Raw genomic sequence first — 55,980 nt, forward strand, 5'->3', positions numbered from 1 at the left:
CACCTCACGATGACGCCCTTGCGCTTCGCTAATCCTTCGCCGCCATCAGGCTGGATAGAGGACTTCCACCTCCAAGCTGTCGTTCATACTCGGCACACAACAAAAATGGCGGGCCTCAGCCCGCCGTTTTCGTTTGGATGGATGCCCGGATCGAGTCCAGGCACGCCTGAACTAATTATCCAAAAAGCTCCGCAGCTTCCTTGACCTGCTCGGATGCTTCAGCTTGCGCAGCGCCTTCGCTTCGATCTGGCGAATACGCTCTCTCGTCACCGAGAACTGCTGGCCGACTTCTTCCAGCGTGTGGTCGGTGTTCATGCCGATGCCGAAGCGCATGCGCAGCACGCGTTCTTCGCGCGGGGTGAGCGAGGCGAGCACGCGCGTGGTGGTCTCGCGCAGGTTCGACTGGATCGCGGCGTCGATCGGCAGGATCGCGTTCTTGTCCTCGATGAAATCGCCGAGGTGCGAATCCTCTTCGTCACCGACGGGCGTCTCCAGCGACAGCGGCTCCTTGGCGATCTTGAGGACCTTGCGGACCTTCTCCAAGGGCATGCCGAGCTTCTCGGCCAGCTCTTCCGGGGTCGGCTCGCGGCCGATCTCGTTGAGCATCTGGCGCGAGGTGCGCACGATCTTGTTGATCGTCTCGATCATGTGCACGGGAATGCGGATGGTGCGCGCCTGGTCGGCGATCGAGCGGGTGATCGCCTGCCGGATCCACCACGTCGCGTAGGTCGAGAACTTGTAGCCGCGGCGGTACTCGAACTTGTCGACGGCCTTCATCAGGCCGATGTTGCCTTCCTGGATCAGGTCGAGGAACTGCAGGCCGCGGTTGGTGTACTTCTTGGCGATCGAGATCACGAGACGGAGGTTGGCTTCCACCATCTCCTTCTTGGCCTGGCGCGCTTCGCGCTCGCCCTTCTGCACCGAGTGCACGATCTTGCGGAACTCGATGATCTCGAGGCCGGTCAGCGCCGCGAGCTGATGCACCTCGTGGCGGAGGTCCTTGATCCGGTCCTTCTCGTGATGGACGAAATTCTTCCAGCCCTTGGCCGACAGCTTCGAGACACGATTGAGCCAGCGCGGATCGAGTTCCGAGCCGGTGTAGTTGCGCAGGAAGTCTTCGCGCCCGACGCCGTGGCTGTCGGCAAGGCGCATCAGGCGACCCTCATGCGAGACGAGGCGCTTGTTGATGTCGTAGAGCTGCTCGACCAGACTGTCGATACGCGCCTGGTTCAGGCGCAGCGACTTCACCTCGACGATGATCTCGTCTTTGAGCTTGCGGTATTTGCGCTCCTGGTGCGGTGACAGCGAGGGCCCGTGCGAGGTGCTCTCGAGCTGGTTCTGGATGTCCTGTTCCTGAAGCTTGCGCAGCTTCTTGTAGCTATCGGCGATCTTGTCGAAGATCTCGACGACCTTCGGCTTGAGCTCGGCCTCGATCGCCGCAAGCGACATCTGGTTCTCGAACTCGTCGTCCTCGTCCATGTCGGCTTCGGCGGCGGACTCCGCGGGATCCTTCGCGGCTTCGCCGGCATTGCCGGGCGCAGGCGCGGCGCGGAACGGGGTCGGCGACGGCGGTGCGGCGGGCGGGGCGACATGCGCGGGCGCGGCGCCAGTGACCTGGCCGCCTTCGGCCGAAGCTTCACCGGTCTCACCGCTGGGACCGGCGATCATCGCAGTGTTCATGCCGGCCTTGGCTTCGGGCCCGGCATAGGTCGCTTCGAGATCGATGATGTCACGAAGGAAAATCTTTCCTTCGTTGAGCTCGTCGCGCCAGATGATGATGGCCTGGAAGGTCAGCGGGCTTTCGCAGAGGCCTGCGATCATCGCCTCGCGGCCAGCCTCGATGCGCTTCGCAATCGCGATTTCGCCTTCGCGCGAGAGCAGTTCGACGGTGCCCATCTCGCGCAGATACATGCGCACGGGATCGTCGGTGCGCTCGCCCGGCTCGCTCTTCTTGACCTCGGTGACGGCCTTCTGGGTGACTTCGACGAGCTCGTTGTCGGTCTCGTCCTCGCCGCCCTCGTCCTTGTCCTCCTCGCCTTCGCTATCGTCGGCTTCGGTGACATTGATGCCCATGTCCGAGAGCATCGACATGATGTCCTCGATCTGCTCGGGCGAGGTCTGGTCGGACGGCAAAACTTCGTTGAGCTGATCGAAAGTCACGAAGCCGCGCTTCTTGGCCTGCTTGATCATCTTCTTCACGGCCGCGTCGGACAAATCGAGCAACGGCGAGGGCGCGTCCTGGGAGTCCTTCTCCGGCGCGTCCGCTGCCTTGTCGTCTTTTTCCTTGTCCTTCGCCTGCAGCGTCTTTGCCTTGGTGGCCATCCATTGCTCCTAAACGCGTTTCACACAGACGTTCGCCGCGCCCGCGTGAAATCACTTGAACCTGTTGCTCGCTGCTCTCGCTTCGTCAGATCTCGACACGGAAAGGGCGGCGCGAACCTCTTGTCGCCACCCCCGACCTTATCTCTCGCCGGATTTGCCTAACGCTTCGTAGAGCCTCTTTGTCGCAGCGGATGCAGGTGTAGTGCCAACAGCAATTGCGCGGATTCATTCCTGACGCGTCTGTTCTGCCTGCGGCCGCCTGGTGGCCAAAGTGCTACAAGACCGTTAAGCCTCGATTAACCCTGTTTTTGCCGCCAAACCTCGGATTTGGCGAGTCTTTTAGCGGTCCCGGCCGCGGCCGTCCGCATGATTCTTTCATCACACGCTCTTCTGGAACCGGCCCGACAGCTCGCCAAAACCCTCGATCAGGGCTTCGGTGCCGTCGACTTCGCCTATCCGAGCCTTGACGTCACGCAGCCACGCCATACTGGCCTCGCTGGAATCCTCCCCCAAGGCCAGCTCGGCGTCTTTCAGCTCTCTAAGTAGTGAATGCCACTGCCGATGCAAGGCAACCAGCTGATGCCAGGTGGAGAGAACGTCGTCCCGTGCGGCACCCTCGCGGGCGCCCCACACCGCCGCGGTCGTGATGCTGTCATCAACCTTTTGAATAACCTGCGAAAATCCGCCCTTCTCGAGGTCGCCGCGCATCTTTTCGGCCTGCTCGCCGGGGTCCGGCGAGTGGTGATGGTCATTGGCAAAGGCGGCGATGATGCCGGCCCTGAGCTTATGGGCCTCGGGATGGGCGAATTCCAGGGCCGCGACCTCTTCGAGATGGTCATGCAGCAGCCAGGGGTGGTTGATCAGGCTCTGCAGGATCAGGGCTTCCCGGCGCGAGATGGCGCTGCGCTGGCTGCGCATGATCGGGCTTGCCGCCAGCTGGGCGCTCGCCGCCTGGTAGGGCCCGGAGGGCAGCTGGATGGGACCGGGCGGGCCTCGGCGGCCTCCACCAAATCCTTGGCCGCCAAATCCTTGGCCACCAAATCCCTGGCCACCGAATCGATTCGCGCCTCCGCCCCCACGGGGCTGGAGCTGGCGACCGCCGGGGCCGGGGCGGAAATTGCCTCGGCCGCCAAAGCCACCGCGTCCGCCGTCGGGGGCAAAGGCGCGCTGGAGCCGCTCGGCAAGATCCTGCCGATAATAGCGCCGCACCACCTCGTCGCGGATGCCGTTGGAGAGATCCTTGATGCGCGCCTCCAGCGCGGCGCGGCGCTCGGGCGTTGCGAAATTGCCGCCTTCGAGCTCGCGCGACCAGATCATCTCGGCGAGCGGACGCGCCGCCGCGATCACCTCCTCGATGGCGCCGCGGCCGCCTGAGCGCACGAGATCGTCGGGGTCCTGCCCTTCCGGCAGCAGCGCGAACCGCAGGCTCTTGCCCGGTGCGAGGAATGGCAAGGCAAGATCCGCCGCACGATAAGCCGCCTTCTGGCCGGCGCGGTCGCCGTCGAAGCAGAGGATCGGCTCGTCCGCCATCTTCCAGAGCAGCGCGAGCTGGTTTTCCGTGAGCGCGGTGCCGAGCGGCGCCACGCTGCCGGCAAAGCCCGCAGTGACCATGGCGATGACGTCGACATAGCCTTCGACCACGACCAGGGCGCTGCCGTCATGGGTGGCTTTGCGCGCCGCCTGGTGGTTGTAGAGATTGTCGCCCTTGTGGAAGAGCGGCGTCTCCGGCGAGTTCAGGTATTTGGCCGGAACGTCCTTCTCCAGCGCGCGCCCGCCGAAGGCGATGACGCGGCCGCGCAGATCCGTGATCGGAAACATCACGCGATCGCGGAAGCGGTCATAGGGCACCGGGATGTCGTCGCCGGCCACCAGCATGCCGGCCTCGATCATGTCGTCGACGGAGACGCCGAGCTTGCCGAGATGCTCCTTCAGCGCAAAGCGATCGGGTGACGCATAGCCCAGCCGAAACTGCAATTGCGTCGCGGGCGAGATCGCACGGTCGGCGAGATAGCCGCGCCCCTTGGCGCCGACACGTGAGGCCAGCGTCTCGGCATAGAACTTTGCCGCGAGATCCATCACGTCATGCAGCGACTTCCGCCGCTGCTCGTGCCTGGCAGCATCGGGCGTCACCGCCGGCAGCGGCAGGCCGGCCATGTTGGCGAGCCGCTCCACGGCCTCGGCAAACGGCAGGCCGTCGGTCTCCATCACGAAGCTGATGATGTCGCCGTGCTTGCCGGAGGAGAAGTCGTGGTAAAAACCCTTCTGGTCGTTGACGAAAAACGACGGCGACTTCTCCTGCTGGAACGGCGACAGCCCCTTCCACTCCCGCCCCGCCTTCTTCAGCTTGACGCGCTTGCCCACGACTTCGGAGACCGAAAGCCGGGCACGCAGCTCGTCGAGGAATTGGGGCGTGAAGCGCATGGGCTTTGGGTCTAGCGCGAATCAGCATGAGTCAGGGTGAAGGATCAGGGATATAGGTGCGACAGGGCTAGAAGTCAGGTTTCTCCGGGTTATGCAGGTTATTCGACCTATGCACAGGGCAGAAAATCTCTCACGCAAAGGAATGCCCACCCGGAACCCCTAGACTGCTCTCGACGAGCAAACAGCTTTTGACTTTTCCAGTGGAATCCGAAATCGTTGACATCCGACGATTACGTTTGTATATACAGAAAACGATGAAGTCGCGGCTACGGCTTCAGACGTCATAGCAAACCTCATGCGCGGCAAGATGCGGTGTCATTTGGATGATTTGCCATGACGGAAGACTTGCAGCTGCTGTTCGCAGGCGTTCGCGACTTTGGATGGGATCCGAAGAAGCGCGCGTCCAACCTGCGGATTCACGGAATCGACTTCGAGGACGCGCGCGGAATTCTCGACGGCTACACCTTCATCCGCCGGTCGGATCGCAATGACGAAGTCAGGTACCAAATCTTCGGTTACATCGCCGGGCGGGAAGTCGCGGCAGTCTGCGCGATCCGCGGGGCGGTCTGCCGGTTCATCTCGGTCCGGCGCGCGCGCGAAGACGAACGAAAGAAATATTATAACCGTTTCAAGGGACTACCCAAGGAAGGGCAAGACTGACTGGGCCCGCGTCGACGCACTGACCGACGAGGACATCGCCAAGGCCGTCGCCAATGATCCCGACGCGGCGCCGATTGACATCGATTGGTCGGATGCCGTGCTGGTGATACCGCCGAAAAAAAAGGCCATCTCCATCCGCGTCGACGAGGATGTGCTCGACTTCTTCAAGCGCGATGGCGAGGGCTATCAGCGGCGCATGAATGCGGTGCTGCGCTCCTACATGGAACAGAAGTCGAAGCCGAAGAAGCGGGCCTGATCCGGGCAAATCCCGTAGAGATAATGACGAGCCACTTGAACCAGACCCGGTTCCACGCTTCCATGGGCCATGTTCAGGACCTTCCGAGGCGGCCAGAGCGGGGGTTGGCGCATCACCTCGATTTCGCCCGTGACGGGCGAGCCCCTCGCCTTCATGCCGGCGCTGTCGGTCACCGACAGCGAGGCCATCTCGTTGCCGCTGGTGCCCTCGCGCAATGCCTGGCGGCTGGTCGGCGTCGCGAGCACGCTGCGCTACACCGAGCGCGCCGAACAGCAGCAGCTCACGTCCGTGCAGGCCGGCCTCGGCCGGCTGGAAGCAACCAGCGCGGCGCTGATCCCGATCCGCAAGTCGCAGGCCTGGTGGGAGTTGACCCAGGAAGAGCGCCGCAGGATCTTCGAAGACAAATCGCACCACATCGCGAGCAGCCTGCGCTTCCTGCCTGCGATTGCGCGGCAGCTCTATCATAGCCGCGACCTCGGCGAGCCCTTCGATTTCCTGACCTGGTTCGAATTCGCGCCCGCGCACGCCTCGCTGTTCGAGGAGCTGGTGGCGATGCTCAGGCGAACCGAGGAGTGGACCTATGTCGAGCGCGAGGTGGACGTGCGCGCGGTGAAGGAAGTGCTGTCGGCTTAGTGTTGAAGAAAACGACCGGTCTCGATGCGCGGCAGATCGGTGACCGGCCAGTTGTAGATGTAGGTCCAGGCCGGTGCAGTCGCGCCGTCCGCGCCTGTCACCTCGACCAGCTTGCGCAGATATTCGGTCGGCTCAGGAAAGCCCTCGCCGCAGGCCTCGTACATGTCGAGCTCGCTCAACAGCTCGTCGGGCACGTGAAGGCGAAAGAGCTCGCCGTGCACGATGTCCGAGGCCGCATCCGACAGCAACAGCCCAGGATAATGCTTCACCAGGATGAGCCGGCCGCGGCAGGTCGCTTCACTCAGGAAATCCGCGTGGCCCGCAAGCAGCCGCGCCATCGGATGGTCGAAGCCGCGCATCAGCGTGCCGTAAACGAAAAGACGATCGGAGGCCATGGCCTTCTATAACCGTCAATCAGCGGCATGCAAATCGCAGCAGATCTACGAAACTTCCGCCTTCAGCTCCCGGCCGCTGCGCTGCTCGTCCGACACCACCCTGATGTTCACTTCCATGGCGTCGAAGACGTCCTGCGAGCCAATATAGGTGCCGTGCAGCGGGATCGCCTGGCGCGGGTCGCGGGCGACCGCAACGCGGATGAGGTCGCGGGTGCCGACGATGCCGTTGGTCGGATCGAACTCGATCCAGCCCGCGGTCGGCAGATAGACCTGCACCCAAGCATGGGTCGAGCCGCCGCCGACATGACGTTGTGCGATGTTTTCAGGCACGAAGATGTAGCCGGAAACGAAGCGCGCGGCGATGCCGAGCCGGCGCAGCGCCTCGATCATGAACAGCGCATAATCGCGACAGGTGCCGGTGCCGGACTGCAAGGTGTCGAGCGGATGCTGGGTGCCGGGCTCGTGGCGCTTGCGGTACTTGAACTGCTTGCGGATGGCGTGCGTCATGCCGCTCAGGATCTTGAAGGTCGGCGTCGGCGCGTCCTCGTCGAGAAAGCCGCGCGCCCATTCCGAGAGCTCGCCATCGGGATCGGCATAGTGCGGCGTCGTGTACTGGACCAGGTCGGGATATTCCTCGTCGTCATAGACGAACGGGTAGAAGTAGGCCGCATCGTCCGCCGTCAGCGCGAACTCCTCCACCGGATTGTGTTCGACGGTGACGGACCAATCGAAGGTCAGGCAATCCGTGCGCTCGTCGAAATCGGCGATCGCGACCGAATTGCCGAACACGTCGTGGATCCAGCGCAGCGACATCGGCTCCGGCGAAATCTCGAGCTGAGAATCGAGCACGCGCAGATCGTGCCCGTCGCGCGGACGCAGCATGATCCTGTGCTCGCCGAACGCCACCGAGCGCTTGTAGCGATATTCGGTCTTGTGATGAATCGTCAGCAGCGGCATCGTCAGGCAATCATGGTGATGTCAGGCGGACCAATCTATAGCGATTCCCGTCCGATTTTTCGGGGTGACTGCTTTTTCCATAGGCAATCTGGATGGCTTTAGACACAATCAACGCGACCGATCAACTCCTCGGCGGGGGTGACATTCCGCCAGTGCATGAGGTGAATGCGCAAGCGACATCGCCCTTTTTGCTCACTTCGGATCACTACGGACGGATTTTGCCGCGCGCGCTCGGCGACCTTGGCGTCACTGAGGCCGAGCTGACGCGGCACATCGCCTGGGACATCGGCATCGCCGGCGTCGCCGATCGGCTGGCAAAAATGCTCGACGCACATCTGATCGCGCAGCGCTATTCGCGGCTGGTGATCGATTGCAACCGCCCGCCAGCCGCCGTCAGCTCGATCCCCGTCATTTCCGAAGCGACCGCGATTCCGCGCAACGAAGGCATCTCCGAGGGCGAGCGCGCCGCGAGGCACCGCGAGATTTTTGAGCCCTATCATCACCGTATCGATGCCGCGATCGACCGCCGCCTGCACGACAAGCGGCCGACGGTGCTGGTGTCGCTGCACAGCTTCACGCCGGTCTATGCCGGCGTCGCCCGTCCCTGGCACATCGGCGCGCTGTATAATCGCGACACCATGCTGCCGCATCTGCTGCTCAGGCACCTGCGCAGCCAGGGCGATCTCGTCGTCGGCGACAACGAGCCCTATGCAGTGAGCGACCTCACCGACTACACCATCCCTGTTCACGGCGAGGCCCGCGGCCTCGTCAACACCGGCATCGAGATCCGCCAGGACCTCATTGCCGACCAATCCGGCCAGCAACAATGGGCCGAGCGGCTGGCAAGGATTTTTGCGGAGATCGAGGTGGAGCTGAGGGCGGAGCGGCTGGTCGATTAGCCCCGCGTCGCAACGATATCCTCGCCGATCGAGATGCGCATCGCCGCCGCAAAGGGTTCAAGGCCAACCGGCCCGATGGAGCTATTTCGCCCTGGTCAGCGCCAGCCAGATGCCGCCGCCGATCATGAGGCCGCCGGAGACGCGCGACATCAGCCGCGTGCGGCGGGCCGAGAAAAATTTCCGGGCGCGCCCGGCCGCGATGGCGTAGAGCGCATCCGTCATCGCAGCGGTGACCATGAAAGTCGCCCCCAACAGCGCGACCTGCGGGAAGTGGTCGCGGTTCATGTCCATGAACTGAGGAATGAAGGCGCCGAAGAAGATAAGCACCTTTGGGTTCGACAACAGCACCAGGAAACCTTGCAGGAAGAACCCGCCGCGCGGCGGCGCCGGCGGCTGGTCGACATTGACGCCCTCGACCGGCGCCCAGATCAGCTTGACGCCGAGCCAGATCAGATAGGCGGCACCGGCAAAGCGAACCCAGTCGAACCAGTAGCCCATGGTCGCCATCAGCGAGGTCAGGCCGACCGCGACGATGCCGATGACGATGGCGAGGCCTACTTGCGCGCCGGCAACATTGGTCAGCGCCGCACGCGTGCCGTGGCGCAGGCCATTGGCGATGACGAGGGTGACGATGGGACCCGGCAGCAGCGCCAGCGCAATGCAGGCGGCGACGAAGGCGAAATAGGCTTGCATGGACATCATGGGGAGGACTCGCTGAGGGCAGTTTGCGGCATTAATGCATGGCACTCACTTTCCGTCCAGCGCCGCCATCACCCACGCCTTGATCTCCTGGGTTTCGAGGAACGCGAGTGCCGCGCGCTGCATCACGCCTGCTTCCCCACGCCCCTGCGTCGCTGCAACGAAAAGATCGCAGCGCCGCGAGACGGCGATGCCGATTGCGGCATGACGAGCGCCGTCAGGCATATCCAGATCATAGCGCCTGGCACGGCCGTGCATCGCTCCGACGCCCACTTCCTCACCCGGCGCGACGGCCGCAAAGCGCGGACTGATCAGATCGATATCGGCGACACGATCCACCTCGTCGTCGTCAGCGACACCGCGGTCGCAATTGCAGAAGCCGCGTTTCGCGCGCAGGTACAGCTCAGCGCCGGCGCAGGCGCCATCGCAACGAAACGCGCGGCCGGCGGACCAGCCGTCGCGCGGGAACGGCCAGGCGATCTCGCGCCAGCGCGCTGTCTGTTCCGCCGGTGCCGGCGCGAGCTGATAGGCCCCGACACCGGACGCGCCCAGCGCAAACACCACAGCTGCGATCGCCGCCCCGCGCCGCATCGTCAGGTCTTCGGCAGACCGGCGGCCGCGCGCGCCGGTCCGGTCAGTTCGAGAATGTGCAGGCCGGTATTGGCACGATCGACGATGTAGACGTAGCCACGATCATCGGTCTCGACATTGTTGGTCTGGATCGCGACCTTGCAGCGTTCGCCGCCCTCGATCGGAATGCAGCGTTTGTCGGTCGCGCTCGTGATCGACGGAATGAAGTAACCGACTTCCTTTGGATGATAGGGATCGCGGATGTCGAGCGCGCGCACCCCGGCATTGAAGAAGGCGATGAAGGCCATCTTCTTGTAATAGACCGGCGCCATGCTCTCGTTCGCCGAATGCGAGCCGAAGCGCCCGCCGCGCCGGCAGAACTGTCCGCTCGCCTCCGGCACGGTGTAGCTCGAGATCATCATCGGCCGCGTCTCGGTGGTGACGTCGGCGAACCACACCATCTGCCGCGCCTCGCCGCATTCGTTCAAAATCGCCTCGTCCACGATCATGACGATGTCGCGGGTCTTGCCGTCCTTGTCCTCGGCAAATTCCGCGACCGGCATGTCGAGCATCGGAAACGTGGTATGCGCGCCGTTGAAGGCCGACATCGGCATGCGCGAAATCTCGGGATAGCGCAGATTGTCCGGCGTCGGCTCCTTCGGGCCGTTCAAAAGCTTGTCGCGATCGACGATCTGCAGGATGCCGCCCTTGTTGGTGCCGTAGCCGAAATAGACGCGATTGCCCTGCGGCCCCGTCGAAATCGGCCCGTGCAATTCGGTGGGCACCGCGCCGGTCGAACCGGGCTCCTGACCGGGCAAGCCAAAATCCCTGATCTTCTGCGGATGCGCGGGATCGCTGAGATCATAGACCTGCGTCATGCGCCGCGTGCGCCAGTCCGGCGCGCCCGAGACGAGGAAGGCAATGCCGGTGTCGCACTCCCACCAGCTCTTGTGCGTGTCCTTCAGGCCGTCGATGCGCGTGACGAGCACCGGGCTTGCGGGATCGGCGACGTTCCAGATCTCATGCGCCTGGCTGCCGAAGGTGCGCAGCATGTAGACGGCGTTGGGATCGCCCTTCGGCAACGACTTGCCGTCGCAGATGCGCACCATTTGCGCGCCGCCGGATTCATACTTGCCCTCCTGTCCCGGCAGGTGCCGCAAATATTTCGGGCGCGCGGGATCGGTGACGTCGACGATCGAGGTGCCGTTCGGTTCGGCCTGCCCGGTCATCGGATTGACGGGAGCGGGCACATCGTCGGTGCCGCCGTGATGGCCGATATAGGCGATCCAGCGGTCGCCCTGGTGATGGATGGTCGGCTGATAGGCGCTACGCGCCTGGAGGTCGCTCGCACCGACCAGCTTCATGTTGGAAGCTTCGGGCGGCGCGCCGATGGTCTGCTTCTGTGCATGTACCGCGGTGCTGCAGGCGAAAAGGACGAGGCCTGCGGCAGTCAAGACGCAACGGAACATCGAAGTCCTCCCGGAACCAATCTACGTTGGCTGAGATTTATTTCTAGCACAGCCATTTGCGCGCCCCAAAGACACCATCTTGACATGCAACTATTTGGTTGCCTATTATTCCTGCCATGGATGACGTCTTCAAAGCGCTCGCCGATGCGTCACGACGGTCGCTGCTCGACAGGCTTCACGCCAGGAACGGCCAGACGCTGAACGAGCTCTGCGAAGACCTCGCGATGACGCGCCAGGCCGTGACCAAGCACCTTGTGATTCTGGAAGAGGCCAATCTGGTCACGACCATCAGGCATGGCCGCGAGAAGCTGCACTATCTCAATCCGGTGCCGATCCATCAGATCGGCGAACGCTGGATCAAAAAATTCGAGCGCGGCAAGCTCGCCGCGCTGAGCGAGTTGAAACGCCAGTTGGAGAAGCGCGATGAGTAAGCCGCAATTCGTCTATGTCACCTACATCGAGACCACTCCGGAGACACTGTGGGAGGCGCTGACGTCGAGCGAATTCACGAGGCAATACTGGTTCGGCGCCGAGGTCCAGTCGGACTGGAAGGTCGGTTCCCCCTTCGCGCTCCTGCTGGAGGGCGAGACCACCGATTCCGGCGAGATCCTCGAGGCTGATCCGCCGCGGCGACTGTCCTACAGCTTCAAGCACCAGAAGTACGAGGAACTGCGCAATGAGCCGATATCCCGCGTCGTGTTCACGCTCGAGCCGTTCGGCTCGCTCGTCCGTTTGACCGTGCTGCATGACGGATTCATCGAAGGCGGGAAGTATCTCGGGGCCGTCTCCAATGGCTGGCCGGCGATCCTGTCCGGGCTCAAGAGCCTGCTGGAAAGAGGCAAAGTGCTCGCCATTCCGCGCGCAGCCCTCAACAAGGGATTCGATGCAAAATGAACCTTGACCAATTCAAGCCGCTCACCGTCTACACCATCTACATTGCCTCGACGCCGGAAAAGGTGTGGGAAGCACTGACTTCGGCCGAGTTCAGCAAGCAGTACTTCTTCGGCAATGCCGTGGAGGTCGAGTCGCGACTTGGCGGCGCGTTCATCGTTCGCACGCCCGATGGCGCCCTGCACATCAGCGGCGAGGTGCTCGCATACGATCCGCCGCGAAAGCTCTCGGTCACCTTCAACGTCAATTGGCCCGAGCTGATCGAAAAGCTCGGACCGACCCTGGTCACCTACGAGATCGAACCGGTCGGCGAAGCCGTTCGCCTCACGATGAGCGAAGGCCACGACCGTCCGCTCAGCGACGACATCCTCTCCGGCGGCCGCACCGGCTGGCCCGCAATCCTGTCGGGGCTGAAGAGCCTGCTGGAAACGGGCAAGGCGCCGCAGATCAAGACGGCGCCGCCGGTGCAGATGCTGGAAGCGTTGAAGGCGATGGGGATCAAGACACCGTAGCGGGCGGGCTCTGGGCCCTCATCGCTTCTTCTTCACCGCCGGCGGATTGATCTCGTCGATCTTGCGATTGCAATCCGCTTCCGAGTCGTGCGGTCCCGAGACAAAGGTCCCGCTGACCTTGATCGCGTACCAGCCCGACTCTACGCCGAGCCGAAGCGCTTCTTCTGTCTTGACGTGCCGTGGGGAGAACGTTTGCATCAGGGGTGCTTTCGGTTGGCGTTCGATCTCATGATCGAATCGCGGTGGAACCTTCGGGCGTCCGCGGCATGAGCCTGCCGCATCCAGCTCACCCGCTGGAATGGGCAGTATGCGCAACGACCGCTGTTATGACGTCGGCGACGAGTTGACTTTACCGGTGCGAGGGAGTGAGGCGCTTCACGTCGCGCGCGAATAGTCGTGGCGCTGCGTATGCGCAGAGAAGACAAGCCTTTCCGACATTCCCGCACCGTGCGCGCAATCGCTGCAATTAGCTATCGCTTTCTCGCCCGCGCCGCGCTTTTGAAGCGCCAAATGCCGCTTTCGATCTAATAAGCCGTCGAAAGCCTTGTGTGCGACCGCTCCGTAGCCATGTTGGGAGCTTAGCCAAGGGAAAAACGTATGAAGCTCCGCGTCGGGTTTGAGATGCTGTACGAATTCCCGCAGCCCACGCCTATGCTCATGGTGTTGGGCACGCACTTCACGCGCGCCTCCGATGTCATCGTGCCCGACCTGCTGACCACCAGACCCTCGGTGGCGATCAGTCCCTATCGTGACCTCTTCGGCAATTGGTGCAGCCGCATCGTGGCGCCGGCCGGCGCCTTTCGCCTTGCCGGCGACGGCGTCGTGAGCGACAGCGGCCTGCCCGACCCGGTGTTTCCGAACGCGTCTCAGCACGCCGTCGAAGCGCTGCCGGCCGACACGCTGGTCTATCTGCTCGGCAGCCGCTACTGCGAGACCGATCGCCTGTCGGATATCGCATGGAAATTGTTCGAGCACACGCCGCCTGGCTGGGCGCGGGTCCAGGCGATCTGCGATTTCGTTCACCGTCACATCGCTTTCGGCTATGAACACGCGCGCCCAACCAAGTCGGCGCGGGAAGCCTACGACGAAGGCAAGGGTGTGTGCCGCGACTATGCGCATCTTGCCATCACGTTCTGCCGCTGCATGAACATCCCGGCGCGCTACTGCACCGGCTATCTCAGCGACATCGGCACGCCGAAGCCCTGGGCCGTGGGAGATTTCGCCGGCTGGTTCGAGGCTTATCTCGGTGGAAGCTGGCACGTGTTCGATCCGCGCAACAATACGCCGCGGATCGGCCGCGTGCTGATCGCACAGGGACGCGACGCCGCGGACGTCCCGATCACCCAGACATTCGGTCCGAATACCCTGCTCAATTTCAAGGTATGGACCGACGAGGTTGCCTGATGACCGGCAGCAGCGCCGCCCTCAGCGCCGATGAATTTGCATCATTGGCCGAGATTAACTCGAACCGACCTCATCCGGCGCTCGCCGCCTAGCAACGGGCGAATAGCTCGCTGCCGTTGCGTCCGGCGCCTGTTCCGCCACCGGCACCACGATCCTCCGATAAAGATGCCAGTTCGCGTGCCCGAGCACGGGCAGCGTCACCACCGCGGCCCAAGAAATACGGCAGCGCCGAGACGATCAGCAGCATCACGATGACGGCGGCCCAAAATCCGGTCAAGGCGCCCGACGGGGTCGGCAACCGCCCTCATCCTGACCAAGCCGTTCCGGCGACGAGACCTCGCAGCGATGCTGCGGTCAGCGCTGTCGCGATGAGATGACGACGTGCTCTACCCGAGCGCCCGCAGTTCGCGCCGCAGCACCTTTCCGGTCGCCGTCATCGGCAGTGTCTCCGCGAACTCCACGAAGCGCGGGTATTCGTGGGCGGCGAGCTGCACCTTGACGAACTCCTGGATCTCGCGCGCGAGCGCATCGCCGGCGGCAAAGCCCGGGCGCAGCACGATCCAGGCCTTGATCGATTCGGTGCGGATCGGATCGGGAATGCCGACCACCGCTGCCATCGCCACCGCCCGGTGCTTCATCAGCGTGTGCTCGATCTCGGACGGGCCGACACGATAGCCGGCGGTCGTGATGACGTCGTCCTCGCGGCTGACGTACCAGAAGTAACCGTCCTCGTCCTGGATGCCGAGATCGCCGGTGAGCAGGAACTCGCCGGCATATTTCTTCGCCGTCGCGTCCGGATTGCGCCAGTACTCGATCATCGTGCACGGGCACGGCTGGCGCACGCCGATGATGCCGCGCTGTCCCCTCGGCTGCTCCTCGCCTGTGTCGTTGACGATGCGAACATCGAAACCCGGCGTCGCCTTGCCCATCGAACCGGGGCGGATCGGAAACAGATTCGCGTTGCTGCCGATCACGAGATTGCATTCTGTCTGGCCAAACACCTCATGCGCGTCGATGCCAAAAGTCTCGCGCACCCAGCCGAGCAGCTCGCCGCCGAGGGATTCACCGCCGGTGAAGATGCTGCGCAGCTTGACACCGGAATGCGTCACGCCGGCCTGCCGCATCAGTTTTAGCGCAGTCGGCGGCAGGAAGACGTTGCGGACACCGAGATCGGCCATCATCTGCATTGCCGCCTGCGGCTCGAATTTTCGCGCGCGGTGACCGACCAGGGGAATGCCGTGATACCAGAACGCGAACAGGCCGTTGACGAGTCCACCGATCCAGGCCCAGTCCGCCGGCGTCCACATGAGATCGCCGGCGCGCGGCAGGAAGTTGTGGCACATCTCGACATTGGGGAGATGGCCGAGCACCACGCGATGCGCATGCAGCGCGCCCTTCGGATTGCCTGTCGTGCCCGAGGTATAGATGATCAGCGCGGGATCATCCGCAGACGTGTCCACCAGTGCGAAGTCAGGCGATGCGGCCTTGATCGAATCCCAGAACGATTTCGTGCCCGCGGCTGCGCGCTCGCCGACGACATAGACGTTCTTCAGGTCCGGCAGGCGGTCGCGAATCTTCGAAAGCTTCTCCCAGCCGCCCTCGTCCGTGACGATCGCCTTGGCCTGTGAATTCGAAAGCCGGAACTCCAGCGCGTCCTCGCCGAACAGTGTGAACAGCGGGATCGAGATCATCGCCGAACGGAATGCCGCCATGTGCGCGATCGGCAGCTCCAGCGATTGCGACAGGAACACCGCGACGCGGTCGCCGCGAGCAAGACCATCCGCCTTCAGCACATTGGCGAAGCGACGCGACATCTCCGCGACCTCGTCGAAGGAGGTGCGCGTGATGGCGCCGTTCTCGTCGGCATAGACCAGCGCGAGGCGGCCAGTGCCGTCGGCATGGCGATCGCAGCAGGCCTCCGCCATGTTGAAGCGCGCCGGGACGTCCCAGCGGAAGTTGCGATAGAGCTCGTCGTAGGTTGCGGCTTCAGTGAGCATGAACTTGATCCTACCTCACGGTCGCGAAGAACTTGCGGACCTCGCCGACGTACAGCTCCGGCTGCTCGAAGGCGGCGAAATGGCCGCCCTTCTCCATCTCGCTCCAATGCGTGATGTTGTGGAAGTTCGGCTCCATCCAGCGCCGCACCGGCGTGATGATCTCCCTGGGGAAGACAGCGACACCGGTCGGCACCTTGACGACCGGCGTGGTGCGGCGCTTGCCAAAACTTTCCCAATAGAGCCGCGCCGATGAGGTCGCCGTCTCCGTCGCCCAATAGAGCATGACGTTGTCGAGCAGCTCGTCCCGGGTGAAGATGTTTTCGGGATGGCCGTTGCAATCGGTCCAGGCCCAGAATTTTTCCAGAATCCAGCCCGCCTGCCCGCTCGGCGAATCCGTCAAGCCGTAGCCGAGGGTCTGCGGCCGCGTCGATTGCTGCTTCGAATAGCCGGAGTCGAGATCGACGTAATGCTTGAGGCCGGCGAGCGCCCGCTTCTCCTCCGGTGTCGGCTCGCCATCGACCTTCGGCGCTGCGTTGAAGGCGAGCGTGATGTGAATGCCGGCGCAATGGTCGCCGTCCTGCATGCCAAGCGAGGTCGTCACCGCCGAGCCCCAGTCGCCGCCTTGCGCGCCATAGCGCGCGTAACCGAGCCGGTCCATCAGCTTGGCCCAGGTCGCTGCGATGCGATCAACGCCCCAGCCGGTGGCCTTCGGCTTCGCGGAGAAGCCAAAACCCGGGAGCGACGGACAGATAACATGGAAGGCATCGGCGGGATTGCCGCCATGCGCGGCGGGATCGACCAGCGGCGCGATCACCTTCTGGAATTCGACGATCGAGCCGGGCCAGCCATGGGTGATGATCAGCGGCAGCGCCGCCGGCTCCTTCGAGCGCACATGCAGGAAATGGATGTCGAGCCCGTCGATCTCGGTGGTGAACTGCTCGAAGCGATTGAGTTTCGCTTCGCGCGCCCGCCAGTCGTAGTCGTTGGCCCAATAGGTGCAGATCTCCCGGATCCATTTCAGCGGCGCGCCCTGGCTCCAGTCGTCGACCAGCTCCGCCTCCGGCCAGCGCGTGCGCGCGAGGCGCGACTTGAGGTCGGTGAGGATGTCGTCGCCGATGGCGATGCGAAAGGGTTTTATGGCGCCGGTCATCGGTTGCCTCCCGAGTTTCTTTCGTCATTCCGGGCGCGCGAAGCGCGATCCCGGAATGACGGCTCAGCCCGTCAGCGCCGCCTTCACCATGCCGCTGGCCTTGCCGAAATCCATCTGGCCGGCGTACTTCGTCTTCAACACGGCGATCACCTTGCCCATGTCCTTCATGCCGGCCGCGCCGGTCTCGGCGATCGCGTCCGAGATCGCTTTCTTCACGTCGTCGTCCGACATCTGCTTCGGCAGATAGGCCGAGATCACCGCGATCTCCTCGCGCTCCTGCGCGGCGAGCTCGGCACGGCCGCCCTTCTCGTAGAGCTCGACCGATTCCTGGCGCTGCTTGATCATCTTCTGAAAAACCCCGAGCAGGTCGGCATCCGACAGCGGCGGCTTGCCGTTGCCGCGCGCCTCGATGTCGGCGTTCTTGATGGTCGAGTTGACCATGCGCAGCGTGGACAGCTTGCGCTCTTCCTTGGCCTTCATGGCCTCCTTGACCGCATTGTTGATGTCGTCGCGCAGCATGATCGTGCTCCCCTAGAATATCCGACGCCTGATCTAGGCCGTTCGCAGCCCTGAGACAACCGGGGTTCCCAGCCATTCGACCAGCGCTCGCACCGTTGCCCCAGGCTGCTCCGGCTGCGGCAGATGTCCGCAATTCTCCAAAACGACGAGCTTCGCGCCGGCAATGCCCTCCGCCATCTCTTTCGAGAACGCGTTGGGGATGGTGTTGTCCTGATCGCCCGTTAGCACCAGCGTTGGGCATTTGATCGTGGCAAGCGTCGGCCGTGAATCCACCCGCGCGATGATCGCGGTCTGCTGCCGCAGATAACCTTCGACGCCGACGTCCTCGCCCTGCTCATGCACGAGCTGGCGAATGGCGGCATCGTCGCGGCGCGAGGGATGCACCAGTTCGGGAAACATCTCCTCGCGAGCCGCACACAGCTCGCCGCGCTTGGCACGCTGCATAAGGCCGCGGCGGCGCGTGGTCGCCTCCTCCGTGTCGGGCCGGGCCTGCGTGTTGATCAGCGCGAGCCTGGCCACCCGCTCGGGCGCCTGGCGCATGATCTCGAGCGCGACGTAGCCGCCCATCGAATGGCCGGCGAGCGCGAAGCGCGGCGGCGCCTCGCTCAGCACCCGACGGGCGATCGCGGCCATGCTGTCGTCACGGATATGGTTGGCGACCATCACCGGGCCGAACCGCCAGAGCGAGGGGATCACCGGGGCATAGATCCGGGCCGAGGACGCCAATCCCGGAACCAGCACAATCGGGGTCGTCTGGTCCATTATTGCCTCTCAAGCCCCGGAATTTGCCGGAAATTATGCCACCGAGCTTAAGGGCCCGAGGAGAGCTGTCAAATATGCAAAAACGCATGTGAATCCGCGCTTCTCCGCTTTGACGGCAGCGCCCGCGGGGACTATGAACCGGGCTTATGACACAATCCGAAAACGATACCGCCTGGCCGGACCACAAACCGACCGCGCTGTTGGTGCTTGCCGACGGCACGGTGCTCGAAGGCTTTGGTCTCGGCGCCGAAGGCCAAGCCGTCGGCGAGGTCTGCTTCAACACCGCGATGACCGGCTACGAGGAGATCCTCACCGATCCCTCCTATGCCGGCCAGCTCATCACCTTCACCTTCCCGCATATCGGCAACGTCGGCACCAACGACGACGACATCGAGACGGTGAACATGGCCGCGACGCCCGGCGCGCGCGGCGTGATCTTGCGCACCGCGATCACCGATCCCTCGAACTACCGCGCCACCAAGCATCTCGACCAGTGGCTGAAGGCGCGCGGCATCATCGGCCTCTCCGGCATCGACACCCGTGCACTGACCGCGCTGATCCGCAGCAAGGGCATGCCCAACGCCGTGATCGCGCACGCCAGGGACGGCGAGTTCGATCTGCATGGCCTGAAGGAAGAAGCGCGCGAATGGCCGGGCCTCGAGGGCATGGACCTCGTGCCGATGGTCACCTCCGGCCAGCGCTTCACTTGGGACGAGACGCCGTGGCTGTGGGAGAAGGGCTTTGGCCGGCAGGACAAGCCTGAGTTCAACGTCGTCGCCATCGACTACGGCATCAAGCGCAACATTTTGCGCCTGCTCGCCGGCGTCGGCTGCAAGGTGACGGTGGTGCCGGCAACGACCTCGTCCGAAGATATTCTTGCGATGAAGCCGGACGGCGTGTTCCTGTCGAACGGTCCGGGCGATCCGGCCGCGACGGGCAAATATGCCGTGCCTGTGATCCAGGACGTGATCAAGTCGGGCACGCCGACGTTCGGAATTTGTCTCGGTCACCAGATGCTCGGCCTCGCGGTCGGCGCCAAGACGAGGAAGATGCATCAAGGCCATCACGGCGCCAATCACCCCGTGAAGGACGAGACCACCGGCAAGGTCGAGATCACCTCGATGAACCACGGCTTTGCCGTGGACGAGAGCACCCTGCCGACGGGCGCGACCCAGACTCACATCTCGCTGTTCGACGGCTCCAATTGCGGTATCCAGCTCGACGGCAAACCGGTGTTCTCGGTGCAATACCACCCCGAGGCCTCACCGGGTCCGCGCGATTCGCACTATCTGTTCCAGCGTTTCGCGGACCTGATGCGGCAGAACAAGAGCGCGTAAGGCGCGCTCTTGCGACCACTTTGATGACATCGAGCCCGGGCCTTCTCCCGGGCTTTGTCATTGAGGAACGCCACCTGATGTCCCTCGTTGATCCCTGCTACGGTCACGCAGGAGCCCCGCCATGCCCGCCGTCCGCGATAATGCCGAGCCGCTCGCCATCGTGTTCGAGGACGACGGGCTCGTGCCGAACAACATCCTCCCGTTCCTGGTGTACCAGGGCGCGGTGAAGTTCGATTCCAGACAGCCGGAAGAGACGATCGAAAGTTTGTTCGAAGCGAACGGCTGGGGCGGGACGTGGCGCAATGGGGTCTTCGACTATCTGCACTATCACGCGACGGTGCATGAGGTGCTCGGCGTTGCGCGCGGGAGCGCGCGGGTCCGCTTCGGTGGCGACCACGGTCAGGAGCTGGAGATCAAGGCCGGGGACGTCGCGATTCTCCCTGCCGGCACCGGGCATCAGTGCATCAAGGCGAGCGAGGATTTCTGCGTGATCGGCGCCTATCCGCCGGGTGCGACGATGGAGATCACCCGGGCGACGCCGGAGAATCACGCGAAAGCGCTGAAGACGATTCCAAACGTCGCGCTGCCGCCGGCCGATCCGGTGACGGGCAAGAATGGCGCGTTGATGCGGTTGTGGCGGTAGTCGCAACGACGGTGCCGCAGGGTGGGCAAAGCCAAGCGTGCCCACCAAACGACTTGAACTGCAGATAGATGGTGGGGCACGGCGCGCGAAGAGCGCGCCTTTGCCCACCCTGCCACAGCGTGCCCTACGCCTCGTTGGCGCCTTCCTGACGTGTGGCTTCGAACAGGAACCAGGTGCGGCGCTCGGTCTCGTCGATGAAGTTCTCGAGGATGCTGGCGCTGGCGACGTCGCCGGCCTCGTCGCACACCTCGTGCGCTTTTCGCATCGCGCTCGCGACGTGCTTATTGTCCTGCATCAATTCACGCAACATCTCGCGCGGCGGGACGTAGTCCTCGTTGTTGTCCTTGATGGTCTGGAGTTTCGCGACCTGGCCGATCGACTTCAGCGTGGTGCCGCCGATCTTGCGGACCCGTTCAGCGAGTTGGTCCGTGGTGGCGAAGATCTGGTCGGAATGTTCGTCGAGCAGCAAATGATAGTCGCGGAAATGCCGGCCGCTGATGTGCCAGTGGAAGTTCTTGGTCTTCAGATACAGCGCGAACGCATCGGCCAGAAGCACGTTGAGCGCCTCCGAAACCTTCTTGACCGCCTGAGGCGACAGATCGGTGGGGGTATCGAGGTCGGGCGAGACCTTGGTAGGGGCTTTGCTCACGGGAAACCTTCCTGTTAGGACGCGGACATTGACGGCGCGCCGTCGCACCCCTAACGCAGGCGGGCAGCGCCGGTTCCTTTGGCGGAACCGTTTGGCCGGGGCCCTCAGATACCATGGACGATTGGATCGATTATTACGACTCGACGCATACGATCTATGTCAGCAAGTTGCATCGCGACCTGCACTTCCAGATCATCGCACGGGACATCATCGGCTATATCTCCTCGCCCGAGGCGACCGTGCTCGACTATGCCTGCGGCGAGGCGCTGTCCGCGAGCCAAGTGGCGGCGGCCTGCGGCAAGTTGATCCTCGCCGAGCCCGCGCCCGGCGTTCGCGGCCGGTTGATCGCGCGGTTTGCCCCGAACACGAAGATCCGCGTCCGCTCGCTCGACGAGGTCCGCAACATGCAGGAGCAGTCGATCGATCTCGCCGTGATGAACTCGGTCGCGCAATACATGACGCCGGACGAGCTCGATGCCGCGCTCCTCAACTTCCGACGTATTTTGAAGCCCTCCGGGAAGCTGGTGCTCGGCGACATCCTCCAGCCCGACGTCGGCATGTTCAGGGACGTCACAGCGCTGCTCAGCTTCGGCCTGCGTCACGGCTTTCTGAAAGATGCGCTGATCGGGCTGATCAGCACCGCGCTGTCAGATTACCGTCATCTGCGTACGCGCATCGGGCTGCAGCGCTATAGCGAGGACGAGATCACCGCCAGGCTCAAGACCGCCGGCTTCGCGGTCCAGCGCGCTGACAGCAATATCGGCCACAATCGCTGGCGGATGACCTTCATCGCGCGGCCGCCTTTGGTGCGTTAAGCATAACGATTGCCTGGGGTGGCTTGTCGCACCCCGATCGGCAATGATCGCCACGGCCCGGTGGCGGAAGCGTCTACGCGAGAGCAGTGCATCGCTCTTCATCCTGGTTCAAATCCAGGCCGGGTCTCCAGCCTTCGCCAGCTTCGGCCAGGCGAGCCTTTTCGTAGCGAAGGCTGCCTCGACGAAGCCCGAAGGGCGAAATCGGCGTTGGCGCGCAATCGTCTCAGCTTCAACCCGCAGCAGGCACTTCGCACTCCGACAGCAGCTGAAGCCGGTCGGCATCCTTCGCTGCCGATTTCACCACCGCATCGAGCAGACCGGGGAAACGGGCATCCAGATCCTCGTGGCGCAGCCGCATGAAGCGGTTGGTGCCCGCCACGCGCGTCTGCATCAGACCGGATTCCCGCAGCTTCGCGAAATGATAGGCGAGATTCGACTTGCCGCTGAGCGCGTTGAAGTCGCCACAGCACAATTCGCTACTGACACCTTGCTGCTGGGCGAGCTGGTAGACGATCGCCAACCGGATCGGATCGCTCAGGCAATCCAGAACCATCGGCAGCTCGATCTGCTCGCGGGTGGGGTGGGGAGGCGTGCGGCTCATGGTCTGACGATCATAGCGAAATGGCCTCGATGTTCAATAGTTCTTGAACCAATTGACTCATGCACCGGTCCAATTGATAGTTCAATAAACATTGAACATGGGGATTTTCCGATGAGCGTATTCTGGTTGGCCTTGGCGGCCTTTGCGATCGGCACGGAAGGCTTTGTCATTGCAGGACTTTTGCCGGCGATCGCAACCGACCTGTCAATTTCCGTCTCCGCCGCCGGCCAATTGGTCACCGCCTACGCCCTCACCTATGCCGTGGGCTCGCCAATCCTGGCGGTGACGATGAACAATATCGACCGCCGCACCGTGCTGGCCCTGGCGCTATCGACCTTCATCGCCGGAAACCTCGCGGCGATGGTGGCGTCCAATTACGGCCTGCTGCTGGCCTCGCGCATGCTGATGGCGCTGGGCTCCGGGCTGTGCATGCCGACCGCGCTGGCCGTATCCGTGGCCGTCGCCTCGCCGGAGCGGCGCGGCCGCGCGGTGGCGCTGGTCACGTCGGGACTCACGGTTGCGACCGTCATCGGCGTTCCCCTCGGCAATCTCGTCGGCAGCCTCTTCGGATGGCGTGCGACCTTTGCCATGGTCGCCCTGATCGGCGCCGTCGCGCTCGCCGGCCTCCTGCTCGGCCTACCCCGCGGCCTGCCGCGCAACACGGCCTCGCTCAGCGAGCGGCTGGCGGTGGCGCGTCACAGCAATGTCCTGATCGCACTCGTGATCACGATTTTATGGGCGCTCGGCGGCTTCACAATGTTCACCTATTTCGCGGTCCCGCTGCGCGCGCTGGGCTTCGACGCCTCGCGCATCAGCCTCGCGCTCCTGGTGTTCGGCGCGGCCGCCGCGATCGGGAACATGCTCGGCGGCCTGTTGGCCGACCGGCTGGGCACCATCGTCACCGCGGCGCTCGGCCTGACCGGCATGGCCAGCGCGCTTTTCCTGCATTCGCTGGTGCTGAAATTCCTCCCCGGCCAGGCGCATTACGCGATCCTGGGCCCGATCTTCCTCCAGGGGCTTTCGGGCTGGGCGTTCTATCCGGCCCAGGTCGCCAGCATCATCCGGATCGACCCCAAGGCCTCGATGATTGCGCTCTCCCTCAACGCCTCGGCCATGTATCTCGGCTTCGCGATCGGCGGAGCCTTCGGAGGCGCCGTGCTTGCTTCATGGAGCCCGGCTGATCTCGGCTGGGTCGGCGGATTGAGCGTTTCGGCTGCCCTTCTGGTGCACCTTGCCCGTGGCTGGCAGGCCCGACCAAAACCGGTCAAAATTGCCGGTTGATGGGCGTTTTTCGGGGTTTCGCCGCCCCGAAAACTGGTCTAAGACCCACCCGCGCGCAGGGAGACCACCGCGCTCTCGGCCAAAGGGACGCGCAGCAAGCGCGCCCTTTTTTTGTGCCCAAATTCCACTTCGGCGAGAGTTGATGCCCAAACGTACAGACATCACCACCATCCTGATCATCGGCGCCGGTCCCATCGTGATCGGACAGGCCTGCGAGTTCGACTATTCGGGCACGCAGGCGGTGAAGACGCTGAAGGAAGAGGGCTACCGCATCGTCCTCGTCAATTCCAACCCGGCCACCATCATGACCGATCCGGAATTGGCCGATGCGACCTATATCGAGCCGATCACGCCGGAGATCGTCGCAAAGATCATCGAGAAGGAACGTCACGCCATCCCCGGCGGCTTCGCGCTGCTGCCGACCATGGGCGGACAGACTGCGCTGAACTGCGCGCTGTCGCTGCGCCGGCAGGGCACGCTCGAAAAGTTCGACGTCGAGATGATCGGCGCCACTGCGGACGCGATCGACAAGGCCGAGGACCGCCAGCTGTTCCGGGAGGCCATGACCAAGATCGGGCTTGAGACGCCGAAGTCGCGGCTCGCCAACGCCTCCGCCCTGAAGAAGTCCTTCCGCGACAAGTACCAAGCCGAACGCGCAAAGGCCTCGGGCGCGGCACTCGCAGAACTCGAGCAGCAGTGGACCCTCGGCGAAAGCGACCGCCGCAAGCGCTATCAGGAACATGCGCTCGGCCAGGCGCTGATGGCGCTGTCCGAGATCGGCCTGCCCGCGATCATCCGCCCCTCCTTCACCATGGGCGGCACCGGCGGCGGCATCGCCTACAACAAGGAAGAGTTCCTCGACATCATCGAGCGCGGCCTGGATGCGTCTCCCACCAACGAAGTACTGATCGAAGAATCCGTGCTCGGCTGGAAAGAGTACGAGATGGAGGTGGTGCGCGACAAGAAGGACAATTGCATCATCGTCTGCTCGATCGAGAACCTCGATCCGATGGGCGTGCACACCGGCGATTCCATCACGGTGGCGCCGGCGCTGACGCTGACCGACAAGGAATACCAGATCATGCGCGACGCCTCGCTGGCGGTGCTGCGCGAGATCGGCGTCGAGACCGGTGGCTCCAACGTGCAGTTCGGCGTCAATCCCGAAGACGGCCGCATGGTCGTCATCGAGATGAACCCGCGCGTGTCGCGTTCCTCCGCTCTGGCTTCGAAAGCCACCGGCTTTCCGATCGCAAAGGTCGCCGCCAAGCTTGCGGTCGGCTACACGCTCGACGAAATCGCCAACGACATCACCGGCGGCGCCACGCCGGCCTCGTTCGAGCCGACGATCGACTATGTCGTCACCAAGGTGCCGCGTTTCGCCTTCGAGAAATTCCCCGGCGCCTCCACCACGCTGACGACGTCGATGAAGTCGGTCGGCGAAGTCATGGCGATCGGCCGCACCTTCCAGGAAAGCCTTCAGAAGGCCTTGCGCGGGCTCGAGACCGGTCTCACCGGCCTTGACGAGATCGAGATCGAAGGTCTCGGCCGCGACGACGACAAAAACGCTATCCGCGCCGCGCTCGGCACGCCGACACCGAACCGGCTGCTCCAGGTCGCCCAGGCGATGCGGCTCGGCTGGTCGGACGAGGAGATCTTCAATTCCTGCAAGATCGATCCGTGGTTCCTCAGCGAGATGCGCGGCATCGTCGACATGGAAGCGAAGGTCCGCAAGAGCGGCCTGCCGGGCAACGCGTTCGGCATGCGCACGCTCAAGGCCATGGGCTTCTCCGATGCCCGGCTTGCGATGATCGCGGAGACGACGGAGGCGGAGGTGACGGCGAAGCGCCACGCGCTCGGCGTCCGCCCGGTCTATAAGCGCATCGACACCTGCGCGGCCGAGTTCGCTTCGCCCACCGCCTACATGTACTCGACCTATGAGGCGCCGTTCGCGGGTGCGCCTGCGGACGAGAGCGCGCCGTCCGACAAGAAGAAGGTCATCATCCTCGGCGGCGGGCCGAACCGCATCGGCCAGGGCATCGAGTTCGACTATTGCTGCTGCCATGCCTGCTTCGCGCTGCATGACGCCGGCTACGAATCCATCATGGTCAATTGCAACCCGGAGACGGTGTCGACCGACTACGACACCGCCGACCGGCTCTATTTCGAGCCGCTCACCGCCGAGGACGTGCTGGAGATCATCGCGAAGGAGCGCACCAACGGCACGCTGCATGGCGTGATCGTGCAGTTCGGCGGCCAGACCCCGCTCAAGCTGGCGCGCGCGCTGGAAGCCGCCGAAGTGCCGATCCTCGGCACCTCGCCCGACGCTATCGACCTGGCTGAGGACCGCGACCGCTTCAAGCGGGTGCTCGACAAGCTGCGGCTGAAGCAGCCGAAGAACGGCATCGCCTATTCGGTCGAGCAGGCGAGGCTCGTCTGCACCGATCTCGGACTGCCGCTGGTGGTGCGCCCGTCCTACGTGCTCGGTGGCCGCGCGATGCAGATCATCCGCGAGGAGAACCAGCTCAACGATTACCTGCTCGGCACGCTGCCGGAGCTGGTGCCGTCTGACGTCAAGGCGCGCTACCCGAACGACAAGACCGGGCAGATCAACACTGTGCTCGGCAAGAACCCGCTGCTGTTTGACCGCTATCTCTCCGACGCAACCGAGATCGATGTCGATTGCCTCTGCGACGGCAAGGACACCTTCATCGTCGGCATCATGGAGCACATCGAGGAAGCCGGCATCCATTCCGGCGACAGCGCCTGCTCGCTGCCGCCGCATTCGCTCGATGCCAAGATGATCGAGGAACTGGAGCGGCAGACCCGCGAGCTCGCGCTGGGTCTCGACGTCGTCGGCCTGATGAACGTGCAATACGCCATCAAGGACGGCGATATCTACGTGCTCGAAGTCAACCCGCGCGCCTCGCGCACGGTGCCTTTCGTCGCCAAGGTGGTCGGCACGCCGGTTGCGAAGATCGCGGCGCGCGTCATGGCCGGTGAAAAGCTCGCTGACTTCAAGTTGAAGAAGGCGAACTTCAAGCATGTCGGCGTCAAGGAATCGGTATTTCCGTTCGCCCGCTTCCCCGGAGTCGACACCGTGTTGGGTCCGGAGATGCGCTCGACCGGCGAGGTCATGGGTATCGACCGCTCCTTCGCGGTGGCGTTCGCCAAGAGTCAGCTCGGCGGCGGCACGCGGGTGCCGCGCAAGGGCACGGTGTTCGTCTCGGTTCGCGAGAGCGACAAGACGCGCATCGCCGAGGCCGTTCGCGAGCTGCATTCGCTCGGCTTCAAGGTGCTGGCGACATCGGGCACGGCGCGCTTCCTGACCGACCAGGGCATCCCGACCGAGAGGGTGAACAAAGTGCTGGAGGGCCGGCCGCACATCGTCGACGCCATCACCAATGGCGACGTCCAGCTCGTCTTCAACACCACCGAAGGCCCGCAGGCGCTCGCCGACAGCCGTTCTCTGCGGCGCGCGGCCCTCTTGCATAAAGTGCCGTATTACACCACTCTTTCCGGGGCCGTGGCGGCCGCGCAGGGCATCCACGCCTATCTGGGCGGGGACCTTGAGGTTCGGACCCTGCAGAGCTACTTTTCGGAAACCTGATCGCGAGCGGAAGGCCCACTTTCCGCTAAGTGACTGGCGATGAAGCCACAATGACCGGAGGAACTGTCCGGCCATTTGGTTGTTCAGTTCCGGCGCCAAGCCCATATCAACGTCCGGCGTCGAGCCCGGATAGACTGACGAATCAAGTTGCGTGCGCGCTGACATTTCGGGGCGCGCGCGACCGAAGGACGAGAGAAGAGATGGAAAAGGTACCGATGACAGCGAGCGGCTTTGCCGCGCTCGGGGAAGAATTGAAGAAGCGCCAGTCGGAGGACCGTCCGCGCATCATCGAGCATATCGCGGAGGCGCGCTCGCACGGCGACCTTTCCGAGAACGCGGAATATCACGCCGCGAAGGAAGAGCAGTCCCACAATGAAGGCCGCATCGCCGAGCTCGAGGACAAGCTCGCGCGCGCCGACATCATCGACATCTCCAAGCTGTCCGGCGACACCATCAAGTTCGGCGCCACCGTGACGCTGGTCGACGAGGACACCGAGAAAAAGAACGTGTGGCAGCTCGTCGGCGAAGTCGAGGCCGACGCCAAGAAGGGCCGCATCTCGATCACCTCGCCGCTCGCACGCGCGCTGATCGGCAAGAAGAAGGGCGCCACCGTCGAGGTCAACGCGCCCGGCGGCTCCAAGGCGTATGAGATCACCAAGGTGGAGTGGCGGTAGCGATTTGCCGTTGCGCGTGATTTGAAAAAGGCCGCGCACTGCGCGGCTTTTTTGTTTCTGCATGTTGCTGGGAATGTGATGGGCTCGCGCCCTCACTCTCGTGTCCCGGACGCGCTGCAGCGTTCTTGCGCTGCTGCGCTGCGTCCGGGGCACGAGATCGTGCGAGCTACCTTCTTCCCCTCACGTCGAGCGGCACGGCCGCCTCGTATTTCGAGTTATGCAGCACGAGCGAGGTCCGCACGTTGCGGACGTGCGGGGCGGCGGTCAAATGGGTGACGAAATCCTGGAAGGTGGCCATGTCGGGTGCGACGCATTTCAGGATGAAATCGACTTCGCCCGACAGCATCCAGCACTCGCGCACCAGCGGCTCGGCACGGACGAACTCCTCGAAGGCGCGCAAATCAGCCTCGGCCTGGCTGGAGAGGTGCACCGCGGCAAACACCGTGACGTCGAAGCCGAGCTTTCGCGCGTCCAGGAGCCCGCGATAGCCGTGGATATACCCCTCCTCCTCCAAGGCCCGGACGCGGCGCAGGCAGGGCGGTGGCGAGATGCCGACGCGCCTGGCCAGCTCGACATTCGTGATTCGACCGTCGGCCTGAATCTCGGTGAGAATTTTCAGGTCGATCTCGTCTAGGTTCCGCGACACGTGATTGGAACTCCTGGCGTTTGCGGCGCTATTGGTGCGTTTATCGCAATCCTCATAGCGCAGACGGCCCGACCAGCGCAATTTTATTGCGCGTGCAGCGCAATCGACTTTTGTTCCTTGTTGGAAAAATCCGCCGACAGGGAATGCAATTCTTGCATAGCTCACCAGAAGGCTTAGATTAGCTCTGATATTTCAGCGCCTCCGCGAGGCCTCCCGGCACGTTCCGCGCCCGCGCTGCAATCCCCCGTGAAAGGCATCTGTCGAAATGTCCGCCGCTGTCCATGCAAAGGTCGTCATCATTGGCTCCGGCCCCGCCGGTTACACGGCGGCGATCTACGCCGCGCGCGCAATGCTCGAGCCGATCCTGATCCAGGGCATCCAGCCGGGCGGTCAGCTCACCATCACGACCGATGTCGAGAACTATCCGGGCTTCGCCGACGTGATCCAGGGCCCCTGGCTGATGGAGCAGATGGAGAAGCAGGCGCTGCATGTGGGCACCCAGATCAAGACCGATCTGGTGATCAAGCTCGACACCACGCAGCGGCCGTTCCGCCTCACCTGCGATAGCGGTGACGTCTATCTGGCCGAGACAGTGATCCTCGCCACCGGCGCCCAGGCGCGCTGGCTCGGCATCTCCTCCGAAGAAAACTTCAAGGGCTTTGGCGTTTCGGCCTGCGCCACCTGCGACGGCTTCTTCTACCGCGGCAAGGAAGTGGTCGTGGTCGGCGGCGGCAACACCGCGGTCGAGGAAGCGCTGTTCCTGACCAATTTCGCCTCGCAGGTGACTGTGGTTCACCGCCGCGACCATTTCCGCGCCGAGCGCATCCTGCAGGACCGCCTGTTCAAGCATCCCAAGATCAAGGTGGTCTGGGACAACGCCATCGACGAGATCTGCGGCGAAGGCAATCCGGGCAAGGTCACTCATGTCCGTCTCAAGAACGTCAAGTCCGGCGCGCTCACCGAGCACAAGGCCGACGGTGTCTTCATCGCTATCGGGCATGCGCCGGCGACCGAGCTGGTGAAAGACCAGGTCAAGCTCAAGCCATCGGGCTATGTCGAGGTCGCCCCGAACTCGACCGCCACCTCGGTGCCCGGCCTGTTCGCCGCCGGCGACGTCGCCGACGAGACTTATCGTCAAGCGGTCACAGCGGCCGGCCTCGGCTGCATGGCGGCTCTCGAAGCCGAACGTTTCTTGGCCCTGCGCGCCAGCGAGCGCGCGGCAGCGGAATAAAGATCATGGCACGAACACGCGACGGATTCACGGATATGGACTGGGACAAGCTGAAGGTGTTTCACGCGGCGGCGGAAGCGGGAAGCTTCACCCATGCCGGCGAGCAGCTCGGCCTGTCGCAATCGGCGGTGTCACGCCAGGTCTCGGCGCTCGAGCAGGAGCTCTCGGTCTCGCTGTTCCACCGCCACGCCCGCGGCCTGATCCTCACCGAACAGGGCGACCTCCTGTTCCGCACCGCGCATGACGTGTTCATGCAGCTGCAGGCGGCGCGCGCCAAACTGACCGACAGCCGCGAGCGGCCGAGCGGTGATCTCAAGATCACCACCACGCCCGGCGTCGGCATCAACTGGCTGATCCCGCGGCTCGGCGAATTCACCGCGCTCTATCCGGAAATCCGGATCTCGCTGATCGTCACCGACGAAGAGCTCGACCTCTCGATGCGCGAGGCCGACGTCGCGATCCGCACCCGCAAGCCGACGCAGCCGGATCTCATTCAGCGCAAGCTTTTCGCGATGGGCTTCCACGCCTATTGCTCGCCTGATTACATCAAGCGCTTCGGCACGCCGCGCACGCTGGAGGAGCTCGATTCCCACCGCATCATCACGCTCTCCGACGGCACCTTCGCGCCGCATCTTCAGAACCGCAACTGGCTGGTCGAAGCGGGACGCAACGGCTCGGGTCCGCGCGAAGCCTATTTCAGGGTCAACAACATCCTCGGCCTCGTCCGCGCCTGTCAGCAAGGCCTCGGCATCGCGGCGCTGCCGGACTATCTGATCGAAGAACAGAGCCGCCTCGTGCAGCTGTTCGGCGAATCGGATTCGATCCAGCTCGATACGTATTTTGTCTATCCGGAAGAGCTGAAGACGGTCGCGCGTGTGCAGGTGTTCCGCGACTTCGTGGTGAGCAAGGCGCAGCGCTGGCCGTCCTAATTTCCGCATGACTGACATGCGGCCTCGGCTGTTGCTGCAGGCCGCTCGTCAAGCTCATACTGCTTGCACGCTGAGCCTTCGCGTTGCGCATTTGTCCCCCTCCTCCAGTGGCGCGGGAGTTCAGTAATCCCTCTTGGAAGGTGATTGTGTCGGCCTCACGTGGCCAATACCTTAAGCCGGGCTCGTTCGAGCCCGGCTTTTTTTTGACCTCAACGGCTTTCGCGTTCCGCGAGTGTTGACAGTTCCATGCGTACCCCGCATCCTTTGCAAATGATCACGAAGTCGTGCGCAATTTCGTTCGAGGCAGCCGTCTCGAAAAAAGGCCCCCATCCGGGGACCTCGGATTTTTGCGCGCGCTAAACAAGCTTCGTCATCGCGAGCCAAACCCCGAAAACCCCGCCGCCTGGACGGGGTTTTTTCATGTGCCCTCGTCTCAGGTTTTTCTCGAGAAGGAGATGGAACATGACCGGACTACAGGAACATTTGCACGGGCTCTGGCTGCCGCTGGTGACGCCGTTTCGCGACGGCGCTCTCGACGAAAGGTCGCTGCGGCGGCTGACACGGCATTACAGCGGACAGGCCGTTGACGGCTTCATCCTGGGGGCGACCTCCGGCGAAGGCATGACGCTGCGCGATGCCGAGCTCGAACGCCTCGTCGCCATCGTGCGCGACGAGCTGACCACCGGCCCCAGCAAGCTTCCGATCTGCCTCGGACTGTCAGGCGCGGACACGGCGCGGCTGAAGGACCGCCTCGATGAAACCGCGGACTGGCCGATCGACGGCTACCTGATCGCGAGTCCCTATTATGTGCGACCGTCGCAGCGCGGCGTGCTGGCGCATTTCGAGGCGCTCGCCGATCACGCCGCCTGGCCGCTCGCGCTCTACAACATCCCCTATCGCACCTCGGTCAACATCACCAACCAGACGCTGCTGCGGCTTGCCGAGCATCCGAACATCATCGGCCTGAAGGATTGCGGCGCGAGCCGCGAGCAATCCATCGCGCTGCTGCGCGACCGTCCGAAGGATTTTCGCGTGCTGACCGGCGAGGACGCGAACTATTTCGAGGCACTCAGCGACGGCGCCGACGGCGGCATCGTGCTGTCAGCGCATCTCGAGACCGCGACGTTTGCGGCTGTGTATGCCGAGCTGAAGCGCGGCAACCACGATGCGGCGCTGGCGCGCTGGCAGGAGGTCGCGGAACTGACGCGCCTGTTGTTCACTGAACCCAGTCCCGCGCCGGCAAAGTACTGGCTGTGGCGCACGGGCCTCATCGATAGCCCCGAAGTGCGTCTGCCGATGGTCGAAGTCGGCAGCGAACTCGCCGCCCAGCTCGACCGCGAGATCGAGCGACGGATGCAAGTCGCGGCGTAGAGCTTCCTCTTTCGATCCACGCACGCTCGCCCTTCTCCCTTGCGGGAGAAGGGAAGACGCACCGTGGTTAACCACGCGCGAACGGCCTTCGCTGCTGCCGCATGACGCATCCACGGCTCGTTTACGCAAACGCGCCTATCGTTTTCATTCACGGTCTTCAAAAGGGGGAATAACCATGGGGCAACGCATCCGCCCGCCGGCGGCAGATATATTCGCGTCCGCCGATCTGTTGCGCGGAATTCTGGTGGTGTCGTCGTTCGGCTTCTGGGCGGTGATGCTCGGCCTGATGCCGGTGCTGGTGTTTCGGGTCTGGCTCGCCTGACACGGAGCACGTCCGGATGGTTAATCCGTGGGTTAGACTTGTGTTCGAATGCGCGCGAGATTGCGACCCGGAATCTTAAAGCATCCCGCCTATCGTTCATGCCCATAAGCGAAGAAATCGCGGGGGCGTTTGTGAATAGTCATAACGAATTGGCGTCGCATTACGACGCTGGACAGCAGGGCTTTACCACCGAGGACATTCTCTGGGCCGCCGGCATCTGGTCGGTGATCCTCACTTTGTCGCCGGTGATCGTGTTCTACATGCTGATGGTGGCCTAGCTTTCATAGTGATCTCCAGAAACGCAAAACGCGCGGAGATCCGCGCGTTTTTCGTCCGGGGAATGATTTATGGAAATTACGCCGCCTGCTTGTGCATTGCGCCGGAAGCCGACGCCGTGCCGCGAATAGCCTTCACCGAACGTTCGATCGCCGCCCACAGCCTTGCGATTTCCTGAGCCGCACGGCTCTCGGCCTGATATTCCCGCGCGCCTTCGCCGTGGCTCAGCGCCATCAGCAAATCCGAACGGTTGGTGATCTGGCCGCCCCACACCGGGGCCCGGAATTTTGCCAGCGCCTCGCGGGCGATGGTGACGATCGGGCTTTCGGACTCGTCGCGGCGCGCCGGCGCGCCGTTGAGCACGACCGCGTAGGGCTTGCGGGCCGCACGGCACATCTGGATCGTTTCCTGCACCGCGTTGACGTCGAACACGCCGGGACGGGCCGGGATCACGACCATGGTGGCATTGCGGATGGCGTCGTCGACGACGGCCGACAGGTTCGGCGGCGTGTCGATCAACACCCATTCATAACCGTCGCGCTTGGCAGCGGAGACGATGCCGCTGACCGAGTTCACCGCGGACTTGATCGGCGGCTCGTTGGTGCCACGCAGCTTGTGCCACAGCGTGAGCGAGCCTTGCGGATCCGCATCGACGAGCAGGATCGGCTTGGTCGCCTTGATCTGCGCGGCGAGATGCGCGGCCAGGGTACTCTTGCCCGAGCCACCTTTACGCGATGCAAAAACAATAACGTTCATACCTCTGCCTCCAGATTGACCCCAGGCAGCGAAAATGAATCACCGCGGTGATTCGGGAAAGAAAAATTTGTCGTAAGTTATGCTGGAGCCATGAAATAACAAAGCAGGTTGGCTTTTGAGTCACACTGCTGCGTGCGACGGACAGCGACCAACTGCAGCGGACCGCCCTTCACCCCAGCAATCGTGCGTTTTTTGAGCAGGCCGGCGGGAAAATGCGGAATGCAACCTCGCCGCGCAAACCGCTTCGCGACTCGTTTACATCCCGCCGTGGTCGCAAGCGTCCGCACGCGGAGGCGAACAAAAGGAGTCCGGTGGCTGGTGTGGGACTGATGACCCGGCCATTTTGACTCAAGGCCGTCGAACGAGGGGCCGGAAACGAAATGCCCGGGACTTCAAACGCAGTGCGCGCTTTGCCCGGGCATGATCGCGTTTCAAAAAGGGAACGCGGTGCCGCGCCCTCAGCTTTCGCTGGGTTTCTTCTTCTTGGCCACCTTCGGCGCCGGCTTGGTGGTCTTCTTCGCGGCTTTGGGCGCGATGCTGGTCGGCTTGCCGGCGCGGGGCGCGGCCGCCATGCCGGGCTCCGGTCCAGGCCGGAAGAACGCCCGGCACTCCGGCGAGAGCTGCGACTTCTTCTGGATCATGCAGGCGGTGATGGCGTCGACGTTCGGAACGAAGTCGCCGCACAGCCGCATCGCATCCGGCGTGCAGGCCTGCTGCTCCTCCTGGGAGTAGGCAAAGCCTGCACCCGGGTGGATCAGGACGGCCAGGGCGATCCCCGAGATCGCCGCAGCCATGTATTTCATCATGGATGTTTTAAAGCGGAACGCGGGCATTGATCCCCCAAAATGTCGAGTCGGACGGAATAGTGGGTGAATGGGCGTTCGTTGGCAACCGAGCGGAGATGCGAAAGCCGGGACGTGTGCGGTCTCGGCAACAGGGTGGCCTCGCGAACAAAAACGCGAAAACAACCCCATGCACAGTAGCCAAGTCACGGCGATTGCTGGCATTTCAAATATTAGGATTTAGCGAAATGCAGTTTGACTTGTCGGGCAAAACAGGGGCATCATGTCATCATCACAGCATGTGCGTGGGGTGGTCGGCTTGCTCCTGCGCTGGTCGAAAGCGGGAGCGGATTGCATGGAGCGAAATGAGGCGGACCTGCCGCTGTCGGGCGTGACGGTGGTCTCGCTCGAGCAGGCGATTGCGGCTCCTCTGGCCAGCCGGCATCTTGCGGACTGGGGCGCGCGGGTCATCAAGATCGAGCGGCCGGGCGATGGCGATTTCTGCCGCGACTACGATCACGTGATGAACGGGATGTCGAGCCAGTTCGTCTGGACCAACAGGTCGAAGGAGAGCCTCGCCATCGACATCAAAAGTCCGGACGGCCAGAAGGTGCTCGACGCCTTGCTGCCGCAGGCCGACGTCTTCATTCAGAACCTGGCGCCCGGCGCGGCGGAGCGGCTGGGCCTCGATGCCGCATCGCTCGTGCGGAAATTTCCCCGGATCATCGCCTGCGACGTTTCGGGCTATGGTGCGGGCGGACCCTACAGCAACAAGAAGGCTTACGATCTCCTGGTTCAGTGCGAGGCCGGCGTCCTCGCCATCAACGGTACCGAGGCGGAGCCTGCGAAGGTCGGACTTTCGGTGGTCGACATCGCCACCGGCATGTACATCCTCAACGGCGTGCTGATGGCGCTGTATCGCCGCGAGCGGACCGGCAAGGGCACCGCCTTCCAGGCCTCGCTGTTCGATTCCATCACGGACTGGATGAGCTATCCCGCCTTCTACACCCAGAGTGCGGGCCGGCCTCTGCCGCGAACCGGGGCAAAGCATGCAACGATAGCGCCGTATGGCCCTTTCCGCGTCGGAGACGGCAACACGATCTTCTTCGGCATCCAAAACGACCGGGAATGGCGATCGCTGTGCGCCATTGTCCTTGGCGATGCGGCATTTGCCGACCACCCCCGCTTCCGCACCAATCCGCTGCGCATGCAGAACAGGGACGATCTGCAAACACATATCGAGCAGCGTTTTGCAGCGATGACCAGTGACGAGGTGCTGCGGCTGCTCGACGAGGCCTCGATCGCCAACGCGCATCTGAATTCGGTGGAGGCTTTCCTGGAGCACGAACAGCTCCGCTCCCGCTTCCGGGTGCAAACGGTTGGCTCACCGTGCGGACCGGTGATGAGCTTCCTGCCGGCTCTCACCATTCCAGGCCTGTCGCCCCGGATGGATCCGGTGCCTGGCGTCGGGCAGCACAACCAATCCATCCTCAGCGAACTCGGTCTCGCAAAAGAGACATGACGATGGCCCCTCAGCGGCCGACGCGGGTCTATCTGGCCGTTCCCGCGCATCGCTCCCGTCTCGTCGCCAAGGCAGCTGCCTCGGCCGCGGATGCGGTGTTCATGGACCTCGAGGACGCCGTGCCGCCGTCTGAGAAGAGTGCGGCGCTGGAGGAAGCTGCGCGGTCGCTGTCCTCCCTGGATTGGGGCAACAAGATCGTCGCTGTCAGGATCAACGCCGTCGACAGCCCCTTCATCGCGCAGGAAATCCGCAAGCTCGCTGCGCTCCCCAGGCTGGATTCGGTGATCGTGCCGAAGGCGGAGCGCGCGAGCGACATCGCCGCCATTGCCGATCAGCTGCGCGCGGCCGCGCCCGGTCGCCCTTCGCCTGTGACGCTCGAACTGCTGATCGAGACCGCGCTGGGTCTCGTCAATGTCGACGCGCTCGCCGCCTCGCACCAAAGCATCGCCGCCCTTCATCTCGGCGTCGGCGATTTCGCCGCCTCGATCGGCGCCCGCTCCTCGGAAATCGGCGCGTCGCCGGACGGCTACCGGCACGTGGGCTCCGCCCAGAGCGGCTATGCTTCCGCCCCGCTCGACCTGTTCGCCTATCCGATGATGCGCCTGCTGGTGGCCGCGCGCGCGTTCGGCCTGCGCGCCATCGACGGTCCGTGCGGCGCGTTCCGGGATGCCAGATTGACTGAAAGCAGCGCGCTCAAGGCCGCGGCGATGGGTTTTGACGGCAAGCAGGTGATCCATCCCGACCAGATCGAACCGACGCTGCGGGCGTTCGTCCCGTCCGACACCGAACTGGCGCACGCGCGGCGGGTCGTCGAGGCCATGGCGCAGGCCGAGGCGCAGGGCCAGGGCGCGGTGACACTCGACGGCAAGATGATCGACTATGCCAATGTGCGCATGGCGCGCCGGATTATCGCGTTGGGGTCGTAGGATCGCATGGCCACGATGTTGATCGTCGCGCCGGTGTTTGCGCTGATCGCGGCGGGCTATGCCGCGGTGCTGTTCCGCTTCGTCTCCGAGACCGCGCACAAGGGCATCTCCGAATTCGCCTTCAGCATCGCCATACCTGCGCTGCTGTTCCGCACCATCGTGGTGTCGGAATTTTCCGGCGTCAGCCCGTGGCGGATGTGGGGCGCCTATTACGGCGCGCTCGCGCTCACCTGGATCGCGGCGCTGGCGCTCTCGGCGCTGCTGCGGAAGCGGCGCGAGGATCGCGAGGACGGGGTCGTGTTCGCGATCGGCTCGGTCTACGGCAACATCGTGATGCTCGGCATTCCCCTGACGCTGTCGGCGCTGGGCAATGAGGCCGCGGGGCCGATGGCGCTGATCCTGTCGGTGAACACGCCGCTGCTCTGGCTCTGCGGCACGCTGCAGATGGAGCTGGTCGACCGCAAGCAGACCGCCTCGGCCGCGTCGCTGATCCTGCCGGTGCTGCTGGATCTCTCCCGCAACCCGATCATGCTGGCGATCGGCTTCGGCCTGCTCTGGCGTCTCACCGGCCTTGGCCTGCATCCCGTCGTCGACAGGACCGTCGAGCTACTGGCGCAGGCGGGATCGCCGGCCGCGCTGATCGCGCTCGGCATCAATCTGTTTCGGTTCGAGGTCAAGGGCGAGAAGCTCGGCATCCTCGTGATGTCCGCGTTAAAACTGCTGGCGATGCCGGCGGCCGCGTTCGTGCTCGCAAAGCTGCTCGACCTGCCGCCGCTCGCGGCCGGCGTGGTCGTGCTGTTCGCGGCGATGCCGACCGGCGCCAACGCGTACATCTTCGCGGTTCAGTACCAGCGGCTGGTGAACCCGGTGTCGGGCGCGGTGGCCCTGGGCACGCTGCTGGCGGCGGTGACGCTGCCGGTGGTGGTGTGGGTGGTGGCGCGCTGAACACTTGCACCATGGTTCGGATGGATTTTGCGTTTACACGCAAAGGTCGCTAGTCTGCCCTGACACGTCCTACAGGGAGGGTAACATGGGACAGCGTGAAGAGATGCTGGCATTGATCAGAAGCGCTTACGCCGCACGCGACCGCGGTGACGCCGAGGGCTTGGTGACAGCCTTTCATCCCGAAGGTCTGTTCACCTTGATGGGCGACAAGAGCGCGCTCGAACTGACAGGGAGTATGCAGGGACATCAGACCCTGCGTGGAGCCTTCAGTAAATTGATTGATGAATTCGGCTTCGAAGGTCGCGAAATCCTGGCTGAGCTGGTTGACGGAGATCGTGTTGCTGTCCATTCCCGCGTGGACGTTCGATACCGTCCGACCGGGCAGGCTTCCAGTACCGAGATCCTGGACCTGTTCAGACTTCAGGATGGCAAGATCGTCGAGCTGATCGAGTTTGCGGACACTGCGCAGATCAAGGCGATGATCTCCTGACGTGCGATGAGGTTCTGTTAGTGTCGCCTGACGTTGGTGAGTTTGGTGCACTGTCACAGTAATTCGTGATTGTATGACCTTCAGGTGATGAGCCTGATGACTGCCGAAAGGGCTATTGAACACGCTGGCCCGCGCGCCAGGCCATCTCCCAGAAGTCTGCCTCGAGTCGGGTGGCTTCCTTGAAGATCGCAATCAGCTCTGCCTCGCGGGCCGGCGTGGCGTAGAGATCGGCGAGATGCTCCATATGCGCCCGCGCTTTGGCAGCGACCTCCTGGTACGGCACGCCGGCGTACTCGGCGATCCAGACGCGGTAGGAGTTCGTCGCAGCGTCCGCGAGGGGGAGCGAGGCGAGCCGCGTTGCGATCTCCGCGTACCCGATCACGCAGGGGGCAAGCGCCACCTTGAGAGCCAGCAGGTCGCCGCGCATTCCCGCGTCGAGCACGTAGCGTGTATAGGCCAGCATCTCGGCCGCCGGAGGAGCCTGTTCAAGGTCGGTCGGGGACAGACCCCAATCGGCACAGAGCTTCACATGCAGGTTCATCTCGACGTCGAGGATGGCCGAAAGGCCGGCCGCTGCTTCACGCATGTCGGCAAGTCTGGGCGACTTGTAGACCGCGAGCGCGTAGGCGCGAGCAAACTCGATGAGGAACAGGTAGTCCTGAACGAGGTAGTGACGAAACGCCGCTTCGGGGAGCGAGCCGTCTGCCAATCCGTTCGTGAAAGGGTGCTCGGTGTAAGCCCGCCACTCAACGGATGCTTCTGTCTTGAGACGCTCGAAGAAACTCACGATCTTTTTCGCCTGGCTTGCTTGTCGATGAACGCCTTTGGTTCGCTACCGATAGCGCATTGCGATCCGACGAGCTACGGTGACCGCGCACAAAACTGGCTTTGAGCAGCGTTACCGATAGGGCACTCTCCGCGTCGAGAGTTTTGTGCACCGTCACCGTAACCCCAACGCGTACATCTTTGCGGTTCAGTATCGGCGGCTGGTGAACCCGGTCTCGGGCGCGGTGGCGCTGGGGACGTTGCTGGCGGCCGTCGTTGCCGGTGGTGGTGGTGGCGGGGAGATAGGTTCGCCGTTGGTATCGGTCGCCGTGCCGATTTCTGCCTGAGTGGTGCGGCGGGAGGGGCGGCAGGAGCGGCTACGAGCGTCTTGTTTGGATGAGTATTGGAAGGAACATCGGCCAATGGAACCGCATCGGCTTCTGCGTAGAATGGAAACTTGGCCCGGTCGTCGTCCGACACAGCTTGCTTTCGAGGCACGCGGTTACTCGCTCCACCGAGCGTGGCAAGCAAGGGTCATCGCTTCCTGCGGCGAGGAAGAGACGGATATCCTCAATCGATATTGGGATGACGTCGCTGTGGAAACGATGCAATCGCTTGGACGGGGCGATCCTGACACCAGGAGCTTCATGGTGCAGCCACGCTATCGCTCGCGCCTTCTGGATGAACTTTTTCTCAACAGGGTCGTCGAAGAGCCGTTTCGAGCTCCACCGCTGATGTCGTGCTTGTTTGAGCGCTATAAGAAAATCTACTTCGATGCGGCATTTCGTGAAGGCGAGACTGCTTTTTTCCGCAGTCTCCACAAGCCTGAAAGCGAGCGTCTGGGTATCAGACCGGTCAATTGGTCCGGAAAGAAGCGTGATTTTATTCCGTTTGCGGATGAATTTTGTATCGCGCTCGGATTCAAGCGCCGCCGCAATCGATGGCTGAAGCCAAGTGCAGGCTTTGGTGACACGCTGACTTTTGAAGTTGGGATCGATACGGGGGGAAATCCTTACTGCATCAGGCCGCCGGTAACCTTCAGAATCTACTGCGAGAACGATCCGGAGTTCGCCTTCGAAATCGAAAATTTGGATGTTTTCGATCGGTTGGTTCCGGGCGTCGCCGAATACCGCCGGAAATTCGATAACGACGACCTTTTGCTTGGAGGTAAGGCGTTTATCGAACTGTTCGACGTCATTGCGGAGTCAATGAAGAATGGCTCTGACCAATCCGAGTGAAACCGCAGATTACGGCGACAGTGCACTAATTTATGTCGCCGACGTCCCAGGTACCTTGGCGCAGGTAGCGTCGGCAGGAGCTGCCCAACGTATTGGTGCAAGACTGGGCATTCGAGCCCGACGGTCCTAAGGTCCGTGTGAAGCGCTCGGGGATACCTCACGAGCGGCTGGTGACCTACATGGCGCACCGCAATCCGGGCCGCACCTACATGAACGTGATCGGCCGAGAGTTCAGCTTGAAGCCTCAGCAGCGCAAGGACTTGCAAAAGCTGCTTCGTGACGAGAACTACGGGACCACGGTGGCCCTGAGGTCCATTGGGGTGACGTACGGTTCGGAAGGTAAAGGCAGGGCAGCGAAGAGCTTCCTCGTGAAGGCCGCCTGATCAGCACTGGCCGCACCAAGGTTTCCCATTCGGAGCCTCAGGTGCGGTCCCCTTGCTCAACGTCATCCCAACATCTCTGAGAGGCCTGTGCCGACGCGAGCCGGCCGGCACATCGTGTATTGCTTCTCATGCGCTATTTGTCTTTGTCCCCAACTTTGCTACCTGCTGGCGGAGAAGAGGTCCCATTTTCCAGGCAGACCTTTCAGCTCATAAGATCCCCGCTCAGAAAACTTCAGATCCGTCCCTGCAACAAGATCGGTTACCACCCGCGACACTAGGACTTCGCTGCTTCCGGACTGCGACATCACGCGCGCCGCGGCGTGGACGGCAATACCACCGATATCGCTCCCTCTAACCTCGACCTCACCGCAATGGAGACCGGCACGTACAGGAAGGCCAATACTCTTCGTCTCCTCGCTGAGCGCCAACGCGCAACGTACGGCACGGCCGGGGCCATCGAACGTCGCTAGAATACCGTCCCCCGTACTTTTGACGAGAGTACCGCGATGTTTGCTGATGAGGCGGTTTGTTAGGTCATCGTGGTTGTCCAGAAGGTCGCGCCAGCGTTGATCGCCAATCTGCGCTGCCCGGTTGGTAGAGCCAACGATGTCCGTGAACAATACTGTGGCGAGAATACGTTCGAAGTCTGCGTCCGCCGCCGCTCGGTGCCCGGTCACGAACTCCTCAATATCGCCCGTAACGGTCTCGATATCGCCGGTCCAGAAAGCATGATCTCCCGATGCGTATTCTATGTACTTAGCGCCAGGGATACTTTCCGCGAGTTTTCGACCCAGGATCACCGGGACCTGAGCGTCGGTCGCGCGATGCAGGATTAGGCACGGCGTGCGGAGCGAAGGAAGGATAGGATTGATATCGATACGTCGGTTCGAAAGGATGTATGACTTCAGCGCACCGGGGCTGCTCCCCAACTTCTCAAACTTGGCGATACGCGCGACCGCTTCCGGATTGCCGATATCACTCGCGAACACCCTGCTCAGGAATTGTCCGTTACCCCACCCGTTCACAACCGCGGCTAGCCGCTCTTGGACGACCTCGGGCGCGAGGTTCGCCGACATCAGGTCCGCAATGCGCGCAAGGCCGCCGAACAACACCACTTGCGAGACCCGTTCAGGATAGGTCGTGGCAAACAGCACGCACATGGCCGCGCCCTCCGAAAAGCCGACCAGCACCGCCCGTTTGGAGCCAATCGCGTCCATGATTGCACGCACATCGTCAATTCGCTCCTCAAGCGAAGGAACGTCCGCGAGACGATCAGATAAGCCCTGTCCTCGCTTGTCGAAAGTGACGACCCGCGCGAATTTCGCAAGCCGGCGCAGAAAACGGGTGTAGCCCGGAAGTTCGTGCTGAAAATCGATGTGCGAAATGATGCCCGGCACGAGAATGATATCGACTGGTCCATCGCCCATCACCTGGTAGGCGATACTGAAGTCCCCACTCTGGGCGTACTGGGTTTCGGGCAGAGTAGATGTGTTCATTGCCAACCCCTGCGCTAAGTCCGCAGTATTATTGGACAGTTAAGGGTGAATATCAATCTGATCCCAAACCTGATGACCCTCTCCGACTAGCCTGGACGGCCTCTCACCAGCCACAAGCCAGTCAATGTCCTGCGACGAGGCCCGCGCTCAAGAAGTTCGTGCAGGTGCTTCTGTGCCGACGCGGCCCCCACGCCGCTGAGGGTCAAACTGCGACCTGCCGCGCGGCCTCGGCCTCGTCCGCTCTCGTGCGTTTAGCCGACGCGGCTCTCGCCAGTCCCAGAGCGGCCTTGCGCCGTCATCGGGTTACCTTGGCGCCACGCGTGCGCATAGCAGGTCCCGACGTCTTAGACAGGCGAGACAATGATCGCGTTGGCCGTCGTGAGCTTTCGGGGATCCCCGTGAGCCGTAATGCCCTGCGGGTCGCTCTCGCCAGTTGCACGCCGTAGCGCGAGAGACATGCGATGGTCCCTCTGGGCAAATAGCATCAATCGAGTTTGTATCGAGGAAACTTCTTCAACGCGTCGGCCATAGCTGCCGGGGTCGGCGCGCCGTACTTCCTGCCTTCAGTCGCCTGGGTGTGGCCAGTTATAGCGTCATTCATCTTCTCCGGCATCCCGATCTCGTCAGCGCGCCTTTTGAAACTGTGCCTCCATGCATGATTGGGGCTGAGTTCAGGGTCATTGACGCCCAACCTGCGGACCCATTCGCCGAGGTGGGCTCGGGCGGTGTCGGCGCGCGACCGCGATGGCTTCAGAGGATCCGCGCTCAATCGCTGCGGCGTCCTGTCATTGTAGAACAGCGCACCCTTCCCTACCTGCTTCACCATCTCAATGAAGCCCTGAGCCAACAGATGCTCGTGGATGGGCACAGTGCGAGGCTTTGCTGTCTTGATAGTGCCGGCGTCCGGCGTGAGCTTCATCACGAACAGCCCCTTGCGGTCCTCCACGTCGATGCCCCGCAGCTGCCTGATTTCCCCAGGCCGCGCTCCCGAGTAGGCACACAGCCACGGCACCCAACGGCGCGTTCGCTCAGTAGGCGTGGACGGCTTCCTTATGGTGAGGCTGGCTTTGAGGATGGTACCGGCCTCTGTTTCAGTGAAGCTGCGGCCCTCCTCGCGGGTCTGCACCTTTCTCGGCACGTCCACCCGGACTTCCTTGAATGGGTTTTGCGCAATCCGCTTGTGCTCGCGGGCCCACCCAAATACGCGGCAGGACGAGGAAAGCCACACCTCGCGTACGGTGATTGCCTGACGCGCCTCGGTGATTAGGCCGTGCACCCATTTGCGCGCGGCGTCCTCCGTGATCCCGTTTGCTCCGACGTCAGCAAACTCCCTCTGCATCTCAAGGAAGACGGCCCGCCAACGCGTCACCGTCTTGGGCGCAGGCCTCGTTGCAAGCACGAAGGCCCCGAATAGCTCCCAGCAGCTTACACTCGGCGCGCGTGTGGGTCCGTCTGTGAACGGCGGGAAAGCGTCTGGAGTATCATCGCGCGAGTAATCACCTTTCGCTCGCCTCTCAAGCACCGACAACAGGTTGTCGCAAACAGCGTCCACGAACAGCGCGTAGGCGGTCGCATTCAAGACCTTCCCCTCGCTGGCGAGGAAAGTCGCTGTGCGTGCCAGCTCAGTCACATGCGGTCGCACCGCGTCACGGACCTCGGGCGCCTTCTCCCAATCGCAATGCGGGTCTGAGCTGGGGTCTTCCTCGTAACTGTCAGGAGCCTCATTCCGCAGCACATCCCAAACGAAGTAGTTGGCCGTTTCTCGCCAACGCTTCGCCGGCCCGGGATCATCCGCATGCTGCTTCACGAACCAGTTGTACCAGCGGCCTGCAAGCGCGATTGCGTTGAGCTTGGTGAGCGGCTGGCCCTCGCCATTCCGATGGGCGCGAAGAGTGGCAATGCGTGTTTCGACGTCAGCGGCCCATTCACCAAGGCGAGCCTTGGTCTCATGCCGTGGCGTGTCAGCGGGGAGCTTCAAGTGGGCCTCACGCTTCGTGCCGTATAGGCGCAGGTACTCCTCTCGGACATCCTCGGGGATGACTTTTCGCGCGAACCACCGATTGTCTGAAAGCCGGTTTAGCGCGACCATTCGCAATGCCATTTGTGCAGCCTTTTGTATTTTGGCAGCGCAAATACGCGAGGTCTATCAGTAAGATGCCGGGATTGCAGTACAATTGCGTAACTTGGTACAGTTGGGTGGGCTCGAACCACCGACCTCCTGTTCCACAGACAGGCGCTCTAACCAACTGAGCTACAACTGCATCCTTGCGAGCCGCGCCTCTGGGCGCCCTGAAAGGGCCGTGACCTAAGGGGGCTGGACGGGGCGGAAACTAGGTGCAATGGGCGTTTTTGGCAAGGCCGCAAGACCCCCAAATCGTCCGCTCGGCGACGTTATTTCCAAAGCAAAACCCGGGCTCTAGGCCCGGGTTTCTTAACTCAAACGACCCAATGCGCTTAGGCGGCGGGCGTGTAGAGCTTGGCGGCGCTGGCCTTGATCGGCTCGGCGGTCGCGGCGGCGACGCGCTGGGTCAGCTCGACCAGCTCCTTGGCCTGGGACTGGAAGGTCTCGAACTGGGTGCGGGTGTGGCCGGTCCACAGCTGCAGCGCTTCGGCCGGCGACTTGAGGCTGAACAGCTGCTGGGCGAAGTCGAGCTGGGCGCTGGTGTTGGCCTTCATGAACTCCACCAGCTTGGCGGTGTACTCGCTCGCGCCCTTGTTGGCGGAGGTGAACACGGCCTCGACGGTGCCGTTGTGGGTCTCGGCGGCGTCCTTGAACTTGGCGTAGCTCTCGCGGGCCTGCGACACGCCCTTTTCGGCGAACGCGCGCATCTGCTCGGGGACCTCGAACGGAATGATCGAGGCAGAAAACGGATCAGTCGCACCTGTCATGGTTATCCCTCACACTAATGAAAAAAACGGAGTGAGCCTTCTGGCGCGCCCGCCGGCCAACCGGGGCCATGTGTTGGCGGGTACGAAGACTGGAAACGCGAAACGAATGATGGCTCGCCCAGCGCCCGGACCATGCCTGCCTAAGATGTCAACATTGTGCAACGCAACGGGTTGGGAGGGTGCATTGCGAAATTTAATCTCGGTAAACATGAGGTTCCCGGACGGCGGAACCCTCGGTTGAGGTATTTGGGCGGCAATTTGAGCGCGCGCCTCGTCCTTCGAGACGACCGCTGCGCGGTCTCCTCAGGATGAGGCTGGGCGGCATGGGTGCCCGGAGGAGCCGCCAACAAGCGGGCGTCGCGAAGGATGGGGATGCAAGCGAGCAGCGGCTTGCGGGGTCAGCCACATTAAGGTTATCGCGGCTTTGGGCCGCCGCCAGGGACCGGCGCCGTGGACCTGCCCGCGCCGGCGCGCGATACTAACCCTTTCTTAAGGCTGTCATTCCCGGCAGCCTTGCACCCTGATGCTGACAAGCGAGACGCGAAGCCGGTCGGATGACGAGTTCGGATTTCCAGTTGCGAGGTGTGGGCGATCCCCGGCTGGCCGTGCACGCGACCTCCCCGCTGCCCGCCTGGCTCTGGTCGACCGACGGCACGCGCGTGCTCTGGGCCAATCCGGTCGGCGCAAAGCTGTTTGGCGCGGCCAATGCCACTGCGCTGGCGGACAAGGCCTTCGGGCCCGCCGACAGCCACCGCCGCCAGGTCGTCCGGCTTGCCGGCCGGCTGCCTCCGAACGGAGCCATCCGGCTCGAACGGCTGCGCGGCTTCGGCGCGCGGCTCGGCACCCTGATGACCTGCGCCTGCGCGCGGCTCGACTTCGCCGATGGCGGCCGCGCGGTGCTCGTCACCGCGATGGACCCCGGCTTACACACCATGCCGCTGGTCGAGCGCCTGCTTCGTCTCGTCAATAACGCCAAGGTGCCGATGGCGGCGTTCGCGCCCGACGGCCTGTTCGTCGGCGCCAGCGAGACCGCCCGTCCCCTGCTCGGCTTCCGCGATCTCACTGATGCCGGCCTCGACCAGGCGCGCAGCGATGCGCTTCGCCAGGGCCGCGCCGAGACGCCGATCGGCATCGGCCAGATGGTGCTGCAACGGGTCGGCAGCGGGGCCGATGTCGGCCTGGTCGCGCTGATCGAGCCTGCCGCGACGGCGGAGGCGGATGCTGCGCCCGAAACCAAAGAAGACATCGCACGCGAGGAGATCGCTCAGCCCGAGGCTGCGCCGCCCGCGCCTCCAGCCGCTGTACCAGCGCATGTGCAAATTGCGCTGCCGAACGAGGCTCCATCCGAATTCGCGCTGTTCGACGCCTTTGCCGAGCCCGTCGAAGCGCCGGAAGCAACCGGGACGAACGCGCACGAACCGCCTTTGAGCGAGCCGACGACAGAGATCGCCACGATCCAGGAAGCGGTCGAGGAAGCCGTCGCCGAAGCCGCGTGCAAGACTCCGGTTGACAAGACTCCGGTTGAAAAGACTCCGGTTGAAAACTCGCCAGAGGCCATCGTGTCGCCGCAGGCCGCGCCGATCACGTCACACATGGTCGAGCCGCCATCGGGCCACGAAGAGCCGCCCGCACCACGTCAGCATCCGCTGCGCTTTCTCTGGCAGATGGATGCAGAGGGCCGCTTTGTGCTCGCAACCAGCGAGTTCATCCGCCTGATCGGCGCGCACACGGCCGCCGGCTTCGGCCGCCCGTGGCGCGAGATCGCCGAGGAGTTCTCGCTCGATCCTGAAAGCCGCGTGGCGCAGGCGCTCGCAAGCGAGGACACCTGGGCCGGGATCACCGTGAACTGGCCGGCCGATGGCGGCGAGCATCTGCCGGTCGAGCTTGCAGGGCTGCCCGTCTATGACGGCGCGCGCAATTTCGCGGGCTTCAAGGGATTTGGCGTCTGCCGCGATGTCGACGGCCTCAACCGGCTCGAGGCGCTCAGGCGTTTCGAGCTGCTGGCCGAACCGCCGGCGCCGCAAAGCCTGTCCGCCGACGTGGTCGAGCCCGAGCCCGAAGCCAAGTCTGAACCGGAGGCACCGCCGCCGCCGATCGAGCCGCCTGAGCCTGAAGCTGAACTGCCCCAACCCACAACCGCAGCGAATTCACACCCAACCGATCCGGAAACGCCAGTGGAAACGCCTCCCAATGTCCTGCCGTTCCGAGCGCCCGGCGACACCAGATCGCCGACGCTGACGCCGGTCGAGAACAGCGCGTTCAACGAGCTGGCCCGGCAATTGTCCGAGCGCCTCGAACGCGACAAGGAAACCATCGCGGCTTCGTCCGAGCCGCCGGCGGCAGAGATCACGCCCGAACCGCCGACGCCGGAGACGGAAGCCCCACACGCACCGGCCGAATGGTTGAACGAACCCGCGCCGCCCGCGCAAGGCCACAGCACGCGCGACCGCGCGCTGCTCGACCTGCTGCCGACGGGCATACTGATCTATCGGCTCGACCGCCTGCTCTACGCCAACCCCGCCTTCCTCGCGCGCATGGGCTATGCCGGCCTGAGCGCACTGGAGAACGCCGGCGGGCTCGACGCGCTTTATGTCGAGCCGGGCGTGTCCGCGGCCAGCAGCACATCGCAAGGCGGCACGCCTGTTACGATCAGCGCGACGCTCGCCAATGGCGAAGCGCCGCTTCCAACCACCGAGGCGCATCTGCACACGATCGACTGGGACGGCGAGAGCGCACACGCGCTGATCTGCGGGCTGCCCAATCCTGCCCCTGTCGTGGCCGCACCTGTTGCCGCGGCGCCTGTCGTCGTCGAAACCATCGTCCCGGAGTCCTTCCCCTTCGCGCCCGAGCCCGAGGCTGGCGATGCGGCCGCGGAAGATCTCGCCGCGATCCTCGACACCACGGCCGAGGGCGTCGTCATGTTCGACGCCGAGGGCAACATCCACGCCTGCAACCGCAGCGCCGAGGCGCTGTTCGGCTATGACGGCGAGACGCTGATGCAGCAGAATCTGGTGACGCTGTTTGCACCGGAGAGCCAGCATGTCGTCGTCGACTATCTCGAAAACCTCAAGAGCCAGGACATCGCGAGCCTGCTCGACCACGGCCGCGAGGTGCTGGGGCGCGAGAAGAAGGGCGGCGTCATTCCGCTCGCGATGATCATGGGCCGCACCAGGCCCGACGGCCCGAACTTCTTTGCCGTGTTCCGCGACCTCTCGCACAGCAAGCAGGGCGAGAGCGAGCTGACGCAGGCCCGCCGCCTCGTCGACGGCGCGGCGAATGCCAAGGCCGACATGCTGGCGCGGATCAGCCACGAGATCCGCACGCCGCTCAACGCCATCATCGGCTTTTCCGAGGTGATGATCTCCGAACGTTTCGGCACGCTCGGCAACGAGCGCTACGGCGAGTACATGAAGGACATCCGCGCATCCGGCGAGCGCGTCATCGCCATCATCGACGATCTGCTCGAGCTGTCGCGGATCGAGACCGGCAAGCTCGACCTCAACTTCGCCAATCTCAACCTCAATGACCTCGTCGAAGCCTGCGTGGTCGTGATGCAGCCGCAGGCCAACCGCGAGCGCATCATCATCCGCACCTCGCTCGGCCACGCGCTGCCGCAGGTGAGCGTGGATGCGCGCGCGATGCGGCAGATCACCATGAACCTGATCTCGAACTCGATCCGGCTTGCCAGCGCCGGCGGCCAGGTCATCGTCTCGACGGCGCTGTCCGACCGCGGCGAGGTCGCCCTTCGCATCCGCGACACCGGCCATGGCCTCACCGAGCGCGAAGTCGCCGCCGCGATGGAGCCGTTCCGCACCCCGCCACCTGGCGATGCCGAAGACAATTCGGCGCTCAGCCTGTCGCTGACCAAGGCCCTGGTCGAAGCCAACCGCGCCCGGTTCAACATCAAGAGCGCGGCGAACTCCGGCTCGCTGATCGAAGTGGTGTTCGCACCGGCGCTGGCGAAGGCGTGAACGGCGTAGTCAGGGTGAGTCAAGCGACACCCGGGAAAGGTCCCGCATATCGCTCCGCTCATGCGGGCTACGCGGAGGCGCGCGCCGCGGATTCGCCGAACCATCGCGATGCGGCCTGAGCAGCTTCCTCCTCGTCGGCCGCACCGTCACTGGCCCACGCGACAAAACCATCGGGGCGCACCAGCACGGCGCTCAGGCCCAGCCTATCCCTGGCGTCATCAGCGACGTAGTCGATCCGACCACTCCAGCGGCTCGCAAGCGCTTGAAGCGGAGATCGAGCGTCAAAATCCAGCAATAGACCTTTCGCCGTCCGGAGGCGTTCTCCGACCGTCGTTCCATCGAGCAATTCGAAATCGGGAACACTGCGGCCCACAAGCGGATGGCTGCCGCCGGGATCGTAGCGGAGCGAAACGCCGCGCACGCGTTCGGCGAAATAGCTCGCACCGTCCCGGGTCTCGATCAGATCGCGCATGATGGCCTGGAGCGCGCGCGTGCTCGGCGTCGGCCGCATGATCGCGACCTGCGCGCGCGACCAGTCGAGGATCTGCGCGCCGACAGGATGCCGCTCACGCGAATAGGTATCGAGGAGATCGGCGGGTGCATCTCCGCGGATCGCAGCCGTCAGCTTCCAGCCCAGATTCATCGCATCGCCGAGACCGAGATTGAGGCCTTGGCCGCCGAGCGGCGAGTGGATGTGGGCGGAGTCGCCGGCCAGGAGCACGCGCCCCTTGCGATATGTCGTGGCCTGATAGGCCCGATCCGTCCAGGTGGCGGCAAGCCGAAGCGCTGTGATGGTGACGTCCGTGCAGGAGACTCGTCGCAGGACCTTCTGCACATGCTCGGGTGTGATCGGCTCGGTCCGGTGGAAGGCACCACCGTCGAAATCGACCATCGCGATCGTCCCTCGCTGCGCATAGGTATACACGCCCGTCGGCGTGTAGTTGCGGCCCAGGCTTAGCTTATCCGGATCGGCCAGCTCGACTTCGACGGAATAGCCTGTGAATTCGGGGTCGGTGCCGACGAAGTCGAAGCCTCTCATCTTCCGCACCGTGCTGCGGCCGCCGTCGCAACCGACGAGCCAGCGTCCCCGGAAGGTCTCGCCGGCCGCCTGCACCGTTACGTCTTCGTCTGAAGCAGCAACGGCATCGACGCCGAAGCCGCGCCGGATCTCGACGCCCAGGCGGGATGCGCGCGCGGCCAGAACGGATTCGAGAGTTTCCATATCGACCGCGACGCCGGCATCGGCCGGCGTCGGCAGACGCCAGGGCCACTTCGCGACATCGATGTTGTCCTGATAGAACTGGATGCCGGCGAAATGACCTGCGGGCCGTCGCGTCTGCTGCATCCAATGGGCAGCGGACTTGATGGCGCCGGAGGCAAGGCGTTGCGCGGCCTCGATATCCTCCAGCAAGCCACGTCGGTGGAACGCCTCGAGTGTGGGGATCGAAAGGCCGCGCAGGCCGAACGGGAGTTGCTTCAGCGCCGAATGCGGGTCTTGCGATTGCTCCAGCACCAGGACCTGGAGACCGGCGAGCCGCAACTCGCACGCGAGAAACAGGCCGACGGGGCCGGCACCCGCAATGACGACGTCGTATGGACTAGAGGATTGCAGATTTGACGATTGAGTTTGCATGAGACGCTCCTGTGGTCGATGTTCGACCGGAGCGTTCCCTGGGCTCGAGAATCACACGGACGAACGATGGGGCGCCTTGGCGGCGTCCGATGTTCGTCGTGGGGATCTCGTGCACAAGGCCAAAGACCAGAGCTTTCGTTACCGAAAGGACTTGGGCTCACCAGACCAAGTCTGCCTTTTCCGACACAAGCTATATAGTTTCGTGGCGATCGACGCGCAACGAAAAAGGCACGGCGCTTGCGGCGCGGTGCCCTTCGCATTCATGTCGCTTGATCTCAGCTATAGATCTCGAACAGGCCCGCGCCGCCCTGGCCGCCGCCGATGCACATCGTCACGACGCCCCACTTGGCCTTGCGGCGCGCGCCTTCCTGCAGCAGATGGCCGGTGAGCCGCGCGCCGGTCATGCCGAAGGGATGGCCGATCGCGATCGAGCCGCCATTGACGTTGTACTTGGCGGGATCGATGCCGAGCTTGTCGCGCGAGTAGAGGCACTGGCTGGCGAACGCCTCGTTGAGCTCCCACAGATCGATGTCGTCGATCTTCAGGCCGGTGCGCTTGAGCAGCTTCGGGATCGCGAACACCGGGCCGATGCCCATCTCGTCGGGCTCGCAACCGGCGGTCGCCCAGGCGACGAAGCGGCCGAGCGGCTTCAGGCCGCGCTTCTCGGCGTCTTTGGCTTCCATCAGCACCACGGCAGCAGCGCCGTCCGAGAGCTGGCTGGCATTGCCGGCGGTGACGGACTTGCCAGGGCCCTTCACCGGCTCGAGCTTGGCGAGACCTTCCAGCGTGGTCTCGGGGCGATTGCACTCGTCGCGATCGACGACGTAGTCGACGATGCTCTCCGCTTTGGTCTGCTTGTCGACGACCTTCATCCTGGTCTTCATCGGGACGATCTCGTCCTTGTATTTTCCCGCCTGCTGGGACGCCGCCATGCGGCGCTGCGATTCCAGCGAGAACTCGTCCTGGTATTCGCGGCTGAGCTTGTAGCGCTCGGCGACGATGTCGGCGGTGTCGATCATCGCCATGAAGATGTCAGGCGCGACCTTGAGCAATTCCGGATCGATCGTCTCCTTCGGCGTCCCGCCGCCCGGCATCGAGATGCTTTCGACGCCGCCGGCGACGATGCAATCGGCGCCGTCGGAGCGGATCGAGTTGGCGGCCATCGCAATGGTCTGCAGCCCCGACGAGCAGAAGCGGTTCACCGAGACGCCGGCGGTGGTCGTCGGCAGGCCGGCGAGCAGCGCGGCCTGGCGGCCGATGTTCGGCGCGCCGTGGGCGCAATTGCCGAGATAGCAATCCTCGACATAGTCCTTCTCGACGCCGGCGCGGTCGACCGCGTGCTGGATGGCGTGGGCCGCCAGCGACATCGGCGGCGTGATGTTGAACCCGCCGCGTCCGGATTTTGCGAGGCCCGTGCGTGCATAGGAAACGATGACGGCTTCACGCATTGTTTTCTCCCTTTTCGAACGATTTTGAACGGAGCGTCCTGGGCGCCATTGGTACACAAAGTTTGCAGGCGGCGGGGAAATTACTGGGGCCTACCAGCCAAACAAAACGCCGCCCTCGCGAGAGGGCGGCGTTGTTCCGCTGGTCGGAATATGTGGGCGGATCAGAACGTCAGCGCCTTGACCTGCTTGACCTGCGGCAGGGCCTGCACCTTTGCGAGCAGATCGGCCGGCACCGCGCCGTCGACCTCGATCAGCGCGATGGCATCGCCGCCCTGCTCGACACGGCCGAGATGGAAGGTCGCGATGTTGATCTTGGCGTCGCCGAGAAGCCCTGCGAACTTGCCGATGAAGCCCGGCTTGTCCTCGTTGGTGACGTAGATCATCGACTTGCCGAACTCGGCGTCGACGCGGATGCCCTTGATGTCGACGAGGCGCGGCTTGCCGTCGTGATAGACGGTGCCGGAGACCGAGCGCTCCTGGCGTTCGGTCGCGACCGTCACGGTGATCAGGCTCTCATAGTCGCTCTGCGCGGCGCGCACGATCTCGTCGACCACCATGCCGCGCTCCTTGGCGACGACGGGCGCGGACACGACGTTGACCTCGCCCAGCATCGGCCGCAGCAGGCCCGACAATACCGCAGAGGTGATCGCCTTGATCTTCATCTCGGCGACGTGGCCTTCATAGGTGATCTCGACCTTGAGGATGCCGGTCTCGGTGAGCTGGCCGGCAAACGAGCCGAGCTTCTCGGCAAGGATGATAAACGGCTTCAGCTTCGGCGCCTCTTCCGCGGTGATCGAGGGGAAGTTGACGGCATTCGAGATCGCGCCGGTCAGCAGGTAATCCGACATCTGCTCGGCGACCTGGAGCGCGACGTTCTCCTGCGCTTCGGTGGTGGACGCGCCGAGATGCGGCGTGCAGATCACGTTGGGGTGACCGAACAGCACGTTCGCAGTGGCGGGCTCCTCGACGAAGACGTCGAAGGCGGCGCCCGCGATATGCTTGGAATTCAAGGCGTCGACCACGGCCTGCTCATCGACGAGGCCGCCGCGGGCGCAGTTGATCAGGCGCACGCCCTTCTTCATCCTGGCGATCGCGGCAGCATCGATGATGTTCTTGGTCTTCTCGGTCAGCGGCGTATGCAGCGTGATGAAATCGGCGCGCTTCAGGAGATCGTCGAGATCGACCTTCTCGACGCCGATGTCCCTGGCGCGCTCCGGCGACAGGAACGGATCGAACGCGATCACCTTCATGCGCAGGCCGAGCGCGCGGTCGGCGACGATCGAGCCGATGTTGCCGCAGCCGACGACGCCGAGCACCTTGCCGGTGATCTCGACACCCATGAAGCGATTCTTTTCCCACTTGCCGGCCTGGGTCGAAGCGTCCGCCTGCGGAATCTCGCGCGCCAGCGCCAGCATCAGGGTGATGGCGTGCTCGGCGGTCGTGATCGAATTGCCGAACGGCGTGTTCATCACGATGATGCCCTTGGCCGTGGCGGCGGGAATCTCGACGTTGTCGACGCCGATCCCGGCGCGCCCGATCACCTTGAGGTTGGTGGCCTTCTCGAGGATCTTGGCGGTCGCTTTCGTCGCGGAGCGGATCGCAAGGCCGTCGTAATTGCCGATGATCTCGGCGAGCTTGTCCTTGTCCTTGCCGAGATTGGGCTGGAAATCGACCTCGACGCCGCGGTCTTTGAAAATCTGCACGGCTGCGGGAGAGAGCGCATCGGAAATGAGAACTTTGGGTTTGGTCATGGGGATAATCCTCTACTTTCCCTGAAACCAGGGCGGCCGTCGACCGGAATAAGTTGATGTCTCGGAACGGTTTCTTCTCCCTCTCCCCGTTCGTTCGGGGAGAGGCTAAGAAAGAAAGCTCACGCCGCCTTGGCGAGCGCGGCCTTGGTCTCGGCAAAAGCCCAGTCAATCCACTGCGTCAGCAGCGCGACATCACTGGCCTCGACGGTCGCACCACACCAGATGCGCAGGCCGGCGGGCGCGTCGCGATAGTACGCGAAGTCGTAGCCCGCGCCTTCCTTCTCGACCAGCGCCACCAGCTTCTTGGAGAAGTCAGCCTGCGCGTCCTCGGAGAGCGAGGTGATCGCGGGATCGGTGAACTTCAGGCACACCGAAGTGTTGGAGCGGATCGCGGCGTCCTTGGCGAGGAAGTCGATCCACGGCGTCTTCGCCTTCCAGTCGGCGAGCACCTTGGTGTTGGCGTCGGCGCGCGCGATCAGCGCCTTCAGGCCGCCGATCGACTTGCCCCAGTTCAGCGCGTCGAGATAATCCTCGACGCAGAGCATCGACGGCGTGTTGATGGTCTCGCCGACGAAGATGCCCTCGTTGATCTTGCCGCCCTTGGTCATGCGGAAGATTTTCGGCAGCGGCCAGGCCGGCTTGTAGGTTTCGAGCCGTTCCACCGCGCGGGGCGACAGGATCAGCATGCCGTGCGCGGCCTCGCCGCCGAGCGCCTTCTGCCAGGAGAAGGTGACGACGTCGAGCTTGGCCCAGTCGAGGGCTTGCGCGAACGCGGCCGAGGTGGCGTCGCAGATGGTCAGGCCTTCGCGGGTCGCGCTGATCCAGTCGGCGTTCGGCACGCGCACGCCTGAAGTGGTGCCGTTCCAGGTGAAGACCACGTCGGACTTCGGATCGACCTTGGAGAGGTCGGGGAGTTCACCGTAGGCAGCGTTGAGCTTGGTGACGTCCTTGAGCTTCAATTCCTTGACGATGTCGCCGACCCAGCCTTCGCCGAAAGATTCCCAGGCGAGCGTGGTGACGGGCCGCGCACCCAGCATCGACCACAGCGCCATCTCGACCGCGCCGGTATCGGAAGCCGGCACGATGCCGATGCGATAATCGGCGGGCACTTCAAGCACTTCGCGCGTCAAATCGATCGCGAGCTTGAGTTTGGTCTTGCCGACCTTCGCGCGATGCGAACGGCCGAGCGCTGCGTCCTTGAGATTTTGGGCATTCCATCCGGGGCGCTTGGCGCAGGGGCCGGAGGAAAAATGCGGCACGTTCGGCCGCGAAGCGGGCTTCGCTACAGTCATAGTCTACCCTTCCAGATAGTAAGCCTCCCGTTGGGGGGAGGTGTCCCGCCGCGGCTGATACGGGAAACGGGAAGAGTCGTCAAGGAAGTTCCGGGACCTCACGCGCGAGTGATGGCGCCTCCGGTGCGATCTTGGGGGATTCGACCACTGCAAGCGCGTTCAGCAAGCCCGTGGCATCGCTGATCAATTGCGCGGCACGGCGGCGGCTGCCAACTTTCAAAATGCATTTGTCATTGGCCTGCACAACGTAATCGTTGCCGACCTTGATTATCGAATAGCTTTTCATCGAAATCCCCGAACCGACCGAGCCCGGTTGCAGACGCTGCCGTAGCACCGTTCGCTCCCGGTTCCACGTGAACCACGAACGGGTAGTTTATCAGCTCTTAACATGACCGAACACGCGATCCGATTTCGCTGATCGTGCAACGCTCGCGGCGCGTTGCATCAAAAGCGAACAGTCATGCCGACGTGGCTCGATGTAAATCCGAGCCGCTTGTAGAAGCGCTGCGCATCCGTTCGCGTCTGATGAGTCAGCAATTCGACCAGATTGCAGCCGCGCGCTTTCGCTTCGGTCACCGCCCATTGCACCAATTGCTCGCCGATGCCGCGGCTGCGGCAATCGGAAGCGACGCGGACATCTTCGAGCAGACCGCGCATACCGCCCTGCGAGCTGATGCCGGGCAGGATCGCGAGTTGCAGGCAGCCGACCACCCTGTCCTCGCTCTCGGCAACCACGAGCTGGAGATTTTCATCGCGCTCGACCCGCGCGAATGCCTCGTAATAGGCCGCAGGCAA

General features: G+C 63.5%; 53 protein-coding genes, 1 tRNA gene and 2 pseudogenes (1 of these 56 only partly in view). 27 read left to right on the plus strand and 29 right to left on the minus strand.

Annotated features, from left to right (window positions below):
- Positions 1-171: 171 nt before the first annotated feature.
- Positions 172-2,322 (minus strand): RNA polymerase sigma factor RpoD, encoded by a 2,151-nt coding sequence (gene rpoD / locus IVB27_RS37195; protein ID WP_247339343.1) that lies wholly within the window; start codon positions 2,320-2,322, stop codon positions 172-174.
- A 378-nt stretch (positions 2,323-2,700) separates the two neighbouring features.
- Positions 2,701-4,743: a DNA primase gene (gene dnaG, locus IVB27_RS37200; protein WP_247447593.1), complete on the minus strand. Its 2,043-nt coding sequence runs from the start codon at positions 4,741-4,743 to the stop codon at positions 2,701-2,703.
- A 333-nt stretch (positions 4,744-5,076) separates the two neighbouring features.
- On the opposite strand from dnaG, the gene IVB27_RS37205 reads away from it, so the two are divergent.
- From IVB27_RS37205 to IVB27_RS37215, 3 genes are all read left to right on the plus strand, one after another.
- On the plus strand, positions 5,077-5,403 hold the full coding sequence (locus IVB27_RS37205) for a BrnT family toxin (protein WP_247447595.1): 327 nt from the start codon (positions 5,077-5,079) through the stop codon (positions 5,401-5,403).
- A gap of 34 nt (positions 5,404-5,437) precedes the next feature.
- On the plus strand, positions 5,438-5,659 hold the full coding sequence (locus IVB27_RS37210) for a BrnA antitoxin family protein (RefSeq protein WP_456664613.1): 222 nt from the start codon (positions 5,438-5,440) through the stop codon (positions 5,657-5,659).
- A gap of 69 nt (positions 5,660-5,728) precedes the next feature.
- The gene (locus tag IVB27_RS37215; RefSeq protein ID WP_247447596.1) at positions 5,729-6,292 is read left to right on the plus strand and encodes a chlorite dismutase family protein; all 564 of its coding nucleotides are present in this window, start codon (positions 5,729-5,731) and stop codon (positions 6,290-6,292) included.
- Here the strand turns inward: IVB27_RS37215 and IVB27_RS37220 are convergent.
- Both IVB27_RS37220 and IVB27_RS37225 read right to left on the minus strand, forming a co-directional pair.
- On the minus strand, positions 6,289-6,687 hold the full coding sequence (locus tag IVB27_RS37220; RefSeq protein WP_247447597.1) for a gamma-glutamylcyclotransferase family protein: 399 nt from the start codon (positions 6,685-6,687) through the stop codon (positions 6,289-6,291). The two genes, IVB27_RS37215 and IVB27_RS37220, sit on opposite strands and share 4 nt — an antisense overlap.
- A gap of 45 nt (positions 6,688-6,732) precedes the next feature.
- The gene (locus IVB27_RS37225; RefSeq protein ID WP_247447598.1) at positions 6,733-7,644 is read right to left on the minus strand and encodes a transglutaminase family protein; all 912 of its coding nucleotides are present in this window, start codon (positions 7,642-7,644) and stop codon (positions 6,733-6,735) included.
- Between the two features lie 92 nt (positions 7,645-7,736).
- Between IVB27_RS37225 and IVB27_RS37230 the strand changes: the two genes are divergently transcribed.
- Positions 7,737-8,543, plus strand: a complete 807-nt coding sequence (locus tag IVB27_RS37230; protein WP_247447599.1) for an N-formylglutamate amidohydrolase — start codon at positions 7,737-7,739, stop codon at positions 8,541-8,543.
- 81 nt (positions 8,544-8,624) lie between these two features.
- Here the strand turns inward: IVB27_RS37230 and IVB27_RS37235 are convergent, their stop codons facing one another.
- The 3 genes from IVB27_RS37235 to IVB27_RS37245 are packed head-to-tail and all read right to left on the minus strand — an operon-like array spanning position 8,625 to position 11,281.
- Positions 8,625-9,245, minus strand: coding sequence for a LysE family translocator (locus tag IVB27_RS37235; RefSeq protein WP_247447600.1), 621 nt, complete (start codon positions 9,243-9,245; stop codon positions 8,625-8,627).
- Positions 9,246-9,290: 45 nt separating this feature from the next.
- Positions 9,291-9,833 carry a hypothetical protein gene (locus IVB27_RS37240; protein WP_247447601.1) on the minus strand — a complete coding sequence of 181 codons (543 nt, stop codon included), beginning with the start codon at positions 9,831-9,833 and terminating at the stop codon, positions 9,291-9,293.
- A gap of 2 nt (positions 9,834-9,835) precedes the next feature.
- Positions 9,836-11,281, minus strand: a complete 1,446-nt coding sequence (locus IVB27_RS37245) for an LVIVD repeat-containing protein (RefSeq protein ID WP_247447602.1) — start codon at positions 11,279-11,281, stop codon at positions 9,836-9,838.
- A gap of 116 nt (positions 11,282-11,397) precedes the next feature.
- On the opposite strand from IVB27_RS37245, the gene IVB27_RS37250 reads away from it, so the two are divergent.
- From IVB27_RS37250 to IVB27_RS37260, 3 genes are read left to right on the plus strand one after another with little or no spacing between them, the layout of a single operon-like run.
- Positions 11,398-11,712, plus strand: coding sequence for an ArsR/SmtB family transcription factor (locus tag IVB27_RS37250; protein WP_247339426.1), 315 nt, complete (start codon positions 11,398-11,400; stop codon positions 11,710-11,712).
- On the plus strand, positions 11,705-12,175 hold the full coding sequence (locus tag IVB27_RS37255) for an SRPBCC family protein (protein WP_247447603.1): 471 nt from the start codon (positions 11,705-11,707) through the stop codon (positions 12,173-12,175). The genes IVB27_RS37250 and IVB27_RS37255 overlap by 8 nt, the downstream gene beginning before the upstream one ends.
- Positions 12,172-12,684: an SRPBCC family protein gene (locus tag IVB27_RS37260; RefSeq protein WP_247447604.1), complete on the plus strand. Its 513-nt coding sequence runs from the start codon at positions 12,172-12,174 to the stop codon at positions 12,682-12,684. The genes IVB27_RS37255 and IVB27_RS37260 overlap by 4 nt, the downstream gene beginning before the upstream one ends.
- Before the next feature lie 18 nt (positions 12,685-12,702).
- On the opposite strand, the gene IVB27_RS37265 is transcribed toward IVB27_RS37260, so the two are convergent.
- Entirely contained in the window at positions 12,703-12,882 is a 180-nt protein-coding gene (locus IVB27_RS37265; RefSeq protein WP_247339425.1) for a hypothetical protein, read from the minus strand.
- A 399-nt stretch (positions 12,883-13,281) separates the two neighbouring features.
- Between IVB27_RS37265 and IVB27_RS37270 the strand changes: the two genes are divergently transcribed.
- On the plus strand, positions 13,282-14,088 hold the full coding sequence (locus tag IVB27_RS37270) for a transglutaminase-like domain-containing protein (protein WP_247447605.1): 807 nt from the start codon (positions 13,282-13,284) through the stop codon (positions 14,086-14,088).
- A gap of 54 nt (positions 14,089-14,142) precedes the next feature.
- Here IVB27_RS37270 and IVB27_RS37275 read toward each other — a convergent pair.
- The 5 genes and pseudogenes from IVB27_RS37275 to IVB27_RS37295 form a co-directional block, all read right to left on the minus strand.
- Positions 14,143-14,353, minus strand: a pseudogene (locus tag IVB27_RS37275) (hypothetical protein); the annotation flags it as partial.
- 121 nt (positions 14,354-14,474) lie between these two features.
- On the minus strand, positions 14,475-16,085 hold the full coding sequence (locus IVB27_RS37280) for an acyl-CoA synthetase (RefSeq protein WP_247447606.1): 1,611 nt from the start codon (positions 16,083-16,085) through the stop codon (positions 14,475-14,477).
- 10 nt (positions 16,086-16,095) lie between these two features.
- Positions 16,096-17,235 carry an epoxide hydrolase family protein gene (locus IVB27_RS37285; RefSeq protein ID WP_247447607.1) on the minus strand — a complete coding sequence of 380 codons (1,140 nt, stop codon included), beginning with the start codon at positions 17,233-17,235 and terminating at the stop codon, positions 16,096-16,098.
- Between the two features lie 63 nt (positions 17,236-17,298).
- Entirely contained in the window at positions 17,299-17,754 is a 456-nt protein-coding gene (locus IVB27_RS37290) for a GatB/YqeY domain-containing protein (protein WP_247447608.1), read from the minus strand.
- A 33-nt stretch (positions 17,755-17,787) separates the two neighbouring features.
- The gene (locus tag IVB27_RS37295) at positions 17,788-18,516 is read right to left on the minus strand and encodes an alpha/beta fold hydrolase (protein ID WP_247447609.1); all 729 of its coding nucleotides are present in this window, start codon (positions 18,514-18,516) and stop codon (positions 17,788-17,790) included.
- 146 nt (positions 18,517-18,662) lie between these two features.
- On the opposite strand from IVB27_RS37295, the gene carA reads away from it, so the two are divergent.
- Both carA and IVB27_RS37305 read left to right on the plus strand, forming a co-directional pair.
- Complete coding sequence (gene carA, locus IVB27_RS37300; RefSeq protein ID WP_247447610.1) at positions 18,663-19,853, plus strand: glutamine-hydrolyzing carbamoyl-phosphate synthase small subunit; 1,191 nt, start codon at positions 18,663-18,665, stop codon at positions 19,851-19,853.
- Between the two features lie 121 nt (positions 19,854-19,974).
- Positions 19,975-20,496, plus strand: a complete 522-nt coding sequence (locus tag IVB27_RS37305; RefSeq protein WP_247447611.1) for a cupin domain-containing protein — start codon at positions 19,975-19,977, stop codon at positions 20,494-20,496.
- A gap of 124 nt (positions 20,497-20,620) precedes the next feature.
- Here the strand turns inward: IVB27_RS37305 and IVB27_RS37310 are convergent, their stop codons facing one another.
- Positions 20,621-21,145: a Dps family protein gene (locus IVB27_RS37310; protein WP_247447612.1), complete on the minus strand. Its 525-nt coding sequence runs from the start codon at positions 21,143-21,145 to the stop codon at positions 20,621-20,623.
- A 113-nt stretch (positions 21,146-21,258) separates the two neighbouring features.
- Between IVB27_RS37310 and IVB27_RS37315 the strand changes: the two genes are divergently transcribed.
- The gene (locus IVB27_RS37315) at positions 21,259-21,960 is read left to right on the plus strand and encodes a class I SAM-dependent methyltransferase (RefSeq protein ID WP_247447613.1); all 702 of its coding nucleotides are present in this window, start codon (positions 21,259-21,261) and stop codon (positions 21,958-21,960) included.
- 229 nt (positions 21,961-22,189) lie between these two features.
- Here IVB27_RS37315 and IVB27_RS37320 read toward each other — a convergent pair whose 3' ends face one another.
- Complete coding sequence (locus IVB27_RS37320; RefSeq protein WP_247447614.1) at positions 22,190-22,561, minus strand: ArsR/SmtB family transcription factor; 372 nt, start codon at positions 22,559-22,561, stop codon at positions 22,190-22,192.
- Between the two features lie 111 nt (positions 22,562-22,672).
- On the opposite strand from IVB27_RS37320, the gene IVB27_RS37325 reads away from it, so the two are divergent.
- The 3 genes from IVB27_RS37325 (at position 22,673) to greA (ending at position 28,123) form a co-directional block, all read left to right on the plus strand.
- On the plus strand, positions 22,673-23,842 hold the full coding sequence (locus IVB27_RS37325) for an MFS transporter (protein WP_247447615.1): 1,170 nt from the start codon (positions 22,673-22,675) through the stop codon (positions 23,840-23,842).
- Between the two features lie 142 nt (positions 23,843-23,984).
- Complete coding sequence (carB, locus tag IVB27_RS37330) at positions 23,985-27,449, plus strand: carbamoyl-phosphate synthase large subunit (protein WP_247447616.1); 3,465 nt, start codon at positions 23,985-23,987, stop codon at positions 27,447-27,449.
- A 200-nt stretch (positions 27,450-27,649) separates the two neighbouring features.
- Positions 27,650-28,123 carry a transcription elongation factor GreA gene (greA, locus tag IVB27_RS37335; RefSeq protein WP_247339301.1) on the plus strand — a complete coding sequence of 158 codons (474 nt, stop codon included), beginning with the start codon at positions 27,650-27,652 and terminating at the stop codon, positions 28,121-28,123.
- A gap of 166 nt (positions 28,124-28,289) precedes the next feature.
- Here greA and IVB27_RS37340 read toward each other — a convergent pair whose 3' ends face one another.
- Positions 28,290-28,769 carry an Lrp/AsnC family transcriptional regulator gene (locus IVB27_RS37340; protein ID WP_247339296.1) on the minus strand — a complete coding sequence of 160 codons (480 nt, stop codon included), beginning with the start codon at positions 28,767-28,769 and terminating at the stop codon, positions 28,290-28,292.
- A gap of 265 nt (positions 28,770-29,034) precedes the next feature.
- On the opposite strand from IVB27_RS37340, the gene trxB reads away from it, so the two are divergent.
- The 5 genes from trxB to IVB27_RS37365 all read left to right on the plus strand — a co-directional run bounded on the left by trxB (position 29,035) and on the right by IVB27_RS37365 (position 32,900).
- Complete coding sequence (gene trxB / locus IVB27_RS37345; protein ID WP_247339294.1) at positions 29,035-30,000, plus strand: thioredoxin-disulfide reductase; 966 nt, start codon at positions 29,035-29,037, stop codon at positions 29,998-30,000.
- Positions 30,001-30,005: 5 nt separating this feature from the next.
- On the plus strand, positions 30,006-30,929 hold the full coding sequence (locus IVB27_RS37350) for a LysR family transcriptional regulator (RefSeq protein WP_247320655.1): 924 nt from the start codon (positions 30,006-30,008) through the stop codon (positions 30,927-30,929).
- 462 nt (positions 30,930-31,391) lie between these two features.
- Positions 31,392-32,300 (plus strand): 4-hydroxy-tetrahydrodipicolinate synthase family protein, encoded by a 909-nt coding sequence (locus tag IVB27_RS37355; RefSeq protein WP_247447617.1) that lies wholly within the window; start codon positions 31,392-31,394, stop codon positions 32,298-32,300.
- A 175-nt stretch (positions 32,301-32,475) separates the two neighbouring features.
- Complete coding sequence (locus IVB27_RS37360) at positions 32,476-32,622, plus strand: hypothetical protein (RefSeq protein WP_247339292.1); 147 nt, start codon at positions 32,476-32,478, stop codon at positions 32,620-32,622.
- A gap of 98 nt (positions 32,623-32,720) precedes the next feature.
- Positions 32,721-32,900 (plus strand): hypothetical protein, encoded by a 180-nt coding sequence (locus IVB27_RS37365; RefSeq protein WP_247447618.1) that lies wholly within the window; start codon positions 32,721-32,723, stop codon positions 32,898-32,900.
- 76 nt (positions 32,901-32,976) lie between these two features.
- On the opposite strand, the gene IVB27_RS37370 is transcribed toward IVB27_RS37365, so the two are convergent.
- Together IVB27_RS37370 and IVB27_RS37375 are read right to left on the minus strand one after the other, a co-directional pair.
- Complete coding sequence (locus tag IVB27_RS37370) at positions 32,977-33,654, minus strand: AAA family ATPase (RefSeq protein ID WP_007596685.1); 678 nt, start codon at positions 33,652-33,654, stop codon at positions 32,977-32,979.
- 458 nt (positions 33,655-34,112) lie between these two features.
- A complete protein-coding gene (locus IVB27_RS37375; protein ID WP_247447619.1) occupies positions 34,113-34,487 on the minus strand; it encodes a hypothetical protein in 375 nt (124 codons plus the stop codon).
- Positions 34,488-34,791: 304 nt separating this feature from the next.
- On the opposite strand from IVB27_RS37375, the gene IVB27_RS37380 reads away from it, so the two are divergent.
- From IVB27_RS37380 to IVB27_RS37395, 4 genes are all read left to right on the plus strand, one after another.
- A complete protein-coding gene (locus IVB27_RS37380; protein ID WP_247447620.1) occupies positions 34,792-35,958 on the plus strand; it encodes a CaiB/BaiF CoA transferase family protein in 1,167 nt (388 codons plus the stop codon).
- A gap of 2 nt (positions 35,959-35,960) precedes the next feature.
- A complete protein-coding gene (locus IVB27_RS37385; protein WP_247447621.1) occupies positions 35,961-36,884 on the plus strand; it encodes an HpcH/HpaI aldolase/citrate lyase family protein in 924 nt (307 codons plus the stop codon).
- 6 nt (positions 36,885-36,890) lie between these two features.
- Complete coding sequence (locus IVB27_RS37390; protein WP_247447622.1) at positions 36,891-37,829, plus strand: AEC family transporter; 939 nt, start codon at positions 36,891-36,893, stop codon at positions 37,827-37,829.
- An 85-nt stretch (positions 37,830-37,914) separates the two neighbouring features.
- Positions 37,915-38,319: a nuclear transport factor 2 family protein gene (locus tag IVB27_RS37395; protein WP_247447623.1), complete on the plus strand. Its 405-nt coding sequence runs from the start codon at positions 37,915-37,917 to the stop codon at positions 38,317-38,319.
- 112 nt (positions 38,320-38,431) lie between these two features.
- Here IVB27_RS37395 and tenA read toward each other — a convergent pair whose 3' ends face one another.
- Positions 38,432-39,106, minus strand: a complete 675-nt coding sequence (gene tenA, locus IVB27_RS37400) for a thiaminase II (RefSeq protein WP_247447624.1) — start codon at positions 39,104-39,106, stop codon at positions 38,432-38,434.
- A 166-nt stretch (positions 39,107-39,272) separates the two neighbouring features.
- Between tenA and IVB27_RS43915 the strand changes: the two are divergent.
- The 3 genes and pseudogenes from IVB27_RS43915 to IVB27_RS37410 form a co-directional block, all read left to right on the plus strand.
- Positions 39,273-39,390, plus strand: a pseudogene (locus IVB27_RS43915) (AEC family transporter); the annotation flags it as partial.
- Positions 39,391-39,506: 116 nt separating this feature from the next.
- Positions 39,507-40,322, plus strand: a complete 816-nt coding sequence (locus tag IVB27_RS37405; protein ID WP_247447625.1) for a hypothetical protein — start codon at positions 39,507-39,509, stop codon at positions 40,320-40,322.
- A gap of 170 nt (positions 40,323-40,492) precedes the next feature.
- Positions 40,493-40,705 carry a hypothetical protein gene (locus IVB27_RS37410; RefSeq protein ID WP_247447626.1) on the plus strand — a complete coding sequence of 71 codons (213 nt, stop codon included), beginning with the start codon at positions 40,493-40,495 and terminating at the stop codon, positions 40,703-40,705.
- A gap of 158 nt (positions 40,706-40,863) precedes the next feature.
- On the opposite strand, the gene IVB27_RS37415 is transcribed toward IVB27_RS37410, so the two are convergent.
- From IVB27_RS37415 to IVB27_RS37430, 4 genes are all read right to left on the minus strand, one after another.
- On the minus strand, positions 40,864-42,201 hold the full coding sequence (locus tag IVB27_RS37415) for an adenylate/guanylate cyclase domain-containing protein (protein WP_247447627.1): 1,338 nt from the start codon (positions 42,199-42,201) through the stop codon (positions 40,864-40,866).
- Positions 42,202-42,685: 484 nt separating this feature from the next.
- Complete coding sequence (locus tag IVB27_RS37420; protein WP_247447628.1) at positions 42,686-44,302, minus strand: tyrosine-type recombinase/integrase; 1,617 nt, start codon at positions 44,300-44,302, stop codon at positions 42,686-42,688.
- Between the two features lie 83 nt (positions 44,303-44,385).
- Positions 44,386-44,462, minus strand: a tRNA-His gene (locus IVB27_RS37425).
- A gap of 193 nt (positions 44,463-44,655) precedes the next feature.
- Entirely contained in the window at positions 44,656-45,090 is a 435-nt protein-coding gene (locus IVB27_RS37430) for a phasin (RefSeq protein ID WP_247447629.1), read from the minus strand.
- Positions 45,091-45,644: 554 nt separating this feature from the next.
- Here IVB27_RS37430 and IVB27_RS37435 point away from each other — a divergent pair.
- Positions 45,645-49,061: a PAS domain-containing sensor histidine kinase gene (locus IVB27_RS37435; RefSeq protein ID WP_247447630.1), complete on the plus strand. Its 3,417-nt coding sequence runs from the start codon at positions 45,645-45,647 to the stop codon at positions 49,059-49,061.
- A gap of 67 nt (positions 49,062-49,128) precedes the next feature.
- On the opposite strand, the gene IVB27_RS37440 is transcribed toward IVB27_RS37435, so the two are convergent.
- The 6 genes from IVB27_RS37440 to IVB27_RS37465 form a co-directional block, all read right to left on the minus strand.
- The gene (locus tag IVB27_RS37440; protein WP_247447631.1) at positions 49,129-50,694 is read right to left on the minus strand and encodes an FAD-dependent oxidoreductase; all 1,566 of its coding nucleotides are present in this window, start codon (positions 50,692-50,694) and stop codon (positions 49,129-49,131) included.
- 275 nt (positions 50,695-50,969) lie between these two features.
- Entirely contained in the window at positions 50,970-52,142 is a 1,173-nt protein-coding gene (locus tag IVB27_RS37445) for a thiolase family protein (protein WP_247447632.1), read from the minus strand.
- A gap of 161 nt (positions 52,143-52,303) precedes the next feature.
- Complete coding sequence (gene serA / locus IVB27_RS37450; protein WP_247447633.1) at positions 52,304-53,893, minus strand: phosphoglycerate dehydrogenase; 1,590 nt, start codon at positions 53,891-53,893, stop codon at positions 52,304-52,306.
- Positions 53,894-54,012: 119 nt separating this feature from the next.
- A complete protein-coding gene (locus IVB27_RS37455; RefSeq protein WP_247447634.1) occupies positions 54,013-55,185 on the minus strand; it encodes a phosphoserine transaminase in 1,173 nt (390 codons plus the stop codon).
- Between the two features lie 79 nt (positions 55,186-55,264).
- The gene (locus tag IVB27_RS37460; RefSeq protein WP_247447635.1) at positions 55,265-55,471 is read right to left on the minus strand and encodes a hypothetical protein; all 207 of its coding nucleotides are present in this window, start codon (positions 55,469-55,471) and stop codon (positions 55,265-55,267) included.
- Positions 55,472-55,629: 158 nt separating this feature from the next.
- Positions 55,630-55,980, minus strand: the 3' portion of a protein-coding gene (locus IVB27_RS37465; RefSeq protein ID WP_247447636.1) for a GNAT family N-acetyltransferase. Its footprint extends 114 nt past the window's final position; 351 of the gene's 465 nt are visible here — the last part of the coding sequence; its start codon lies beyond the right edge, outside the window; the stop codon is at positions 55,630-55,632.

It is taken from the genome of Bradyrhizobium sp. 197 (genome assembly GCF_023073375.1).
GTDB lineage: Bacteria > Pseudomonadota > Alphaproteobacteria > Rhizobiales > Xanthobacteraceae > Bradyrhizobium.

Coding starts and splice junctions, on each gene's coding strand:
- IVB27_RS37355 (WP_247447617.1), top strand. CDS start 31,392: ATGACCGGACTACAGGAACATTTGCACGGGCTCTGGCTGCCGCTGGTG.
- IVB27_RS37360 (WP_247339292.1), top strand. CDS start 32,476: ATGGGGCAACGCATCCGCCCGCCGGCGGCAGATATATTCGCGTCCGCC.
- IVB27_RS37395 (WP_247447623.1), top strand. CDS start 37,915: ATGGGACAGCGTGAAGAGATGCTGGCATTGATCAGAAGCGCTTACGCC.
- trxB (WP_247339294.1), top strand. CDS start 29,035: ATGTCCGCCGCTGTCCATGCAAAGGTCGTCATCATTGGCTCCGGCCCC.
- IVB27_RS37370 (WP_007596685.1), bottom strand. CDS start 33,654: ATGAACGTTATTGTTTTTGCATCGCGTAAAGGTGGCTCGGGCAAGAGT.
- IVB27_RS37455 (WP_247447634.1), bottom strand. CDS start 55,185: ATGACTGTAGCGAAGCCCGCTTCGCGGCCGAACGTGCCGCATTTTTCC.
- IVB27_RS37260 (WP_247447604.1), top strand. CDS start 12,172: ATGAACCTTGACCAATTCAAGCCGCTCACCGTCTACACCATCTACATT.
- IVB27_RS37230 (WP_247447599.1), top strand. CDS start 7,737: ATGGCTTTAGACACAATCAACGCGACCGATCAACTCCTCGGCGGGGGT.
- IVB27_RS37375 (WP_247447619.1), bottom strand. CDS start 34,487: ATGCCCGCGTTCCGCTTTAAAACATCCATGATGAAATACATGGCTGCG.
- IVB27_RS37205 (WP_247447595.1), top strand. CDS start 5,077: ATGACGGAAGACTTGCAGCTGCTGTTCGCAGGCGTTCGCGACTTTGGA.
- IVB27_RS37270 (WP_247447605.1), top strand. CDS start 13,282: ATGAAGCTCCGCGTCGGGTTTGAGATGCTGTACGAATTCCCGCAGCCC.
- IVB27_RS37350 (WP_247320655.1), top strand. CDS start 30,006: ATGGCACGAACACGCGACGGATTCACGGATATGGACTGGGACAAGCTG.
- IVB27_RS37305 (WP_247447611.1), top strand. CDS start 19,975: ATGCCCGCCGTCCGCGATAATGCCGAGCCGCTCGCCATCGTGTTCGAG.
- IVB27_RS37220 (WP_247447597.1), bottom strand. CDS start 6,687: ATGGCCTCCGATCGTCTTTTCGTTTACGGCACGCTGATGCGCGGCTTC.
- dnaG (WP_247447593.1), bottom strand. CDS start 4,743: ATGCGCTTCACGCCCCAATTCCTCGACGAGCTGCGTGCCCGGCTTTCG.
- IVB27_RS37440 (WP_247447631.1), bottom strand. CDS start 50,694: ATGCAAACTCAATCGTCAAATCTGCAATCCTCTAGTCCATACGACGTC.
- IVB27_RS37235 (WP_247447600.1), bottom strand. CDS start 9,245: ATGATGTCCATGCAAGCCTATTTCGCCTTCGTCGCCGCCTGCATTGCG.
- IVB27_RS37295 (WP_247447609.1), bottom strand. CDS start 18,516: ATGGACCAGACGACCCCGATTGTGCTGGTTCCGGGATTGGCGTCCTCG.
- IVB27_RS37245 (WP_247447602.1), bottom strand. CDS start 11,281: ATGTTCCGTTGCGTCTTGACTGCCGCAGGCCTCGTCCTTTTCGCCTGC.
- IVB27_RS37435 (WP_247447630.1), top strand. CDS start 45,645: ATGACGAGTTCGGATTTCCAGTTGCGAGGTGTGGGCGATCCCCGGCTG.
- IVB27_RS37290 (WP_247447608.1), bottom strand. CDS start 17,754: ATGCTGCGCGACGACATCAACAATGCGGTCAAGGAGGCCATGAAGGCC.
- carB (WP_247447616.1), top strand. CDS start 23,985: ATGCCCAAACGTACAGACATCACCACCATCCTGATCATCGGCGCCGGT.
- greA (WP_247339301.1), top strand. CDS start 27,650: ATGGAAAAGGTACCGATGACAGCGAGCGGCTTTGCCGCGCTCGGGGAA.
- IVB27_RS37325 (WP_247447615.1), top strand. CDS start 22,673: ATGAGCGTATTCTGGTTGGCCTTGGCGGCCTTTGCGATCGGCACGGAA.
- IVB27_RS37430 (WP_247447629.1), bottom strand. CDS start 45,090: ATGACAGGTGCGACTGATCCGTTTTCTGCCTCGATCATTCCGTTCGAG.
- carA (WP_247447610.1), top strand. CDS start 18,663: ATGACACAATCCGAAAACGATACCGCCTGGCCGGACCACAAACCGACC.
- IVB27_RS37255 (WP_247447603.1), top strand. CDS start 11,705: ATGAGTAAGCCGCAATTCGTCTATGTCACCTACATCGAGACCACTCCG.
- IVB27_RS37320 (WP_247447614.1), bottom strand. CDS start 22,561: ATGAGCCGCACGCCTCCCCACCCCACCCGCGAGCAGATCGAGCTGCCG.
- serA (WP_247447633.1), bottom strand. CDS start 53,893: ATGACCAAACCCAAAGTTCTCATTTCCGATGCGCTCTCTCCCGCAGCC.
- IVB27_RS37250 (WP_247339426.1), top strand. CDS start 11,398: ATGGATGACGTCTTCAAAGCGCTCGCCGATGCGTCACGACGGTCGCTG.
- IVB27_RS37460 (WP_247447635.1), bottom strand. CDS start 55,471: ATGAAAAGCTATTCGATAATCAAGGTCGGCAACGATTACGTTGTGCAG.
- rpoD (WP_247339343.1), bottom strand. CDS start 2,322: ATGGCCACCAAGGCAAAGACGCTGCAGGCGAAGGACAAGGAAAAAGAC.
- IVB27_RS37285 (WP_247447607.1), bottom strand. CDS start 17,235: ATGACCGGCGCCATAAAACCCTTTCGCATCGCCATCGGCGACGACATC.
- IVB27_RS37415 (WP_247447627.1), bottom strand. CDS start 42,201: ATGAACACATCTACTCTGCCCGAAACCCAGTACGCCCAGAGTGGGGAC.
- IVB27_RS37315 (WP_247447613.1), top strand. CDS start 21,259: ATGGACGATTGGATCGATTATTACGACTCGACGCATACGATCTATGTC.
- IVB27_RS37280 (WP_247447606.1), bottom strand. CDS start 16,085: ATGCTCACTGAAGCCGCAACCTACGACGAGCTCTATCGCAACTTCCGC.
- IVB27_RS37240 (WP_247447601.1), bottom strand. CDS start 9,833: ATGCGGCGCGGGGCGGCGATCGCAGCTGTGGTGTTTGCGCTGGGCGCG.
- IVB27_RS37365 (WP_247447618.1), top strand. CDS start 32,721: ATGCCCATAAGCGAAGAAATCGCGGGGGCGTTTGTGAATAGTCATAAC.
- IVB27_RS37420 (WP_247447628.1), bottom strand. CDS start 44,302: ATGGCATTGCGAATGGTCGCGCTAAACCGGCTTTCAGACAATCGGTGG.
- IVB27_RS37385 (WP_247447621.1), top strand. CDS start 35,961: ATGGCCCCTCAGCGGCCGACGCGGGTCTATCTGGCCGTTCCCGCGCAT.
- IVB27_RS37405 (WP_247447625.1), top strand. CDS start 39,507: ATGGAACCGCATCGGCTTCTGCGTAGAATGGAAACTTGGCCCGGTCGT.
- IVB27_RS37225 (WP_247447598.1), bottom strand. CDS start 7,644: ATGCCGCTGCTGACGATTCATCACAAGACCGAATATCGCTACAAGCGC.
- IVB27_RS37265 (WP_247339425.1), bottom strand. CDS start 12,882: ATGCAAACGTTCTCCCCACGGCACGTCAAGACAGAAGAAGCGCTTCGG.
- IVB27_RS37215 (WP_247447596.1), top strand. CDS start 5,729: ATGTTCAGGACCTTCCGAGGCGGCCAGAGCGGGGGTTGGCGCATCACC.
- IVB27_RS37380 (WP_247447620.1), top strand. CDS start 34,792: ATGGAGCGAAATGAGGCGGACCTGCCGCTGTCGGGCGTGACGGTGGTC.
- IVB27_RS37390 (WP_247447622.1), top strand. CDS start 36,891: ATGGCCACGATGTTGATCGTCGCGCCGGTGTTTGCGCTGATCGCGGCG.
- IVB27_RS37445 (WP_247447632.1), bottom strand. CDS start 52,142: ATGCGTGAAGCCGTCATCGTTTCCTATGCACGCACGGGCCTCGCAAAA.